We start from the raw sequence: 54,726 nt of genomic DNA on the forward strand, positions 1-54,726 counted from the left end.
CCAGCCGCCGCGCCTCGGCAGCGCCGGTTCGGTGCGCATCTACCGCCAGGCCGATCACAAGCTGGTCGATATCATCCGTCCCGGCGATGAAGTGGCGGCCATCGGCTACCCCGGCCAGGACCAGCTGCGCTACACGCGCCGCGCCCCGATCACCATCGACGGCCACCACGCCACCATCCGTCCGCACGCCAACCGCCTCGCCTACGCCAGCGCCTATTACGTGGTGATCGAGGCGGGCGTGTTCGACAACGCGGCCATCAACGGCGCGCCGTTCGCCGGTGTCGGCCGCGCCGATGGATGGATCTTCCGCACCCGCGCCACGGCGCCATCCGGCACCAGCTTGACGGTGGACGCTGACGGCCCGGCCGATTTCCGTACCGTGCAGGGCGCGCTGAACCACGCGATGCGGCATGCCGGCCAGGCCACGCCGGTCACAATCGCCGTGGCCAACGGCCGCTACGACGAGATGCTGTTCATCCGGGGCAAGGACAACCTCACCATCAAGGGCGAAAGCCGCGACGGCGTGGTCATCCACAACGGCAACAACGATGGCCACAACCCGGGCTCGGGCCTGAGCCAGCCTCCCCAATCCCCATCCTTCACCGGCGGGCGCGCCCTGCTGATGGTCGAAACATCCGACCTGCTCACGCTCGACACGCTGACCCTGAAAAACACCACCCTGCGCTCCGACAAGATCGCCGGCCAGGCCGAAACCGTCTACTTCAACAACGACAGCGGCCGCCTGATCGCGCGCAACGCCAGCTTTTTCAGCGAGCAGGATACGATCCAGGTCAAAGGCTATTCCTGGTTCTACCGCACGCTGATCGAAGGCAACGTCGACTTCATCTGGGGCGCCAACCGCGCAGCCCTGTTTGAAGAAAGCGAACTGCGCTCGGTCGGCGACAGCGCCAATCCGTCCAGCGGCGGCTATGTGGTGCAGGCGCGCACGGTGAGCGCGGCGGACCCCGGCTTCGTGTTCCTCAACAGCGCACTGACGCACGGCCCCGGCCCGGGTCCGCTGGCCAACAAGATCGCGCGCGGCGCCACCTACCTGGCGCGCAGTCCGGGTACCAAGGCCACCTGGGATAACGTGGCCTATATCAACTGCAAGATGGGCGAGCACATCGCCCCGGCCGGCTGGGGCGGCAAGGGCGTGCAGCGCGAGCCGGCGCCTAATCCGGCCAGCGCAACGGCCGCCAGCGGCTGGCGCGAATCGGGCAGCATGGACCTGGACGGCAAGCCGCTCGACTTGTCGCAAAGGGTGGGCGGTGCGATTCTCAACGCAAAGGAAGCGGCCGCGCTGTCGAGCCGGGCGGCGGTGTTTTCCGGTTTCGATGGCGGGCGGGGATGGCACCCGGAACCAGGGCTGGCGACGCCCTGAGCCGGGTTCGTGATACGCTAGCGGGCTGTTTCAGCCGCGCGCCGCCCTCATGATCCAACTTCGACACATGCAAAAAATAAATTCCAAAGCCCAGCTCAACTGGATCCTGCTGCGCGGCCTGATCGCGTTCGCTCTTGGCGCCGGCGTGGTCATCACGCGCGACATGGACGCCAGCGCCTGGCTGGTCGTGATCGGCGTACCCGCCGCGCTGACCGCCTTCAACGTCTGGCGCTGGCGCCGTTCGCGCATGGCGGCCAACGATCCGGCCTTTTAAGCGCTCCGCTGTCCAGCCCTAGCGGCTGACGCGGAAATAATCGACATCGGCGTGCGCCTGCGCGCCACCCGCGCTGAACAAGCCCATCTGCGCCCCAACCCAGCGCCCCATGCTGGCATTGAACGGCTGCCCCGCCTCCACAAAACGGCTGTTATCGAGGCTGTACGAGAACCTGGCCACGCCATCGGCCATGGTCATGCGCAGGTACACCGCATTCCCATCGACCGGCGCCACCAGCTGATCCTTCTCGGTGCACGCGTTTTCATTGCCCTCGCACAGCCCCAGCACCAGCTGCGATCCCGCTCCCGCACGGCGCAATCCCAGCCACGCATACTTCATCCCCAGTAGCACCATCCCGGCCCGGTCGCCCTCCTGCGTGGCCGACAGTTCGATGCGCGTGTCGACCGTGAACGCCGGCGCCGGCAGCTTCTGCGTCAGCACCGACGCCATCTCGCGCAGATTGGTCCCCGGCTGCGCCTGCAAACGCAACTGGCCGGGTCTTGCCGCCAGCGATGTCCATTCCGGCTTGCCGTTCGCGCTCCACTGCCATTGCAGCCCCAGCGCCGCGCTTGAGAACTCGTCGCCTGTGGGCGGCACCCGCACCGGACCGGACGCATGCGGCTTGGCATGCCGCACGAAGGGCTGGCCCACGCCGCTGGCGTCGACTTCCTCGCCGATCAGCGGCCAGCCATCCTTCCAGCGCATCGGCTGCAAGTGCACCACGCGCCCGTACGCGCGCTTGTCCTGGAAGTGGAAGAACCAGTCGCTGCCATCCTGCGCCGTCACCCAGGCGCCCTGGTGCGGACCGTTGATGCTGGACTTGCCCTGCGCCATCACAATCTTGTCTTCATACGGCCCGCTAATGCTGCGCGAACGGAACACCGACTGCCAGCCTTCCTCCACCCCACCGGCCGGCGCGAAGACATAATAGTAACCATCCTTCTTGTAGAACTTCGGCCCTTCCAGCGTCTTGTAGTTCGGCAGCTTGTTGCCGTCGATGACGATCTGGCCGCTCGTATCGAGCAGGCTGCGCCCGTCCGGCGCCATGCTGCGCAAGGTCAGCACGTTGTTGAAACCGGCCCGGCTCTTGGCCCAGCCGTGCAGCAGGTAAGCCTTGCCGTCGTCGTCCCACAGCGGGGTCGGGTCGATCAGGCCCTTGCCGCCGGCCAGCAGGTGCGGCGCGCTCCAAGGTCCCTTGAAATCGGTGGCGGTCATGACGTAGATGCCGAAGTCCGGATCGGGATAAAAAATCCAGAATTGTCCATCATGAAACCGCAGACACGGCGCCCACACCCCCTTGCCCGGCTGCGGCGTGGCGAACACGTTTTCCGGCACCAGTTTCGGCAGTGCGTGGCCGACCAGTTCCCAGTTGACCATGTCTTTCGATTGCAGCAGCGGCAGGCCGGGCGTGTTGCTGAAGCTCGATGCGGTCATGTAATAGGTCTCGCCGACGCGAATCGCATCCGGGTCGGAATAGTCGGCGTGCAGGATCGGATTCTGGTACTGGCCGTTGCCCAGGTCGGCCGTCCACGGCTGCTGCGGCGCACTCGGCGTACTCTGGCAGGCGCCAAGCGCCAGCGGCAGGATCAGCGGCAGGAACAAGGGCACGGCCCGGTGCAGGAAATGCGGTGTGGTCATGGTGCTGGTCTCGTTGTTGTTGGAATATGGGTATGCAGGAACGCGGCGATGGCGTCGGCCGTGGGGTCGATCCACGGCTCGAACAGCCAGAAGGAGTGCGGCGAATCGGGCAGCATGACAACTTGCGTGGCGACGCCGGCGGCGGTCATTTTGTCGATCATCTCGTCGCGCCCGACGGCAAAGCGCGGCTGCGCGCTGCCGATGAACAGCATCGGCGGCGTGTGGCGGTTGACGTAGAAGGTGGGCGAGGCTTCGCGCCACAGGCCGGCCGCTTCGGCGTAGCTGCCGCCAAACCAGAAGCCGGCGGCCGATGGTTTTTTCTTCGGGTCGTCTTCGTTGGCGCGCGCGGCCGGCGAGGTGAAGTCGGACAGGCCGTCGATGTTGATCACCGCCTGCGCGGCGCTCGATACCGGGTTGCCTTCGCCATCGGGATCGAACGTCGGCGTGCCGCTGGTAACGCCCGCCAGGCTGGCGATTTGCCCGCCGGCCGAGCCGCCCGCCAGCGCGATCCGCTGCGGGTCGATGCCGTGCGCCGCGCTGTTGGCGCGCAGCCAGCGCACGGCGGCCTTGACGTCGTGGATGGCGGCCGGGTAGCGCGCTTCGTCGGCCAGGCGGTAGTCGATGACGGCGGCGGCGATGCCGCGCGCGGCCAGGCGCGCGGCCAGCGGCGCCATGTTGCTGCGCTCGCCGGAACGCCAGCCGCCGCCGTGCACCAGCAGCACCGCCGCCAACGGCCCCTGATTGCGCGTGATTTGTCCCGGCAGGTGCAGATCGAGCTGCAACAGGTGCTGTCCGCGGCGCGCATAGCCGATCCCGCTGATGGTGACCGTTTCAACGCCGGTGTGCGTGCCCGCGATCTTGATGAAGGGGTAGGTCTTGACCAGCCTGGCGTAGGTGGTCGCGGCGTTGTAGGGAACCGCGCCCGGCACGCTTTGCTCCGTCATTCCCACGCACCCGCACAGCAGCGCGCCCGTCAATACGATTGCCCAGCCCCGCACAGCATTGCCCATCGCGATCTTCCCAGTTCATCCACGTGTCGATAAAGTATGCCATGGGCTGACACAAGTGGCTAGTCCGCCTTGCACATTTGGCCTGACCAAACTAGAATGGCCTGACCAAATAGCGCTTAAAAAATCATCACTTATAACAGGGGACAATGTGAATACAGCACTTAAACTGTTTGCCGCCATCGCCACGGTGGCCTGCATGGCCAGCCCGGCGCAGGCCGAAGGCCCGTTCCGCAATCCGGACAACAAGAACCTGACCGACCCGGGCGAGGGCACCTATCCGGTCCCGTACAAAAAGCCGGTGGTGGCCGACATCACCGCCGCCCTGCACCGCATCCGCGGCTTCATGGAAACAGCAACTCCCACCCGCGTGGTCGACAAAAAGACCGGCGCCCCGATTACCGACTTCAGCAAACCGAACGCCAGCGCCATCACCGAAGCGAGCCATGCGGACATGGGCATCATGGTCTACGAAATGGGCGTGGTGCATGCCGGCATGGTCAAGGCCCAGGAAGTGACCGGCGATAAGCGCTTTACCGACCTGACCGCGCGCCACTTCAACTTCTTCGCCGAGAAACTGCCCTACTTCCAGGCCCAGGAAAAGCAGTTCAAGCTCGAACGCGGCAACAGCTTTTCGCGCTTCATCGATCCGCGCGCGCTCGACGACGCCGGTTCCATGTGCGCCGCCATGATGCGCGCCCGCGCCCTGAAAATCGGCCCGGACATGGCCAACATCATCGCCACCTGCAGCGACTGGGTGGTCAACAAGCAGTTCCGCCTGAAAGACGGCACCATGGCGCGCGAACGCCCGCAAGCGGTGTCGCTGTGGGCCGACGACCTGTACATGTCGGTCCCCGCGCTGGCCGAACTGGGCCGCATGACCGGCAAGCGCGCGCACTTCGACGACGCCGTCAAGAATGTGCTGCAGATGAGCGGCTACCTGTTCAACAAACAGACCAGACTGTACACCCACGGCTGGAACGCCAACAACCCCGACGCCCCGGACTTTTACTGGGCGCGCGCCAACGGCTGGGCGGTGATGAGCATGTCCGACCTGCTCGACGTGCTGCCGAAAGACCACCCGGGCTATCCGCAGGTGCTGGCGCAGTTGCGCACGACCCTGAAAAGCATCGGCGAGCGCCAGTCCGGCACCGGCCTGTGGCACCAGATGCTCGACCGTAACGATTCCTACCTCGAAACCTCGGCCAGCGCCATGTTCGTGTACGTGTTTGCGCACGCGATCAACCAGGGCTGGATCAGCCCGACGACCTATGGCTCGATCGCCCAGGCCGGCTGGGCCGGTCTGTCGACCCGCATCAACGACAAGGGCCAGGTCGAAGGCACGTGCGTCGGCACCACCTTCGCCAGCGACCAGGTGTATTACTACAACCGCCCGACCAGCCCGTTTGCGCTGCACGGCTACGGCCCGACCCTGCTGGCTGGCGCCGAGATGATCAAGCTGATCAACAACCCGGACATCGAAGTCCAGCACAAGGTGCGCACCTATCACTACATGCCCAAGGGCGCCGGCCAGACCAACTACCGCGAACATCACTGAGAACGCCATGACCAGATCACTCGCTTCGTTTTCCTTCCTTGCCCTGGCCGCCGCGGCAGCTGCGGCAAGCTCGCCGCTGGCGCACGCCGCCCCGGCCGCCACCATCACGGTCAGCCATGAGCTCGACATTGCGCGCCCGTCGGAAACCATCGTCCTGCCGTGGAGAGAGATCAACCGCGCCCTGCCCGGCGCGCTGATCCAGCGCATCGCCGTCAAGGATGCGGCCGGACGCGTGCTGCCGTATCAGGTGACGAATATCGCGCCGCTGGCCAAGGACCCGAAGAACATCGGCAGCGCCTACGGCGAGCTGATTTTCCAGCACAGCTTTGCGGCCGGCGAACAGCGCGCCATCTTCACGGTCGAGCACATCGACACGGTGGCGCCGCCGTTTCCGGTGAAAGCCTTCGCCCGCTTCGTGCCGGAACGGCTCGACGACTTCGCCTGGGAAAACGACAAGCTGGCGCACCGCACCTACGGCCCTGCGCTGGGCGCGCCGGCGGCCAGTCCGGGCGCCAAGGAAGTGCTGGTCACCAGCGGGCTCGATATCTGGTTCAAGCGGGTGCCGTATCCGATCGTCGACCGCTGGTACAACAAGGGCCACGACCATTATCACAAGGATGAAGGCGAAGGCATGGACATGTACAACGTCGGCAAGACGCGCGGCGCCGGCGGCACCGGGGTGTGGGATGGCACGGCTTTGTACACCGGCAAGAACTTCAGCGGGTGGAAGGTGCTGGCCAACGGCCCGGTGCGCGCCGTGTTCGAACTGAGCTACGACAGCTGGGATGCGGGCGGCACGCCGGTGTCCGAGGTCAAGCGCTTCACGGTCGATGCCGGGCATTACCTGGACCGCATCGACAGCACGTTTACCTTTGCCGGCAAGGCGGGCATCGATGTGGCGGTGGGCCTGAACAAGACCCCGACCGACAAGGGCCAGACACCGAGCCTCAAGGTGAGCAGCAAGGCGCCGGGCATTCTGATGCAGTGGGTCGAGCAGGCCAGCAATGGCGCGATGGGCACGGCGATCATCCTGCCGACCTCAACCAGCTTTACCGAGGATGGGCTCAATCACCTGGTGGTGGCGCCGGCGGCGAGCGGCAAGCCGCTGCGCTACTACGCGGGGGCGGCATGGAGCCGGGCCGGCGAGATCCTGAGCGGGCAGGACTGGGAACGCTACCTGGTGGCGGCGGCGGCGCGCGATGCCAGCCCGGTCAGGGTGAGCGTGGCGGTCACGCCATAAAAACCACAAAGCGGTCTGACCATAAAAAGATTGTGGCCTGACCAATTGTGCAAAGATGTAAACCGGCCTAGAATTGGTCAACCGCTTAATAAGCTGGCAGCAACAAGCCAGGCGCCACGGGGGTTGGGGAATGCGTTGACGTAAGCCGCGTCGTCCCCGCGAAGGCGGGGACGACGAGCTAAATGGTTTTCGCATTTTCCAAGATCGGCGCGCGGTACCCGGCCGGTTGTTGGATCAGCGGCAGCAAGACCGCGCGGCATCCGGCTGTATTCTCATAATGATAGGAGACAGCAATGCGCATCACCGACCAGACCCGCGCGCTCGGCAAATTCGCCGTGCGCCTCATGGGCAGCACATCCGTTACCGCGCTGGCCATCAGCGGGGCCTACGCCCAGACCAGCGCTCAACCGAGCTCGCCGCCCGCAGACCAGCAAGCCCAGACCGTCGTCGTCACCGGCTTGCGCGCTTCGCTCGAGAGCGCCCTCAACAAGAAAAAAGAAGACTTCGGCATCGTCGACGTCATCAAGTCCGAAGACATGGGCAAGTTCCCGGACACCAACCTGGCCGAGTCCCTGCAACGGGTCCCCGGCGTGGTCATCGACCGCGATGCCGGCGAAGGCCGCAACATCACCGTGCGCGGCCTGGGACAGGATTTCACCCGCGTGCGCATCAACGGCGTCGAGGGCCTGGCCACCACCGGCGGCACCGACAGTTCCGGCGGCGCCAACCGCTCGCGCGGTTTCGACTTCAACGTCTTCGCCGCCGAACTGTTCAGCTCCCTGACGGTGCGCAAAAGTTCCTCGGCCGATGTCGACGAAGGCTCGCTTGGCGCCACGGTCGACCTGCAAACCATGCGCCCGTTCGACCTGAAAGGCTTCAACGCCACCGTCATGCTCAAGGGCCGCTACAACGACCTGTCCGAAAAGACCGACCCGCGCGTCGCCTTTCTGCTGTCGAACACCTTCGCCGACCGCAAGCTCGGCGTGCTGGTGTCGGGCGCCTACTCCAAGCGCCAGGTGTATGAAGAAGGCTTTTCCACGGTGCGCTGGGATAATGGCCCGTCCTCGGGCGGCTGGTGCGCACCGATGGGCATGGCCGCCAACCCGGCCAACTCGACCGCGACCACCTGCGGCCCGGCGGCCCAGGGCGTGGCGCGCCTGCCCAATAGCCCGGGCGCCGTGGCCGCCTACAACGCCGCCAGCAACCCGAACAACTTCACCCCGCGCATTCCGCGCTACGGCCGCCTGACCCACGACCAGGACCGCCTCGGCCTGACCGCGTCGGTCCAGTGGCGCCCCGCCGCCGGCACGCGCCTGACGCTCGACATGCTGTACTCCAAGCTCGACGCAACGCGCCAGGAAGACTATCTGCAAGCGACCTCGTTCAGCCGTGGCGCCACCCAGGGCGGCAAACCGCAGACCAGCGTGGTCGACACCGCCTACGCACCGAATGGCGCCCTGCTGTACGGCACCTACAACGGCGTCGACATCCGCGCCGAATCGCGCTACGACGAACTGAACACCACCTTCACCCAGCCGACATTGACGTTCGAGCACGAACTGAACGAGCGCATGCGCCTGAATGCCCGGGTCGGGCGCGCCACCTCCAAATTCCGCAACCCGATCCAGACCACCACCACGCTCGACGCCCTCAACGTCAACGGCTACCGCATCGACTTCCGTGGCAACGACCGCCTGCCGTCGATCAACTACCCGTTCAACACCAGCCAGGCCGGCGGCGCACTCGGGATCGTCGGCGTGCCGCAGATGGCCAGCGGCGCCCAGCCATCGAGCATCGCCAACACCAGCCCGAGCGAAATCCGCATGCGTCCGCAAGGCGCCAACAACCGCAACGATGTCGGCCACCTCGACCTGGCCTGGGACGTCATACCCGACAAGTTCACGCTGAAAGCCGGCGCCGACTACAAAAAGTTCGAATTCGATTCCTACGAGTTCCGCCGCGTGAACCAGGGCGACACGATTTTCGCGCCGCCGGCAGGCGTCTCGGCGGCCAGCCTGAGCACCCAGATCAACGGCTTCGGCAAAGGGCTCGGCATGCCGGCCGGTACGCCATCGGGCTGGGTCCTGCCCAACCTGAACGGCATCGCCCAGGCCTACGACATCTACTGCAACTGCATCAAGAGCGGCCCGGCCGGCGGCCCCGGCGACTTCACCCTGTCCTCGATCACCAACGCCAATGCGCGCGGCAACAACCGCTCGGTCAGCGAAGAAGACAACGGCCTGTTCCTGATGGGCGAGTTCACGAGCGAGCTGGGCGGCATTGCGCTGCGCGGCAACCTCGGCGTGCGCTATGTCGAGACGCAGCAGAGTTCGACCGGCTACCAGGCGGTCGGCAACGGCACCGCGGTCACGATCGACAACGACTACCACGACGTGCTGCCGTCGTTCAACATCGCCGCCAACATCACCAAGAACTTCATCGTGCGCGCCGCCGCCGCCAAGGTCATGTCGCGCCCGCAACTGGCCAACCTGACGCCGGGCGGCAGCGTGGCCACCACCGGCACCCTGTCGATCACCAGCGGCAACCCGATGCTCAAACCGTTCCGCGCCAAGGCCTTCGACACCAGCTTCGAGTGGTACTTCGAGAAGAACGCCTTCATCGGCGTCGGCCTGTTCCAGAAGAACATCGCCACCTACATCCAGAGCATCCGCAACGATGTGCGCTTCAAGGATACCGGCCTGCCGCTGTCGCTGCTGCCGACCAACATGACGGGCGACGAAATCTTCCAGTTCACCGCGCCGATCAACACCGAAGGCGGCAAGCTGCGCGGGCTGGAACTGAACTACCAGCAACCGTTCACCTTCCTGCCGGGCTGGGGCCGCAACTTCGGCAGCTTGCTGAACTACACCTACGTCAAGTCGAAGATGGACTACGTGGTCTCGCCCAACAGCAACCAGACCGTCACCGACGACCTCTTGAACCTGTCGCCGAAATCGTGGAACGCCACCCTGTACTACGATGACGGCAAGCTCAGCGCGCGCGTCTCGACCTCGCAGCGTTCGGGTTTTGTGACCCGGGTGCCGGGCCAGAACAACAACGATGTCGAAGGCAAGAACAAGACCTTCAACGTCGATGTATCGTTCTCGTACAAAGTCAACGAAAAGCTCGAGCTGACCCTGGAAGGCGTGAACCTGACCAACGAGGAGAACGACCAGTTCGCCAGCCGCGCCCGCAACAGCGTGGTGGTCAACAACGTGACCGGCCGCGAAGTGCTGGCCGGCCTGCGTTACAAGTTCTGACCCCGTCTCGCGGTGTTGCAAAACCGGCGGCCGGCGAACCGGGGACAGACCCCGGTTTTGCAACTATTGCCGACGGGTCCAGCGCAGCGCGAGGGCGCCGTGGGTGATGCGGCCGCGTCCGGCAGTAAAGCGCCAGTGCCGTCCGCCGGCCTGGCCCGGTAGCGCAGCACCCTCGTCCCACACAATCTCGACACTGCCTTCGAGTTCGAGCACGGCGCCGCTGGCGTCGTCGATGAACAGCAGCGCCGCGCGCGCATCGAGCAGCAGATTGCCCAAGGTGTTGAAGTAGCGGTTGCCGCCGAAATCGGGCACGATCAGGGTGTCGCCTTCCATCCGCACGAAGCCGGCCGGCCCGCCACGGTGCGAGATGTCGACCCCGTGCGCGCCGCCGCTGGTGGCAATGAAGAAGGTGTCGGCGCGCGCGATCATGGCGCGCTCGTCCAATCCGTCGAATTCGCGCACTACCACTTCCTCCGCCGCCGCGACCGCCCGCACGTCGCGCAGCACGATGTGCTGCGGGCAGTTGCCGAAGCTTTCGCGCACGTCGATCAGCACAGCGCCGCTGCCCGCGCTGCGCACCACGCCGTTGAGCCGGTTGCGCCGGCGCGTGCCGAAGTCGATGCCGAGCAGCCCGACCGCCTGCCCGGCGCGCAGGCCGCTGCCTTGCACGGCGATGCGCAGGGAGCGTGCGTCAAGACTGCCGATGAAGCCGGGCGCCCCGGCGGCAACCCGCGCGCGCGGCCTGCCATCCGCCTCGACCGTACCGACCAGCACGAACGGCAGCGCCGCAAAGAAGTCGCGGTGCTGGTCCGGCATGCTGGGACGGATGCCGTTGCCATAGCTGATCTCGCCGGCCAGCGCCTGCGCCCTCAACTCGCCTTCGTGATACGGCACGCTCATGCGCCCGCCCACAGTGGCGCGGCGGGCAGCGCTTCGACGCGCCGCACATGGCCCGTCAAGGTCAGGCAGGGGAGGATTGGGGAAGTGGCGTGCATGGCAGCTCGATTCAAAAGGGAACGGAAAAGCCATGCTATCGCTTGCACGCATCAATGAGAATCATGATAATTTGAAAATGATTATTTCAATTACTGGAAGAATGCATGGACCGGTTCGATGAGTTGCAGATTTTCGTGGCGATCCTCGACGCGGGCAGCCTGAGCGGCGCGGCACGGCGCTTGCGCCGCTCGGCCCCGGCCGTCACGCGCGCGCTGGCGGCGCTGGAAGAGCGGGTCGGCACGCGCCTGGTCGAGCGCACCACGCGCCGCCTGGCGCCCACCGAAGCGGGCCTGCGCCTGGCCGAGATGGCGCGCCGCGTGCTGGCCGACTACGACGACGCCGTGCGCGAGGACGATAGCGCGCCCCTGCGCGGCCGCCTGCGCATCACCGTGCCGGCCGTGTTCGGGCGGCGCCACGTGGCCCCGGCCATGATCGACTTCCTCGACCTGCATCCGGCCTTGCAGGTCGAGCTGGTGTTCAACGACCGCAACCTGGACCTGATCGAACACGGACTCGACCTGGCGCTGCGCATCGGTGCGCTGCCCGATACCGGCATGATGGCGCGCCAGGTGGGCCAGGTGCGGCGCGTGCTGGTGGCCAGCCCGGCCTACCTGGCGCGGCGCGGCAGCCCGGCCAGTGCGCGCGAACTCGATGCGCACGACATCATCTTCAGCGAGCAGCGCGGCGCGACCGAATGGCGTTTTCGCGACGGCGAACGCGCCGATGGCCGCGAGTTCGCGGTGCGCCTGGCGCCGCGCCTGATCGTCAACGACATCGACGCCATGCTGCTGGCGGTGCGGGCCGGACGCGGCATTGGCCGACCGCTGTCCTACCAGGTCGCCGACCAACTGGCCGACGGCACCCTGGTGCGCCTGTTGCCCGGCGCCGAACCAGCGCCGCTGCCGGTGCAGTTGCTGGTGCCGAGCGCGCGCCACATGGCGCCGCGCTTGCGTGCGTGCATGGATTTTCTTGCGCAGCGCCTGGGCGCCTTGCCAGAACTGCAGCCGATCCCCCTCCCCAAGCCCGTTTGACGCGCTGCAACGCGGTTGAGGTCGGCCAACGGCGAATCGTATCGCGCTTGCCAAGGTGGTATCGATCCGCGATGATAGGGCATGAAAACATCACCCTCTTCCCTTTTGCGCCTCTGCATCGCAGCCGCGCTGATCGCCGCCGGGACGGCCTGCAGTGAACCTTCCAACACGTCCGCCGCAGCCACGCCGGTGCTGGCGGCATCGGCAACGGCCACGCCGGCGCCCAAGCCGGTTGCCGCCAGGGATACGGCCAGCTCGCTCGGCGAGCGCATCACGGCCGAAATCGGCGACGCCGCCTGCGACGACGCCAGCCAGTGCCACACCTTGCCGGTCGGCGCCAAACCGTGCGGCGGACCGGCCGGCTTCCTGCCCTGGTCGACCAAGCGCAGCAACGGCGAGCTGCTGGCCAGGCTGGCAGCCGAGCAAGCAGCCGAAGAAAGGAAACAAAACGAAAAAGGCGGCATGATGTCGAACTGCATGATGGAGCAGGATCCGGGCGCGACCTGCAGCGCGGGCAAATGCGTGCTGATGCAACGCAGCCTGGGCGGCAGCGACGCCCGCTGAGCGATCGGCGCATTCCCATAAAAAAAGGCTGCGGGCAAGAATGCCGCAGCCTTTTTTACATCCCAGCACACAGGCGCACCCTGCGGCGCGCCTGCTTTCCTTACATTACTTCGCCAGCACCACGGCGCGGCGCGGAGCGTCGAACTGCGGCAGCGGATCGTTGGTATTGACTTCCACCATCGTCAAGCCCTGGGTGGCGCCACCGACCACGTAACGCAGTGCGCCCAGGTGACGCTGGTTGGCCGCCAGGCCCGACCAGCTCATGACCACCGTCGCGGTGCCGCCGACATACGCGCGCGCCGGTACCAGGGCCTTGAAGTTGCCGTTGACGGCGCCTTCGTTGAGCACCCACGACGACAGCTTGTACTCGGCTTCGCCGCCCGCTGGCTCGTAGCCGATCACGCACACCTTGTAGGCGCCCGCAGCCGGCTGGATCAGTTCCACGCGCTCGTTCGAGCCGCCATTGCCGCTGCTGGTAATGGCGCCATTCGGGCCGACCACGATCAGGTCGAGATCCGAGTCGGCGCCGCCGGCGGTGTCGTCATTGAACAGGGCGAAGCGCGCCGCCATGGTGGAGGCCGGCACGTTGACGGTGTGCACGTTCACGCCCGGACCGCCGCCGGCCAGGCAGGCTGCCTGGTAGACGGTGGCGTCGGTGCCCGATTCGCCGATGCTGCGCGTTTCCACGACCGCCGGCAGGAGACCCGACTTGACCGAGGTCATGGCACCGGCGAAGCCGGTGCCGATGGTGATCAGCTTGCTGCCGTCGGCGAATTCGCTCGACACCAGGGCCGGTGCGGCCAGGGCCGAACCGCGCACGGTCAGCGGGCTGCGCACGTTGTTGACGCCGTCCGACCAGACCAGGCTGCCGTACGCCCAGGTGTCGACCGGGGCGTTGGTGCGCGTGACCTTGACCTTGAAGCTCGCTTTCTGGCCGGCGCCGATGGTCAAGGTTGGCGGTTGCACGTCGACCGTGTAGCCGGGCACGCTGGCGGTGGCGTTGTAGGTCGCCGTGCTGGCGCCGACGTTGGTCACGGTGCGGGTCATGCTCAGGCTGCCCAGCACGTTGCCGGCGGTCAGCGAGGCCAGGTTCAGGTTATACGGCAAGATGGTGCCGATCGCCTGGCAGGTCGCCGCGCTGTAGACATTGGCGTTCAGGCCGCACAGGAAGCGCGCGTAGTCGATTTCGGTGGCGTCGTACACCAGGCCCGGATTGGCGGCGCCGTTCGGCGTCACGTGGCCGGCGCCCTGGCCCCATGGCAGGGTACCGGTGGCCTTGGCGGTCTTGTCCCACGCCACCCCGGCGGTCACGCCGTCCGGCTGGGTTGGGTTGGCGCTGGTCATCAGGGCCGACTTGATCGCCGCCGGGGTCCAGGTCGGGTGCAGCTGCTTGAGCAGCGCGGCCAGGCCGGCCACGTGCGGGCTGGCCATCGAGGTGCCCGAATAGAAGGCCCAGTCGCTCGATGGCGCGGCGCCGCCGGCAGCGACCGCGTCGCGCTGCGCTTTCGTCAGGTCGGCGGTAACGCCGGCCAGGATGTCGCTGCCCGGTGCGGTAAGGTCCGGTTTCAGGATGTTGGCGTTGGCCACGTTCGGTCCGCGCGAGGAGCTGCCGCTCATCACCGGCGACGCCACGTTCGGATTGACCACGCCTTTCAGGTCGCCCAGCGAGGCGATGGCGCTGGTCGGATTGGCGGCCATGTAGCTTTTCAGGGTGGTGCCTTCGGCCACCGGCAGGTGCACGGTCGAGAGCGCGTGCGACTGGTTGACGATGCTGTTGTTGGCCGCCGAGACGTTGGCGATGATCGCGCCAACCGCGCCGGCGTCCTTGGCGTTCTGGCTCTTGTTGACCAGGACATTGTTGCCACGGTCGCAGACCAGGATCTTGCCGGCCACCTTGGCCGGGTCGAGCAGCGCGGACACGCCATCGATCGCGCCGAAGCATTGCAGCAGTTGCGGATTGGCCGGATCGACCCCGGCCTTGCCGGCGTCGCGCGCCAGGATCAGCGCGGCCGTGGCGGTCGAGGCATTGCTCGACGTACCGGTCAGCTTGACGCCGTTGCCGAGCGTGGCGCTGCCGACGAACAGGCGGTTGTGGGTCGAGTTGCCGACCGTGGTCAGCCATGGGCTGATGTGCGAGACCGGCGCCGGGGTGGCCACGCCAGGGCCGGAATTGCCGCCCGAGGCCGCCACGAACACGCCGGCGCTGGCCGCGCCCAGGAAGGCCACTTCGGTCGCTTCGTTGAAGGCGCCGCCGCCGGCGTTCGGGCCGATCGAGAAGTTGATCACGTTCACGCCGTCTTTCACGGCTTGTTCGATCGCGGCCACGCTGTTGGCGGTGGCGCAACCGTTCTTGCCGGTCGCGGCGTCGGTCCAGCATACTTTGTACGAAGCGATGCGGGCGCGCGGCGCCATGCCGCTGGCTTTGCCCAGGGTCAGGTTGCCGTTGACGATCGGCGTGTTGGCGTTGCCGCCGGCCGTGGTCGCGGTGTGGGTGCCGTGGCCGCCATGGCCTTCGGCGCCGGCCACCGAGTCACGCGAGGAATTAAACTCGGTCCAGTGCAGGGCCTGGGTCGGCGACTTGAAATAGCGCGCACCGATCAGTTTATTGTTGCAGTTGGTCAGCGCAAAACCTTCGCCGGTGTCGCACGACCCTTTCCAGGTCGATGGCGGCGCGCCGTAGGCCGAGACGGTGCCCGAGTGGCTCGGCACGCCGTTGGCGTCGACCTTGTCGGCGAACGACGGGTTTTCCGGCCACACGCCGCTGTCGACGATGCCGATGACGATGTTCTCGCCGGCAGCGGTCTTGCCGCCGACCTGTTCCCACAGGCCGCCGGCTTTATCGAGGCCGAGGAAGGTCGGGGTGTAGTTGGTGTCCATCTGCATGATGGAGTCGGCCGTGATGTTGGCCACGCCGGCGTCTTTTTTGAGCGCGCGCACTTCGGCGTCGGTCAGCAGGGCGGCAAAGCCGTTCAGGACCACGTTGAAGCGGTGCGTGACCTGGGCCGCGTTGACGGTCGAGAGGACCTGGGATTTCTTGTTGTCGAGATAGGCGATGTAGTTCTGCACATCGGTCGCGTCGACATCCAGGCGCTGGCCGTCGGCCGGCTTGGTGGCGGGCAGGCCGGCTACCTGGCCGGTATAGGTGGCGACCGGCTTGTCGACCAGTTGCACGATGTAGGAACGGCGGGCTTCGTCAGCGGCGGCGGTGGTAGTGATACCGGCCAGCATCAGCATGACGGCAAGGGATACGGGGCGAAGTGTCATGATCAAATTTCCTTGCGTGCTCAGATGGTGGCCGGGGTCGATGCGGAAGCTTTGCTGCGGCGGCGGGTCAGGCCGAGGGCGCCGATACCGAGGCCCATCAGCAGGAACGATCCCGGTTCCGGCACGGCGTTGAAGCTGATGTCGTCGAGCGCGAACTGGGCCTGGCGGAAGGCCGGGTTCTCCAGCGAGTTGAAGCAGCCGCCATTACCGTCGAACAGGCAGGCGTTGATGGTCAGGCTGGTCAGCACTTCGTTGCGGAATTTCTGTTCGATCAGGGCCGAACCGAAGCTGAAGCTGCCGTTGGCGGCCTGGCCAGGAAAGGCCGAGGTGCTCGAGACCACGGTGCCGTCGCCACGGATGCCGGAAAATTGCAGCAGGCCATAATCGCCATCCGCCACATCGGCCGGCGGCAGGAATGCCAGGCTCAGGCTGCCGAGCTGGAACTGCTGGCCGTCGCGCGTGAATTTCACGCCGCCATCGTTAAGGACCGCAAGAAAGTGTCCGCTGGCGCCCGTCGGGCAGCCGAACACCGTGCAGGTATTCGGATCGTTGCTGTTGACCACCGCGCCGAAGGCCGTGCTCAGGTCCGGGCCGTCGGTGTCCGGGCTCGGAAGGATCAGCATCTGGTAGCCGCCTTCGCTGATCGATTCGCCGCTGAGCAGCCCGTTCGGCGTGCTCGATTCGAAAGTGATGGGACTGGCCATGGCCGGCAGCGCGCAAAACAGCGCGGCGACTGCGGCGATCGTGTGGAGTGCGCGGGTGGCGCGCCGTGGGGTACCCAGCGGGGTGACTGTGCGATTCATCTCTTGCCTTATGTTTGAATTATTCGATCAATGGGCGGACAGGTCGATTTGCCTGCTTGCTACTTTTCTTAAAAGTGCAAAAGACTATAGCAAAGGAAATAATTGTTGTAGCAATAATCTCAACGTTGGATATTCATATTTTTTAAGGTTTCGCCAAAGCTTGTTTCGTTTCCTCTATGAAAACGTATCAAAGGTCCGTGACAATTTCGCCACATTTACCAACATTGTTTGTGTTAGATTGACTTGACTCTTTTTCGAAGTTCGCGCGTAATTGCGTGCGCGCGGCGCCGAGGGTGTGTATGATGGACCTTCGTGTATTAGCGTAAGGATCGATCATGAACCCACGCCGCTCATTTCTAAAGAGTTCGGTTGTACTGGCATCGGCACTGAGTCTTCCCGCCATGGCCCGTACCGCCAAGGCTGCACCAGGCGAACGCACCTTGCGCCTGTATAACACCCACACGGGCGAAAGCCTGCGCAGCGTGTTCTGGGCCGAGGGCAATTTCCTCCCGGAGTCGCTGGTCGACATCAACAAATTGTTGCGCGACCACCGCAGCAATACCGTGGCCGAAATCGACCCGCAACTGCTGGTGCTGCTCAACAGGGTCAGCACCCAGCTCGGCAGCAATCCGGTCCTGCACGTCATTTCCGGCTACCGCTCGCCCGAAACCAACCAGAAGCTGGCCGAAGCGAGCGATGGGGTGGCGCGCCACAGCATGCACCTCGAAGGCAAGGCCATCGACATCCGCATGCCGGGCACAAGCCTGTCGCACGTGCACAAAGCGGCGCTCAACGCGCGCGGCGGCGGGGTCGGCTACTATCCCGATTCGCAATTCGTCCACCTCGATACCGGCCGCCTGCGCCGCTGGTAAGCATGCAAGCCCGACGGCGCCGCATCCCTGCGCGCGCCGTCGCGGCGAATGGCGCAATGTCTTTATTGCCAGCACTTTTCCACCTTGTCCTTGCCATTCTGGCCACATCGACCCTGCCCGTTTGCGCGGCGCAGGCGGGTGCGGGCGCGCCCATGCAAACCGTGATCGTGCCTTACGTGCGCGATCCGGTCGACAAGTCCTACCGCAAGATGCTGGCCGGCGTGGCGCGTTTCGAACGCGAGCATGCGCTGGCGCCCGCCGCCAGCCTGCGCTTCCGGCTGCTGCCGCGCCTGCCCACGACCGCCATGCGCGGGGTGGCCGTGCGCATCGCCGGCGAGCGCCTGAGCGTGCCGCTGGCGCTCGATGACGACAACAGTTTTGTCCTGCCGCGCAATCAGGAAGCGTTGCGCGACGACGCCGCCGTGGTCGCCAACCGGCGCGGCGACAGCCTGACCTGGCGCGCCGCCATCCACAGCCCCGGCGTGGCGCCCGGCACGCGCCGCCTGGGCGACCTGCGGCTCGAGTGCCGGGTCGGGATCGAAGCCGGACTGGTGTCGAACAGTTCGCCCATGTTCGGCTGGCTGTCGGAGGCGCTGACCAATGCCGACCAGGTGTGCACCAGCGCCGACGGCAACTACCTGTTCTTCGCCGAGCGCCCCGTGTTCGGCGTCACCGTGCGCCATGGCGCGCGCGCCGAGGTAGTGCCGTTCAACATGCTGTACGCCGGCGGCCGCCTCACGGCCAGCGACCTGCGCTTTTGCGACTGCCAGGTGCTGCTCGAGCGCAGCTTTTACGCCCCGATTTTCGACGCCAGCTGGCCGGATGACGCCATCGTCGAGTTCGAGTACATGGACGACGCGCCATGAGGGGCGCCGCGCTGCGTTTTGCTGTTGTGCTGGCGGGGGCGCTGGTGCTCGGCGCCTGCGCCCACGCGCCCGCGGCGCCGCCGGGCACCTTGGTAACGGCGGAGCAGATGCGCGCCATCCGCCCTGGCGAGAGCACCCGCGCCAGGCTGCTGGCCACCTTGGGGGCGACGCGCAAGGTCAGCTTCGACAGCGGTGTCGAAACCTGGCTGTACCAGTTGCCGGTGGCCGGCGGTTTCGATGAAATCGTGGTGTTGCTCGACGCGCAAGGGGTGGTGCGCAAGCTGCGCCGGCGCGCGCACGTTCCCGCGCCCTGAGCGAGTGCGCTAAAGTGACGGGGCCAAGTCCCGTCTTACGGGAACTAATCCCATCACGCCCTGTCTAACCAGTTCATTCACCCGTTTGCGACGCTGCGCATGAACGATCACCTGGTCCAGTTTTACGAGGACGACGTCTTTCTCATCAAGGGCCTGTCCGACTACATCGGCGACGCCCTCGAGCGTGGCGACAAAGGCATTGCCATCGCCACCAGCGGCCACCTCGACATGCTGCACGAGAGCCTGCACGCGCGCGGCCTGGTCGACGCGCAGGGCCGCAGCGCCGAAGGCAACTATCTCGCCTTGCAAGCCGACCACGTGCTGCCCATGTTCATGGACAACGGCTTGCCCGACGAGCGGCGCTTCCGCAACGCCATCGGCAACGTGATCCGCCAGGCCAGCGAGCGGCACCAGGGTCGCGTGTGCGTGTTCGGCGAAATGGTGGCCATCCTGTGCGCCAGCTCGCACTGCTCGCTCAACGCCGTGGGCAAGCACGACGCCGCCATCCGGGTCGAGCGTTTTTTCAATAACCTGCAGCGCCAGTTCGACTTCGAACTACTGTGCGCGTATCCGCTCAACGCCTTTCCAGCCGCCACCGACGCGCCCATGTTCGGCGAAGTATGCACCCTGCACACCCACGTGCTGCCGGCAGAAAGCTACGACCCCAGCGCCAGCGTGCAAACCCTGCAGCGCACCATCGCCGCACTCCAGCAGCAAGCTTATTCGCTCTCGACCGAAGTGCACGACCGCCGCCTGATCGAACAGGCGCTGCGCGAAGTCAACATCGATCGCCTGACCGGCCTGCCCAACCGCAACGTGTTCCAGGACCGGCTGGAAATGGATATCAAAAAGGCCCACCGCAGCGGGTTGCCGCTGGCCCTGCTGTTCATCGACCTCGACCACTTCAAGGAAATCAACGATACGCTCGGCCACCAGGTCGGCGACATGCTGCTCAAGCAGGTCGGCCAGCGCCTGCAAAACTATGTGCGCGAGAGCGATACGGTGGCGCGCCTGGGCGGCGACGAATTCACCATTACCCTGAGCGAGCTGCACAATGTCGACACCGTCACCGACGTGGCGCAAAAAATCCGCAACGACCTGGCCAAGCCTTTCCTGCTCGGCAATGAGCTGGCGTATATATCGGCCAGCATCGGCATTACCCTGTACCCGCGCGATGCGCAAACGGCGGGCGAATTGCTGCGCAACGCCGACCAGGCCATGTACCAGTCCAAGGACAACGGCCGCAACCGCTTTACCTATTTCACCGCCAGCATGCAGGAGGCGGCCCAGGCGCGCATGGCGATCAGCAACGAGTTGCGGCGCGCCATCGACGAAGACCAGCTCGCGGTCTACTTCCAGCCGATTATCGACATGAAAAACGGGCACATCCGCAAGGCCGAGGCGCTGGTGCGCTGGCTGCATCCCTTGCGCGGTGCGGTCAGCCCGGTCGACTTCATTCCCATCGCCGAGCACACCGGGCAGATCGTCATGATCGGCAACTGGGTGTTCCGCCAGGCCCTGGCGTACGTGCGCCGCTGGCGCCGCTTCGACCAGCAGCTGACGGTCAATATCAATGTCTCGCCGGCCCAGTTCTATCACACCAACGGCGAAAACTGCCGCCACTGGCTGAGCGACCTCAGCTTCGACCCCAACGGCGCCACCGGCCCGCCCGAAGTCGGCATCGAGATTACCGAAGGGCTGCTGCTGGCCTCCAACAGCGTGGTCATGAAGCAATTGCTGGCGTTCCAGCAGGCCGGCATCACGATCTCGCTCGACGATTTCGGCACCGGGTATTCCTCGCTGTCCTACTTGCGCAAGTTTAACCTCGACTACCTGAAAATCGACAAGTCCTTCGTCTACAACCTCGAGCACGATGCCGCCAACGTGGCGCTGTGCGAGGCCATCATTGTCATGGCCCACAAGCTGGGCCTGAAAGTCATTGCCGAGGGGGTGGAGACCGCGCAGCAATACGAGATGCTGCGCCGGGCCGGCTGCGATTACGGCCAGGGCTTCCTGTTCGGCGAACCATTGCCGCCCGATCAGTTCGAAGCGCTGCTGCAGGAGCGCCCCATGCTGAGCGCCTGAACCAGCGCGGCTGGCGCGCGCGTGGCCGGTGACGAAACTGAAATGTCCGCCAGCAATATTCCCGCCGTGACCGTACAATCGTCCAGTGCGCCCTTGCGCCCATCATCCGCAAGCGCGCCCCACATGGACAGCCCACCCCGCACCCGCAACACAATCGCCATTCTCGCCGTCACCCAGGTCTTGTCCTGGGGTACCTTGTACTACGCCTTCGCCATCGTGGCGCACGACATCGCGCGCGACCTGGCCTTGCCGCCCGCCGCCGTGTTCGGGGCCTTTTCGTGGTGCCTGCTGGTAGCCGGCCTGACCGCCACGCCATCGGGCATGCTGATCGACCGCCATGGCGGACGTCTGGTGATGGCCGGCGGCTCGCTGCTGTGCGGACTCGGCTTCATCCTGCTGAGCCAGGCGCGCGGCATCGTCGGCTACTACCTGGCCTGGAGCGTGCTCGGCGCGTCGATGTCGGCCGTGCTGTACGAGGGCGCCTTTGCCACCCTGAACCGCCAGTTCGGCGTCCAGGCGCGCCGGGCCATCTCCAGCGTCACCTTGTTCGGCGGTTTTGCCAGCACCGTGTTCTGGCCGCTGACGGTGCAACTGAACAGCATGGCCGGCTGGCGCCACACTTTCCTGATCTACGGCATGGCGCAGTTGCTGCTGTGCCTGCCTCTGCACCTGCTGCTGGGCACGCCGCAGGCGAGCACCAAAGCGCACCAGCATGCGTCGCAGGGCGCCGATTTCAGCCTCGCGCAAGCGCTGCGCCATGCGGCCTTCTGGAAGCTGGCGTTTGCCTTTTCGGCTAACAGTTTCATTTTCTCGGCCCTGTCGGTGCACCTGATTCCGATCCTGCAAACGTACGGCCACGCCTTGTCGAACGTGGTGTGGATGGCCGCGCTGATCGGGCCGATGCAGGTCGCCGGCCGCCTCGGCGAAATGCGCTTTGCCCGCAACGCGCGCCCGCAAACGGTCGGCATGGTCTGCTTCGCGGTACTGCCCGGCTCCCTGCTGGCCGTGCTGTTCTGGGGCCAGCACCAGGTGGCGGTGGCGCTGTTCTGCATGTTGTATGGATTCTCCAACGGCATCCTGACAATTGTGCGAGGTACCGTGCCGCAGCTACTGTTCGGCGCGCGCAATTACGGCGCCATTTCCGGCGCCCTGGCCGGCCCGGCGCTGGTCGCGCGCGCGGCGGGGCCAATCGCGATCGCCACCCTGCTCCAGTTCAAGGCCTCGCCGGCGCTGCTGTTTTCGCTGCTGCTGGTTTTTTCGCTGGCCTCGCTGGTGCTGTACCTGCTGGCGGTGCGCGCCGGCACCGGCGCCGCCGCCGGGTCGCGCTGAACGGCGTGCGATGGCGCACAGACCGGCGCCTGGCCCGCCCGTATTGTCAATCGCTCAAGACGGTTAACTTTCCTTTCCGGAGATTGACATGCTCACATCGCACCTGCGGATCATCCTGGCCACGCTGGCTCTCCTCCTGCTCTCCGCCTGCGGCTCCGACGACGACGAGCCGTCCACGCCCCCCGCCGGCAACGGCGCGCTGACCGTCAACCTTGCCGGCCTGCCGGCCGGCCTGCCCGCAGTGGTGCGCATCAGCGGGCCGGCTTCCTACGCAAAAACCATCGGCAGCGGCCAGACCTTGGCAAGCCTGGCGCCCGGCAACTACACCGTCAGCGCCGACAGCATCCTGAGCGGCAACCTGAGCTGGAGCGCGAGCGCGCCGGTCCAGACCGCCACCGTGGCCGCCGGCGCCACCGCCGTCGTCAACATCAGCTACAGCAGCAGCACTTTGGCCCTGACGGTGCGCGAAGTGGCCAACGTGAGCGGCGCCGTGTTCCTTACGGCGCCGGCAAGCGACACGCGCCAGTTCATCGTCGAACGCAGCGGGCGCATCCTCGTGATGCAGGATGGCGCACTGCTCGGCACGCCTTTCCTCGACATCCGCAACCGCGTCGCCGCCGTCGGCGAAGGCGGGCTGCTGTCGATGGCCTTCCATCCCAACTACGCCAGCAACGGCTGGTTCTTCATCTACTACACCGACGCCGCCAACAATATCGTGGTCGAACGGCACAGCGTGTCGTCGGCCAACCGCAACCTGGCCGAGCCGTCGGCGGTGCTGGAAATCATCCGGATTCCCCATCCCGGCGCCACCAACCACTATGGCGGCCTGGTCAGCTTTGGCGCGGACGGCTACCTGTACCTGGCCAGCGGCGACGGCGGCGGCGCCGGCGACCCGCAGGGCAATGCGCAGAACTTCAACTCGCTGCTGGGCAAGATGCTGCGCCTCGACGTGGCCGATGCGCGCGGCGCGCAGCCATACCTGATTCCGCCATCGAATCCGTTTGTCGGACAGAGCGGGCGGCGCGCCGAGATCTGGGCCTTGGGTCTGCGCAATCCGTGGCGCTATGCCTTCGACGGCGACCGCCTGTACATCGCCGACGTTGGCCAGGCGAAACGCGAGGAAGTGAACGTGGCCGCAGCCGGCCAGGCCGCCCTGAACTACGGCTGGAACATCATGGAAGGCACGCTCTGCTACAACGCGGCCATCTGCAACAACAACGGGCTGACCATGCCGGCCTTCGAGTACGACCACGGCGCCAACAACGTCAACGGCTGCTCGATCACCGGCGGCTTCGTATACCGTGGCAAGGCGCTTCCGGAACTGGCCGGGCGCTACTTCTATTCCGACTATTGCGGCGGCTACCTGAAGAGCTTCCTGTACAAGGACAACAGCGCCACTGAACAGACCAGCTGGACCATTCCCGACATCGGGTCGATTCAATCGTTCGGCCAGGATGGCGACGGCGAGCTGTACCTGATCGCCGCCACCGGCAAGCTGTACCGGATCGTGCGCGCACCGAAGGCGTGAGGAGGCCTGAAGGTAACAAGTCGGCATGGCGGGGCGAGACGCGTAGCAGCCTGCCGGGCTTGGGGAGTCGAAGCGAAAAAATAGCTGGGCGAGGCCAGATTTTGACGATGTCGCAGTGCCAATAGCGAGCTATTGGCCGAGAAAGCGGCGAAATATGGGCCGTCCCAGATATTTTTGCAGCCGACGATCCCAAGTCCGGCAGGCTGCTAAAATCGGCGTTTGCCCTGTCCACCACCAAACGCTATGGCCCGCCTGATTCTCGATTTTCCGGAAGACCAGTATTACTACACAACCCCGCTGACCGTGCGCGTCACCGACATCAACGGCGCCAACCACCTCGGCAACGACTCGATGATTTCGATGATTTCCGAGGCGCGCGCGCGTTTCCTGTACGAATTCGGCGTCGCCGAGACCGAGCGCGACGGCACCGGCATCATTGTCACCGACCTGGCCACCACCTACCGCGCCGAAGCGCACGCGCGCGACCAGCTGCTGTTCGAGGTTGGCGTGATGGACTTTAACAAGTACGGCGGCGACATTACCTTCCGCGTCACCCGTCCGCGCGACAAGAAAGAGATCACCATGGCCAAGTCGGGCTTTGTCTTTTTCAACTACAAAACCACGCAAGTGGTGACCATGCCGGACGAGTTCCGCTCCAAGTTTCCGCGCGTGAACTGGATTGATTAAGGACTTTCCCTGAATTAGTGGGAACTTTTTCCTCACTTGGCGGCAATACAGGGAAGAGACCCCCATGACCATGCCGCCCGCCACCCCTGCCACCGATACCGAACTGCTGCGCCAGCTGCGCGATGGCGAGGGCGCGGCGTTCCAGACGCTGTACCAGCGCCACCAGGCGCCCGTGTACCGCTTCGCCCTGCTGCGCACCGGCTCGGGCGACACGGCGGCCGATATCGTCCAGGAAGTGTTCATGGGTCTGCTGACCGGCAGTTTCCATTACGATCCGCTGCGCGGCCTGCTGCAAAACTTCCTGTTCGGCGTGGCGCGCAAGCTCATCCTCAAGCATGAGCAGCCGCGCCTGCGCCTGGCCAGCCTCTCCGAGGCCAAGGCCGGGGCCGATCCCGACGACGAGTCCGCGCAGGAGCTTGCCAGCGACGAGGCCGAACCGCTGGCGCGCCTGCTGGAGAACGAAACGGCCGAGCTGGTGCGGCGCGCCCTGGCGCAACTGGCGCCGCACTACCGCGACGCCGTCATCCTGTACGAACTGCACGACCTGTCTTACCTCGACATTGCCGATATTTGCCAGGTTGACATCGGCACCGTGCGCTCGCGCCTCTCGCGCGGGCGCGCCGCCCTGGCCAGGCGGCTGGCAGCGCACCGTCCCGCCGCCCTGCACGCGTCCACCTGAAAGAGCGCCATGAACCACGACCCCATCGACCTCATCGACCCCGCCCTGGCCGCCCCGCTCGCCGCCTTGCGCAGCGCCAGCGCCGATTGCAGCGCGCCGGCGCGCGTGGAGCAGGCCCTGATGGCCGCCTTTGCCCAGCAGTTTGCGCGCAAGCGCTGGTACCAGCGTTTGTCGCCCGCGCAGTGGGGCTGGACGGGTGGCCTCGGCAGTGCGGCGGCGGCCGCGCTGGCCGTGCTGATCCTGCGCATGCCCGGCGCCGCCGACGCGCCCGCCCCCTTGCAGCTCGACGACGGCCTGGCCTTCATCGCGCTGGCCTCGCAAGAGCGCATCGAGCAGGAGACGCATCCGCGCATGCTCGAAGCGAGCCTGCAACGCACCGAACTGGCCGCGCTCGGCGTGCCGGTCAGTCCGGAAACGGCGGGCGACCTCGTGCGCGCCGAGATGCTGGTGGGCGCCGACGGGTCGCCGTTGGCACTGCGCCTGACTTCGCAATAACCCGATTCACCGAAAGAGGACCATCATGCACACCACTTCCCTCCTGTTCGCCGTCCTGCTTGGCGGCGCCATGCTGCCAGGGGCGCAGGCCGCCGTGGCCGCGCCGCCCGATCCGCTGCGTTTCACCGGTCCGCTGATGCCGATGCACGGCAAAGCCGTCAAGAACGCGCCGTACAGCGCCGAAGCGGTCTCGGAACAGCTCCAGCGCCTGGCCGACGGCAACGAAATCAGCCGCACCAGCAGTACCATGAACTACCGCGACAGCGCCGGCCGCACGCGCCAGGAAATCCGCGATGCCGACGGCGAAGTGCGCTCGGTCACCCTGTACCAGCCGGCCGACGGCGTCACGTACATCCTCAACCCGCGCCAGAAAAGCGCGACCAGGGTGGCCGACCCGAGCGCTGCCGCGCGCGCCGCCGCCAGCGCCGCGCAGGCCAAGGTGGCGCAACTGCGCGCCGAAGGCAAACTGCCCGAGCGGCGCGCCGATGCGGGCGAGGAGGTGATCGTCAAAGGTGTCGAGCGGAGCGAGGGCGATGCCCGCAAGCAGTTCCAGGAAAAGGTGCGCATCCAGATCGCCGACAGCATGGCCGGTTCGCGCATTGGTCCGGCCATGGCGGGCGCGTTCGGCGACGCGCGCTGGGCCGCCAAAGCCGGCACGCGCGAGCTGGGCAGCAAGGAGATCGAAGGTATCAAGGCCGACGGCAAGCTGCGCAGCTACGAGATTCCCGCCGGTGAAGTGGGCAACCGCAATGCCATCGTGGTGGCGTACGAAAGCTGGTACGCGCCCGAGCTGAAGGTGACCGTGTACAGCAAGCATACCGACCCGCGCAGCGGCGAGCGCATCTACCGGCTGACCAATATCAAGCGCGAGGAACCGCCGGCGGCGCTATTTGTCGTGCCGCCGGACTACACCGTGAGGGATGTGCTGGCCGAGCGCGCCAGGGCGGCGGCCGGCAACCGTTAAGCTGGAGCACCGGCTTCGCGCCCTGCCTAGCGCGTCGCCTAGCGCGTCGCCTGGCGCATCGCGGCCGGGTCCACGCCCATGGCTTGCTTGAACCAGTCATCGAGCATCTGCTTTTCGTAGCGCAGCAGCTCGGTGTTACCGTAATGATTCATGCGTTGCAGGTACTGCATATTGCTCAGCTTTTCCTCGCCCGACTTGATGACCTTGCCGCCCTCGGTGATGCTGTAGCGAAAATGGATGCGCGGCCAGTCGGCGCCGCCGTTCATCACGCGCAGATCCTGTCCACCGCGAAAATTCGGCTTGGTCTGGCCCGCCAGGTCGACATCGAGCACTTCCACCTTGAACTCCTGCCCCGGCGGCAGGCTGGAGGCCAGCTTGTCGAAGTGGTCCGTCAACTGCTTGAGCACGCGTTCGCGCTCCCACGGCGTGAACGGCACGTCGGTAAAGCGGTCCGGCTCGACATACGACACCGATGCCGCCGCCGTGGCCGCCATGGCCGGCATGGCCATCACGGCCGCCAGCGCACTTGCCTGTACTACCTTCGTCAATACGGTTTTCATGTTCAGATCCTTTCGATGCGCAACGCGCTTCTTCACGCTGAATATACGCGCTTTTGACAAGGCTGTCGGTCCACGCATTGTCGCCGTTTGTATCGAAATGTTAGCCGCCTCACGGTGCCCTTCCCGCTTTCAATCCAGAATCGGCAAAAAGGAGATCACCGTGCCAGAAGGACCATCACTCGTCATCCTGCGTGAAGAAACCAGCGCCTTCGTCGGCAAGGAAATCGTCCACGCCAGCGGCAACACCAAGACCGTCGACCTGCCCAGCCTGGAGGGGCAGCCGATCGTGTCGCTGCGCAGCTGGGGCAAGCATTTCCTTATCGAACTGCCGCACACGGTGCTGCGGATTCACTTCATGCTGTTCGGCAGTTACCGCATCAACGAGCGCAAGGACAAGCCGCCGCGCATGGCGCTCGCCTTTGCCGATGGCAGCGAGCTCAACTTCTACGCCTGCTCGGTCAAGCACATCGAACCCGACCTCGACGCGGCCTACGACTGGGACGCCGACATCATGTCGCCCACCTGGGATGCGGCCAAGGCGCGCAAGAAGCTGCGCGCCGCGCCCGCCATGCTGGCCTGCGACGCCCTGCTCGACCAGACCATCTTCGCCGGGGTGGGCAACATCATCAAGAACGAAGTGCTGTTCCGGATTCGCCTGCACCCGCTCTCGACCATCGGCGCGCTGCCGGCGCCCAAGCTGCGCGCCCTGGTCGAGCAAGCGCGTCAGTACAGTTTCGATTTCCTCGAATGGAAAAAACAATACGTACTGAAACAACACTGGCTGGCGCACCGCAAGAGCACCTGTCCACGCTGCGACATTCCTTTCTCAAAAGGCAATCTGGGCCTGAGCAAACGCCGCGCTTTCTACTGCGAGCGATGCCAGAAACGCTACGGTTGATGGCGTGCGCGCGACATCCTTGAGAAAATAGCGCCACATGCACACGGGGTCGTGTATTGCTTGTTGTTAATAGAGTGGAGTGGGACTACAATCGAACGGTCCCCCCGCGCGTCACGGGACGGCCTTGGGCTGTCGATGCGCTTGCCTCGCCACAACCGGTATCGGAACCCGTTCATGTCATTTCTGTCACCCGCCACGCCCAAACTCGCTCCATGGAAAGTTTTGCTTGTCGACGACGAGCCGGACATCCACGACATCACCAAGCTGACCCTGAGCCGTTTCCGCCTCGACGGGCGCGCGCTGACCTTCCTGCACGCCTACACCGGGGCCGAAGCGAAGGAAGTGCTGGCGCGCGAGACCGATATTGCGCTGGTGTTCCTCGACGTGGTGATGGAAAACGACGACAGCGGCCTGGAAGTGGCGCGCTGGATGCGCGAAGACCTGGGCAACCAGTTCACCCGCATCGTGCTGCGCACCGGGCAGCCGGGGCAGGCGCCGGAAGAGCGCGTGATCGTCAATTACGACATCAACGATTACAAGGAAAAGACCGAGCTCGACCGCACCAAACTGTTCACCACCACCTTCGCCGCCCTGCGCGCCTACCGCGACATCATGAAGGTGGAAGAAGCGCGCCTGCTGCAAGCCAACTATCGCGAAGGGCTGGAGCGGGTGATCGCCGCCTCGGCGCATATTTTCCAGCAGCGCAACCTGAAAGACTTCGCCAGCGGCTTGCTGCAACAAGTCGTGGCCCTGCTGCGGCTGGAAAAAAGCATGCTGCTGCGCCTGTCGGGCGCCAGCGTCATTACCGGCGAGAGCGAATACGAAGTGCTGGCCCAGATCGGCGACATCGGCGAGAGCATGCTCGGGCCGGAACTGATGGCCCAGCTCGACGACGCGCGCAGCAACCGCATTTCGCGCTTGCATGGCGACACCTTCGTCGGCTACTTCCCGAACAGCAGCGGCAAGGCATCTTTGCTGGTGCTCAAGGGCGTGGAGGAAATTGCCGATATCGATGCGCAGTTGCTGGAAGTATTCTGTTCCGGCGTGGCCATCGCCTTCGACAATATTCTGCTTACGCAAGAGATCACCGACACCCAGGCCGAGCTGATCATGCGCCTGGGCGACGTGGTCGAATCGCGCTCGAACGAAGCGGGCAACCACGTACGCCGCATGTCGCAGGTGTGCCATATGCTGGCGCAGGCGTCCGGCATGCCGGAAGATGAAACGGCGGTGCTGATGCACGCCGCGCCGATGCACGACATCGGCAAGATCGCCACGCCCGACGCGGTGCTGCTCAAGCCGGGCAAGCTCACGCCCGAGGAATGGGAAATCATGAAGCAGCATCCGACGGTGGGGCTGTCGATCCTGGATGGCTCGTCACGCCCGATCCTCAAGGCGGCGGCGGTGATCGCGCACCAGCATCACGAAAAATTCGACGGCAGCGGTTATCCGCAGGGCTTGATGGGGCCGGACATTCACATTTACGCGCGCATCGTCGCCGTGGCCGACGTGTTCGATGCGCTCAGTCACAAGCGTTGCTACAAAGAAGCGTGGCCGGTGGAGGAGGTGGTGGCGCACCTGCGCGAAGTGTCGGGCCAGCATCTCGATCCCGTGTTTGTGGAACTGCTCATTGCCAACATCGACGCGGCGGTGGATATCAACCGGCGCTGGCCGGACTGAGCCCGCGCTTCTGTTCCATTTCCGCCCAACAGGGAAGTTGTAGCCCTCGTCTTTCCGCCGCACGCCTGGCACGATTGAGGGACAGCCGCGCTGGCGGACCTCGCCACGCCGCAACCCGGCGTGCGCCGTCTTGCCCCAAATAACACTGTTAGTTATCTTTTCGCCATGCGATGATCGATTCCTTGTGGCGCACTGACGCCTGCGCCTGCGCCTGCGTTGCCTTCCGGCGTACCGTGTGCCCGATGCGGGTCCGCCGGGGACCTTGAAGGATGTGCAGGGAAACTGGTACCCCTCTGAATGGCGAAATCATGAAACGAAGTCCGACGACGGTGTATACCTATGCAGAAACGCGTATCTATGAATTCAAGAACGCTTATTTCGTCATTGAAGAGTGTCAGCAAGGTCAAATCCTCAACCCAGCGCATGGCTCGCAGCAATTAGCCAGTGACTATGCCGCTCTGAGTGCGGCACTGAGGACAGATTGTTCTGCGCGAGAGATGGGCGCTGCGGTAGCAAAGGCCCTTGCTGACTATGACTCGCGAGCCCACCCCTATGGAGAATATAATCTGAAAGCCCGCAACAAAGCCATATCCAATTGGGTTGGCGCGCGCGGCATCATGGATTTGGAAAAAAATTCGCGACAAGTTCAGCTTATACAAGACCTCCTCAAGAATTCGTTGACGATATTTCCCTACGATAACTGCATCGCTCAACCCTGGTACGGCCCGATGGAAGATTGCGCAATCACATTGCCCGGGACAGCGAGCTGTACTGACATTGGTGAGGCGGTCTGCCAGGCTTTCACTCTGTGCACCTATCATCCTGAGCGTACAGAAAACCGTGGACAGCGATCGAGTTCACTGCCGGCATGAAAAAACAAAGATAACTGTTCAGTCGCGTGGAAAGCGTGATCGCCAGTATTTCCTGTCTTGACTAACACGGAGTAAAAACAATGGAAATCACCGGGTCGGACTATACATACTGGTCAAATATACCCGCCGAGAAAACGACCGCCAGCTTTCTGAACAAGGTCAGCCTGATGTGGCCAACTGCGCTGGTTGACGATGAGCGCAGCGAGGGCGAAGTCGAAATTTTCGTTTCAAAAAATGCCGCAATGGATGATTTTCATGAAGAAAACGGCTATGCGCTGAATGAAGAAGGAGAAGGATGCTTTATGTTCGGCGCACAATGGAGTCCATTTTTTCAGAGCGACATTCATATAGCAAGTATCATCCGCCCCGCCCATCTCATGTCATCTTGCCCGCATGATTCGACGATCATCCTGGCCAATGCAACCTGCTATACATTAGTGCTGCCGACATTACTAGAGGAAAGCAATTTTTCGAAGAAAATACACGCGTTCCTGATCGATTCGTTGTCGGAGTCCGCAGCCGCAGCTTGAAAGCATGATCAGACAAACAGGAAAAGATGACACGCTTCACGATTACCAGACCACCTTGCGTATCCAGGCTGGTGCCTACGCGGCACAGTAACGACATCGGATCGGCAATAGATTCTCTTTATGGCGATGATTATCGAGACTGGACAATCAATTTTTGCGACATTCCCATTAACTTGTGCATGAATTGCATAGCTGATGTTTATGCCGACATGGTGAGAATCGAGGCAGATCTTCGGCTCGGAAAAAAATCCCGTGAAAGTTTTTTATCGCCTCAAATCACTTGCTTGTTTGATATCGAGCCTGGCGAAAAATATGTGTTTATACATTCTTGGTGGACATCTGCATCAGACAATCAATTTTTGAACGAACTACAGGACTTGCCCCAGCCAAGCAGATTTGATCTGAATGAGTTCCATTCAGAAATAACAAAATTCCTCCAGTCAGTAAAACTTGACTTAATAAAAGTTGGCTATAACCGTCTGTACAATAAAAATCATCCTTGGGGTATAAAACAATATTAATCCGGACATTCATATTGAGCGGTCTGGGGGATGGGTCTGTTGAAGCATTTCTTGACGTCGTAGTTCATGCAAGCAAGAACAATGGGGAAATACAGAAGAGCTGCGGAATAGAAGATAACGGCGAGTATAGCGAAAATGACTAAAACTATGTCGACGGCAAACTATCGACGATCAATTATCGCTATTGGAGCAGCTTTTAGGAAGAAGGGGAAATTCAGATGATTTCTGACGGTGACAGTGTTTCAATGGGAAGATAGAGCAAGACACATTCATTCACGATTAGCGGATAGACCGCGTGCGCCGGCAGAGCAACACCCTCCCGATAAAATACTGAATAAGAGATCTGATATGATGATACCGGATAGAGTGCAGATCGACACTGAATTCCAGTACGACGGGCTTTTTGCCATTACTTTCTACTTCAAGCAATCTGATATTCCATATTAGATCTCATTTGCCAGGGATGAATATGAAGAACCGGATGCCGTTTACGTCGAAGCAGACGACCAGATACATGGTTTCACATCTGCCAGAATCCGATACGAAACATCGGGTGAAGCGATCAAATTTGACCTTTCTGCCGATGATGACAACGTGTTTTTTTGGACCAGTTCCCGCATCCTTGACATTCAGGTTTCCGAGCAAGAATTTTCCGCGGTGACGACCTGCCTGGAACGTATATTCGACATAGGAAGAAAATCCGATTTCTGACAATCTTCGCGGCAATTTGACGTTGTAGCGTACTCTCCACCTTGACCGACCCGCCAGCGGCCCGTTGATACTGAACCTTCGTGCCGTTTGCATGTCCAAACTAGACTGCAGGTGAAAAAGGGGGCGCACCATGCCAGCAGCGATTCTTACCCAGCCGGACGCAACAGGGGACGATGCCATCAGACGCGCAAACCAGGAAGCCATCGCGCGTGCCTGCGCACGGGGCGATGCCTGGATGTCGAGATGGATTCGGGAAGGTGTCCTCGTCGACGCGCGGACAGTGGCGAGAGCCTGGAACACGAGTGTGCAAGCTGTGAACGCTGCAAGCAAACGCGGCGAGATATTTTCCGTATGGGCCGATGGCAAGCCGTGGTACCCGCGCGACGGGCTCAAGCTTGATCGCAGTCAACTAGCCCGCATCAACCGCACGCTCGGCAACGCCGACCCATCGAGCAAACTTCTTTTTTTCCAGCGCAAGCACGGCGCATTAAGGGGGCGTGTGGTTGCCGAGGCTGTTGCCGATGGCGATCTCGACGACATACTTCGCCTCGCTATGGCCTGGGGCCGCACTTGAGTTCCAGATGGGATATCAAGGCCGCCGCCCCGGTTGGGAGGGTGCATATCTCGCGGCTCCATGTGCATCGGTTTCTACGGTTGAGCCGTTTCCCGGACACCGAACCGTACTGGGGAAGAGGAAGGCGTACCGTTTCGACGATCCTGCCCAGACGTTCGGGACGAGCTACGCTGCGCTAACGATTGACCGGTCGCGCAATTGTATTGTTCGAACGCTCCGGCCTGCAGCGATCGTCTGCGCTTACCCCTGAAGAATCATGCGGCCATTGGCGCGTTGCCCACCAAATTTAATGTCGCTATGCTCCGTCGTGGCAGACCCGCCAGCATGCCTCATTGATCCTACTGGCGCAATTTTCTATTTCCGGCTCTGCGGGAACCTCAAGCGGTAATGCAGCCCCTCCCCCGGCGCGCTATTCACCTTCACCGACCCGCCCAGCGGCCCGGTCACCAGGTTGTACACGATATGCGCCCCCAGCCCGCTGCCGCCCTGCCCGCGCCGCGTGGTAAAGAACGGATCGAACAGTTTCCCCAAGGTCTCCTGGTCCATACCGGCGCCGTCGTCGCGGTAATCGAACCACACCTGCCCGCCGTCGAGCCTGACCTCGATCCTGATTTCCCCGGCCTGCTCCCGCGTGTACCCATGCACCAGCGAATTCATCACCAGATTGGTCACGATCTGCGACACCGCCCCCGGAAAACTCTCCAGCACCATGTCGTCCGGACAATCGACCACCACCTTCACAGGCCGCCCCTTCAGGCGCGGCTGCAGCGACAGCAGCACTTCGTCCAGGTAAGCCTTCATGTTAAAACTGCGGATATCGTCCGACGACTGGTCCACCGCCACCTGCTTGAAGCTGCGCACCAGCGCCGCCGCGCGCTGGGTATTGGTGGTCATGATCTTGAGCGACTGGTCGATGATGTCGAAAAACTGCGCCAGGCTATCCTCGGTCATCTCGCCCGCCGCCAGTTCCTCGCGCGTCAGTTTCAACTCCTGCACCAGGTGGCTGGTAGCCGTCACGCAAATGCCCAGCGGGGTATTGATCTCGTGCGCCACGCCCGCCACCAGCCGTCCCAGCGAGGCCAGCTTTTCCTGGCGCACCAGTTCGGACTGCGCATCCTGCAAGGCGGTGAGCGCCGCATTCAAGGCCGAATTCTGCTGCTCCAGCCGTTCCTTGGCGGCGCGCACCGCGCGGTCGGCCTGCATGCGCGCAATCGCCACCGCCACGTGGCTGGCCATAAACGCCAGCAACTCCAGATCAGCCTCGTTGTACACGATGGCCGGATCGTAACTCTGCACGATGATCACCCCGTACGGCTGGTCGTGCACCAGCATCGGCGCGCCCATCCAGCTGGCGATGTCGACACTGCCGAGCGGCTCGCCCATGCTGCGTTCGGCCACCAGCCGCGCATAGCTGTCCGCATCGTGCAGGCAGGCCTGTTTGCTGTCGAGCACATACGAACTCATCCCCACGCCGTAAGCAAAACGCTTGACCGGCGCCTCGGCATGCTTCTGGTCGACAAAATAGGGGATGCTGAACTCGTTCGTTTCGGGGTGGTACAGGGCGATCAGGAAATTTTCGGCGACGATCAGCTCGCTGATGATGTTATGCAGATTGCTCGACAACATCTCCGCATCGACCGCCGAGGCCGACAGGTTGGCGATTTCGTACAGCGCATGCTGCACCGCTTCGGCGCGCCGCCGTTCGGCCACCTCGTGCGCCAGCAGGGCGGTGCGTTCCTGCACCGCGCGCTCGAGCCGGTCCATGCTCTGCATGCCTTGCAGCGCATTCGAGACATGATTGGCGATCAGGGAAAACAGCGCCTGGTCTTCATCGCTGTAGGTATGTGCGGGACTGTAGCTTTGCAGCACGATGGCGCCCAGCGCCTGGTGCTGATGGTCGAGCAAGGGGCAGCCCATCCACTGCTCGGCGCGGGTGCCGCGCCCCCAGGCATGGCCATCGACCTGGTGCCGGGCGCTTTCATCCTTGGTCATGACCATATTGCGGCGGTTCATGATCACCCAGGCGGTGGGCGATTGCTCGGGCGAGGCCAGGCGCAGCTTTTCCGTGGGATCGGGGGCGGCGTCGCGCTCGTCGACGTAGTAGACGAAGCGCACCGTACCCTCGTCGCGGTCGCTCAGCGCCACATAGAAATTGGCCGCATACATGATGCGGCCCAGCGCCCGGTGCACCGCCGCCACGAACTCGGTGATGTCGGTGCACCCCGTCGAGATCTGCCCGATGCCCAGCAACATGGCCTGGACGGCTTCCAGACGGTCAAGACGGCTTTCCATCGCATTTCCCTTTAATAGTACATCAGGGAAATACTAGCAGGTCAGGCAGGGTTGCGGAAGTCGTTTTCGATCCAGGCTGTGGCGCTGGCGGGGCTTAATTTGAAACCGGCCGAGGTGCGCACCTGGGCGATCTGCTCGCCATCTTCGTTAAAGGCGGCCAGCAGCGCGTACGGATGCTCGTCGTCCGGCACGATATCGAGCGTGACCTTGATGTCGGCGCCTTCGTGCCACACCACGGTGTTCTTGTGCAGCATGGCGTGCAGTTGCTGTTCGTGACGGCGCAGTACTTCGGCGGCGGTCTTGACCAGGGTGTTGAAGGCGTTGGTGTCGAGCGGCTTGGGATTCTTTTTATCGCGTCCCATGGTCCACGGGCCAACCAGCGCCGGCTCCGGCTCGCCATCCTTGATCATGGCCACCGCCCAGCCTTCGTCATCCTCGTTCTTGATCACACGCGCGGTCCAGCCATTGCCCTTCCACAGGCGCGGCTCCTGCACGGGTGCGTCGTCGTCCTGGGGGATGTCTTCGGGGAATTCTTCTGTCATGAGGTCGCATCCATGGTGCGGGCGTCGCCCGAAAGGAGAATGATAGTCGAATTCGCCGCACTCCACAGCAGCGCCGCCGCAGCCCCGCTCCTCATGCGCAAAGCATGGCATGAATTACCACTTGCATTGCTATTGGAATAACGCTACTATTAGCGCGCGGAAATATTGCACCGCAGCATCCTTCTTCGCCGTTCACAGGTATCCCATGATCGCCCGCCCTCTCCGCCTCGCCGCTATCGCCATCGCCGCCACCGTGTTCGCCACGCAAGCGGCCGCCACACCGCTCAGCTCGCAGCAAATCTTGCACGAGTTCAACGCCGTGGTGCTGGCCGACATGAACTCGCAGTCGCACGTCGATGGCCGCACCTGGGTCGGTGGCAAGGCCAGCGGCGGCGATTATGCGCAGCACGCCAAGGACATGCCGGCCTCGGCCTACGCCGGCCTGACCGTGATCGGCAATGCGCGCGACGTCAAGGTCAATGCCGGCGGCGCCGTTGTCGGGGGCAACCTGAACGGCTCGACCATCAACAGCGGCACCGGGGTGATTTATGGCAACGTCAGCAACAGCAATCTGAACGGCGCGGCCTGGATCGGCGGCAGCCTGCAGGGCAGCAATATGAACGGCGGACGGGTGCCATCGCTCACCAGCGCCATGCAGGCGGGCGCCGACGCCGCGCGCTCGACCGATTTCGCCGCCCAGCTGGGCGCGCTTTCGTCCAGCCTGGCCCGGATGAGCGGCACCGGCAGCAGCGTTACCTTCAACGGCTACGGCAAGGCCACCTTCAACGCCGTGGCCAACGCCAACGGCGTGGCGGTGTTCAACCTGTTCGACGCCGGCGTGTTCAAGGCCAGCGAATTCGAATTCCACCTGGGCGACGCCAGCACCGTGATCCTCAATGCGAGCGGCCTGGACGCGACCATCGGCGCCAATTTCCTGGGCGGCTCGGCACAGAGCCTCGGCAGCAAGCTGATCTGGAATTTCCAGAACGCCACCAGCATCACCACCAATGCGCAATTCGGCGGCACCATCCTGGCGCCGTCGGCACACCTGACCAACAACCAGAATATCGAAGGCGGGGTGTTCGTCAGGTCGCTCGACCAGCGCGGCGAACTGCATCTGCAAGCGTTCGACGGCAAGCTCGATCCGGGCCCGTCGCGGGTGCCGGAGCCGGGCACCGGGGCCTTGCTGCTCGCGGGGGCGCTCATGCTCGCCCTGACGCGCAAGCGCAGCCGCTGAACGAGCGCGCGCATAAAAAAAGCCCACCTGTTCCGGTGGGCTTTTTTTTATGCGAACCGCTGGCGCGGTGGTGCGGGCGGCTGCAACGGCGGACCGGGCGGGGGAATGCGCGGATCGATCGCTGGCGCCGGCGTGCTGTAGGTGAACGGATTGATGATAATCGGTGGAATCGCGGGCGGCGCCGACGGCGGCCCCTTGGGTCCGCCACCGGCGAGCAGGATGCCCAACTGGCGCGCCACGAAGTCGCCGGCTTTCAGCGCCCACCGGTCCCCTGAATAGTGAACAAATTCCATATGCATCTCCATGCGACAGAGAATTCAGTATAGGCAATAAATTCGAATTTTCAAGGTGAAAAATTGCGTTTTCAGTAAGCCGGCGCCGGCCCTGCGCGCAGCCCCGTTCACCCCGTCAAATGTGCAGTCTGTCGCATCCGCATGGCGCCGCGCCGCCCGCAGCGCTACTGTGCAAGCGTACCAACCGACACGCCACGCCAACCCGACCGAGACCACTGCCATGAAAAAATTCGCTCCCCTGCTGTTGCTGTTCCTGTTCATCGTGCTCGCCTGGGAGGCCATGGCCGGTTCGTCCGGCATGTCCATCGACATCGATGGCGAACACCTCGACGGCCCGCTCGGCACCCTGTTCGGCGTGCTGTTCGCCGGCGGCGGCCTGCTCATCGGCGCCCTGGTCCTGCTGGGCGTCGGGGTGCTGCTGGCGGTGCTGTTCGCCGGCCTGGGCGTGCTGGCCGTGGGCGCCCTGGCGCTGCTGTTGCTGTTCGTCGGCCTGCTGGCCTCGCCCCTGCTGCTGCCGCTGGCATGCGTGCTGGCCATCGTCTGGTACCTGGCGCGCAGGGATGGCCAACAGCGCCGGCAGCCCGCGCAGGACGGCGCTGCGCACGACGCCGTCAAACCCTTGTAAGAACCGGCGCGGCGGCCTCGGCATGGTCGCACACGCGGTTGCGCCCTGCCGCCTTGGCCCGGTACAGCGCCTTGTCGGCGCGGATCAGGGCCGCATCCGGGCCGCTATCGCCGGCCTCGATGCTGGCAATGCCGATGCTGACCGTGATCGCAATGCTGCGCCCATCGCCGTCGAGCGGGCTCTCGGCCACGCTCTGGCGCAGGCGCTCCGCATACTGCTGCGCCGCCGCCCCGGTGGTCCCCGGCAGCAGCACCGCGAATTCTTCGCCGCCGACCCGGCCCAGGGTGTCGATCTTGCGCTGGCCGCAGCGCATCAGGGCCGCCATGTGGCGCAGCACCGCATCCCCCACCGCATGACCATGCACATCGTTGACGTGCTTGAAGTGGTCGATGTCGAGCATCAGCACCGAGGCGCATTCGTCCACGCTGCGCTGCAAGCGCGCGAACTGGTCGTCCAGGCGCGCCATGAACACGCGCCGGTTCGGCAGCCCGGTGAGGAAATCGGTGCTGGCCAGCGCATGCAGTTCTTCATCGATCCGTTTGCGTTCAGTGATGTCGACCGTCGAGGCAATCACAAAGTCGAGCGACTGCGCGTGGCCCGGCATGACCAAGAGAGTCAGCTGGTGCTGGCGCGCCACCCCATCGACCCGCAGGAAGCTGCACTCGCACTCGTAGAACAGGGCGCCGCCGGTCAGCGCCACCAGCGCGTCGATAAAGGCGCCCGCGCGCAGGCTGCCGAAGTTCTGCGCCAGGCCCAGGATGCCCGGCTCCTTGCTGGCGGCGCCCACGTGCACCAGCGCGGCGCCATTGACGTCGGTGACACGCACCAGCGCCGCCAGGCGCTGCGCTTCCTCGGGGCGCTCGCGCAGCCACAGTCCCAAGGCGTCCACGCCGCCTTCCTTCAGGCGCGCCACGGCCTCGCGCGCGCCCGACCAGTCCTGCTCCCACAGCGCCACCGGCGCATGGTCGTACAGGCTGCGAAAGCGTTCTTCGCCCACTCGCAGCGCCTGCGCGGCCTGGGCCTGTTCGAGGGCGATGCCGGCCAGCTGGGCGGCCTGCTCGATCAGCACCACGTGTGCCGCGCTCGGGTAATGCGGGGTGCGGTGGTAGATCGCAAAGGTGCCCAGCACGCGTCCGGAAGCGCCGCGGATCGGCTCCGACCAGCTCGACGCCAGAGCGGCGCGCGCGGCAATCTCGCGGTAGCCGGCCCAGTCGGGGTGGGTCTGGATATCTTCGACGATCACGCGCCGGCCAGTGGCGGCGGCGGTGCCGCACGAACCGCAGCCGGGCCTGGCCGGCAAGCCATCGACGGCGGCGTTGAAGAAACCCGGCAGGCTGGGCGCGGCGCCGGTGGTCAGGAAGCGCCCTTCGGCGTCGAGCAGCAGGATCGCGCACAGCATGCCGGAATTGGTCGACTCCACCCCCAGCACCACCGCACCCAGCACCGCTGGCAGCGGCGCGCCGTGCGCCAGCAGTTCGAGCACGTGGCGGTGCGCGCGCTCGCGCTGTTCGATCTGCTTGCGTTCGGTGATGTCGCGGAACGACCACAGGCGCGCGCCTTCCTGGCCCAGCCGCACCGGGCGCGTCAGCTGTTCGATGAAGCGCCCGTCTTTCAGGCGCAGCAGCTCGCGGTGCTCGTCGTGGTCGGCCAGTTGCAGCGAACGGCTGTACAGCAGCGGCCCGGCCTGCACCAGCTGGCTCAGCAGGTGCGCCACCACGGCGCTGTCCTCGCCGGCCAGGTCGAGTTCGTCAGGCACGCTCCACAGCGTGCGGAAACGCTGGTTGGAGGCCAGGATCAGGCGGTCGCCATTGTCGACCAGAATGGCGTCGAAGGTCGAATCGAGGATGCTGCGCATCATGGCCTGGGCCCGCTGCGCCGAGTCGGCCAGCGCCACCAGGCGCCGCTGGCCGGCTTTCAGTTCGCCCGTCAGCGCCAGCGACTGGCGCAGGGCGCTGCCGGCCATGGCGCTGCTGCGCGCCAGCATCCAGGTCAGCAGGGTCAGGACCACCGTCACCGCCAGCCCGAGCGTGAGCACCAGCTGCGGCGCGTCGTTGCGCTGGGCGTCGCCGAAGCCGGGACCAGCTTCGATGACCAGGGTCCAGCGCCGCCCGGCGATGCCGATGCGCTGCTCGGTGCGCAGCGCCGCCACGCCCGGCAGCGCGGACACGGCGCCGGCCGCCATCAGCGCCGCCGGCGTGATCTCGTTGCCGTCATGGACCGCCACCCGGATCTCGGCGGCGCGCTCGCCGCCCACCTGCGCCATCAGGTCTTCCATGACGAACGGGGCGTAGATCCAGCCGCGCAGCAGGTCGCGCCGCTGTCCGATGTGGTCCGGCGCACGGCGCCCGATGTACACCGGCAGCGCAATGAGCACGCCGTCCGAGGCGGCGCGCCCGCGTTCGCGCGCCACCGTGGTCTTGCCCGACATGGTGGGCTGGCCGCTGTCGCGCGCCTGCTCGAGCATCTGGCGCAGCGGCGGCTCGCTCAGCATATCGTGCCCGAGCGCGCGCAGGCGCGCGCCGGTGAACGATTCCAGGTACAGCAGCGGGGCATAGGTGGGGCGCGTGCCGGGCGGGGCGATCGCGTAATCGGGCAGGCCGCTTGAACGCACCTGCGCCAGGTGCGCGGCGCGCCCGGCGTCGGTAATCACGGCGATATAGCCGATGGCTTTCATGCCGGGATAATCGGCATCGGCCTGCTGGGCGCGCACGAAATCGGTGAATTCCTGGCGCGTGACATCATCGGAACTGTTGAACAGCCCGTGCACCCCGCGCAGCGACTGGATATGGGCCGCCATGCGCAGCGCCAGCTGGTTGACCACGTCGCGCGCGGCGACGTCGAAGTCGCTGCGCAGGTCGCGCTCGGCGTCGCGCCGCGCCGCTTCCCACAACTGCCAGGTCAGCACCAGGCACAGCGCCATCACCAGGGTGGCCAGCGCGGCCGCGCCGAACCAGGCGGCTGGACGCGCCCGTGCGGGCGCAGCCGGTATGGCCGGCGTGGGAGCGGCTTGGTCCATGGAAACGATCCTGGGTGCGGGCCCGCAACGGGCCACTTACCAACTGATAGTACGTGAGCCATCCTTGCGTTGCAACACGCCTGTTGTCAAATGCCCTCGATCAGTCGCATCGCGAACACGATCGGCAGTCCGGCGGCGATCACGCGGCGCGCGGCGGCCCCGTTGTCGTAGGGAATGCGGTAATACACCAGCTCGCGCGCGCTGTCGTCGTACATGGCGTAGCAGGCGGCGCTGTTGCCGTCGCGCGGCTGGCCCACCGCGCCCGGGATCACCAGATACTGGTGCTGCGGGGCAATGGCGATGCGCGTGCCCGGCACCGGCACGTGCGAGCCCATGCGGCCGTCGTCGGCGCGCCGGTACAGGGCCGGCGTGTGCACATGGCCCGAAAACACCAGGCGCTTTTTGGCCGCGCGCAGGCTGCGCTCGGCATGCTCGAGCCCGGTCACGTATTCCCATTTCACCGGATCGTGGGCGCTGGCGTGGACGAACAGCATGCGCTCCAGTTCCCGCGTCAGCGGCAGGGCCGACAGGAAGGCCATCTGCTCGGCGTTGAGCTGGCCGCGCGTCCATTCGATGACTTCGCGCGCCTCGAAATGCATTTGCGGACGGGTTTCATGGGTCACGGAAAAGTCGTGGTTGCCCTGCACCGCCAGCGCCCCGCGCGCCACGTAGTCCATCACGGTCTGCACCACCCAGGCCGGATCGGCCCCGTAGCCCACGAAGTCGCCCGTAAACGCGAACTGGTCGGCCTTGTGCGCGTGCGCATGCGCCAAGCAGGCGGCGAAGGCCTCGCGGTTGGCGTGCAGGTCGGTCAGCAGGGCAAGGCGCATGGTGGGGATGGCGTCGCTTGGCGCGCAGTTAAGAATGCTAATTTGGAATCAATGACTGGTGTTCAACTTGATTATAGCGTGGGAAGTGTTGCCCGAGAGGTCTGTTCGACAGCGCATGGCAGGAAATTGAGGCAGGCCCACGCAGCGGCGTGCGGGCCCGCCGCTCCGGTGAGCGGGCGCAAGGATGCCAGCTGCGCAAGCCGTAGTCTGGAATGGCATCAAGGCGGGCCCGGCTGGCCGGCGCCCGCTTTGCCCTTCACCTTTCGCAAGGAGTCATCATGCCTTCCCATTTCCCCTCACCGCGCATGGCGGCGCTGGCGCTGGCGGCCATCCTCGCGCCCGCCGCCGCACTGGCCGACAGCAACTGGTCGAGCGTCGGCAGCAGCGGCGTTCTCGATGACAATTGCGCCGGCGCGGCAGTGTTCGACGGCAACGCCGTGCGCCTGGGCGGCGCGGCCGCCACCACCTGCACGATCCGCTATCAGATCAGCGACACCTGGGGCGGCGCCGGGCTGGTCGAACGGCGCTTCCTCGACACGCTCCTGCTCGACCCGGGCGTGGTGACGCAAGTGCGGGTGCGCCTGATGGCCTTGAACTACAGCACGCGCGCCCTCACGGCCCTGCTGGCACTCGACAGCAACAGCTTCCCGCTCGCCGCCGGCTTCCAGAACCGCATCGGCAGCACCTGCGCCGACCTCGACTTTCGCGCCAACAGCTACTTTATCGAGGTCGACCTGGTGCGCACCATCCCGTCGCTGCTGCCGGCCGCCGGACCCAGTCCGGGGTTCGGCCTGGTACGGCTGCCGTCCTGCCCCTGAGCGCAGAGGGCGCCGGTGCGGCGCTGCCAGAACCCCGATTGCGGCCAGCGCTGCTCGTTGGCGTACAGGCTGCGCCGGGTCGCCGCGTACGACTGGAAATGATCGAGCAGTGACTGGCGGTAGCCCTCGCCCAGTCCGCCACCCTGCTCCAGGTAGGCATGCGCCACCCGGGCGGCCTGGATGCCCGAACTGAGCGCGTGCCCGATGCCCAGCGACGACACCGGATCGAAGCTGGCCGCCGCATCCCCGGCCGCGGTCCAGGCGGCATTGGCCGGCAGGCGCGCCACCCGGCTGTGGACCGGATACTGGCGGAACGCTTGCGGCGCCCCCAGCGCGCGCACCAGCGGGCCGATATGCGTGCTGGCCAGCGCATGGCGCCGCCACGTGTCCGGATCGAGCAGGTCGAGCGTGCGCAAGCTCTCGGCATCGGTCATGAAGGCCGCCGCCGTGCGCCCGCCCGGCAGCGGCGCCAGGTAGAACCAGCCGTTTTCGGTGGTTTCGACCAGGGTGCGCTGCAGCCGCTCGCGCCCGTCGGCCGCGCTGGCGTCATAGTAGGCGTATACCCCCACCATGCGGTCGGTCTGCAGCACCGCGCACTGCTGCTGGCGCACCATCACGCTGCTGCGCCCGCTGCAATCGATGAGGTAGGCGGCGCTCAGCGCGCGCTTAGCCTGGCCCTGGCGCAGCGCGACGCTCCAGCGCTCGCCCCCGCTGATGGCCAGCAGTTCGGCCGGCTGCACGATGCGCGCGCCGAGCTGGCCGGCCTGGTCGAGCAGCATGCTGTCGAAGGCCAGCCGGTCCAGGTGCAGGCCGCTGCCCTGGCCGTTGAACAGGAAGTCGCGCACCACCAGCTCGTCGCCACCCCAGGCGGCGGCGTGCGCGTACGATTGCAGATGGCGTTCCTCGAAGCTGGCGCGCGCGATGCCCAGGTAGTCCACCAGGGGAAACAGGGCCGGCGAGACGGTCTCGCCGGGACGAAAAGGGTCGAACAGGCGCCGCTCGACCAGCGCCACGCGCAGCTGCGTATAGCGGCGCAGGGTGATCGCGGCGGCGGCGCCCGCCGGCCCGGCGCCGAGAATGACGACGTCGACATCGATATCGGCGTCGTCCTCCCCGGCGCGCGGGCCGCCCGTGTCAGCGGCGGCTGGTGCGGCCATGCGACAGGGTCAATATCTTGCGCGGGGTGTCGCCCTCGCGTGTCTGCGGTGCGGGGTCTTCATCCTTGAGGAACCAGGCCGGATAAAAGGTCGAATCGTCGCTGGTGACGAAGCTGCTCACATTGCCGACCGCCACGCTGGCCATGTGGAACTGGCGGTGGTTGCGCTCCTGTTCGGCAAAATACGGATAGGCGCGCCCGGACGCCGGGTCGTGGTTCTGGTTGGCCACGAAACCCAGGTACTTCCACGCGGTGATCATCTGCGTGAAGCTGTTCACGCCGCGGCTGTACATCACCTGCATCCCGGCCGGCACCCCGGTCAGCCTCTGCTCCTCGGCGGTATAGCCGCCGGCGATGACGTTCCACGGGCTTTGTGGCGGCCACCAGTAGGAATAATAGGTGGGCGGCGTCGGAATCATCGTGGCCGGGTCCTTGACCTGGTTCGGATTATCGAAATTGATGAACTGGACCGAGCAATCGAAGAAGTCGGCCTGCCACGGAATGGCCATGCGCTTGGTCAGGTCGCCCGGCTCGCAACCGGCGCCCACGGTCGGCGCGCTCCAGTCGACGGGCGCGGTTTCGTCGGCCGACCACGACAGGCCGTGCGCGTTGTAATACGCTTCGTCATGGCGGTGGCGGATCTGGTACGGCGCCGCGTACACGGTCGGGTTGCGCACCGACCAGGTCACTTCGATGCCGGGGCACATCGGCTCGCCCACGCAATTGCCGATTCCAGCCTGGTCGAGCGGGTGCACGTTGGGGATGCGCAAGGCCGGCGCGGTCGCTGAGAACTTGCCATCGGCCCATTGCTTGAGCAGGAAATACTGGGTATCGGTCAGCACCGAAAACTTGTCGATCACATTGTTGCGTACCGAATTCGAGCCCGAATTCATCGGCACCAGCGGAATGCCGGTGGTTTCCTGCAAGCCGCCGCTGAACAATTGCTGGTTCTGGGTGTCGGCAAAGCCGGCCGGCTGGTCCAGGGTGGCGTCGCGCCGCGCCGGCGGGTTGCGGAAGTAACTGAGAAACTGCGCGCGCAGCCCGGCCGCCTGCTCGCTGGTGTCGTTCGGATCGAAGGGCGGGTTGATGAAAGCCGTCATCGACGGCACCGTCGCCACCCATTGGTAGTCGGCCATGCGGTTGAGAAAAGGCTTGATGTCTTCCCAGTAGTTGACCTGGTAGTCCGGATTCCAGCCGGCGCTGGCCGGCCACCTGGCCAGGTCGTAGACGTCGGGGCGGGCGCCCTGGTACTTGAGCGCGCAATCCATCGCCACGTCGTCCCAGGTCGACACATTGACCAGCTGCGGCGCGAACTTGGGTGAGCCGATCACCACCCAGGCCGACAAGGTGACCACGCTCTGGTCCTTGAAGGTGACGGTGGCCGTCACCGGACCGTCGGCGATATCGTCGTGCCAGGTATTGCCGCCGCCGAAACCGGTAATGCTCTCGTCGCCGCCGGCGTGACCGAAGCCGCCCAGCACCAGCAGCTTGGCGCGCGAGTCGGTGCGGATTTCGCCAAGCGACTTGACCGGCAAGCCCTGGCTCGGCTGAGCCGGCGGGAAGCTGGCGTGGGGGTAGGTCGCCGGCACCGTGTCGGCCGTAAATTCCACTGGCGCCGCCAGCGGCCCGCGCACGCTGCGCGGGCCCGGATCGACGATCAGGGCCTTGCGCGCGTCGCCCGCCACATCGGGATTGCGGTAGCCGGTCACCGGGCCTTCCACGCCCCAGGCTTCGGGCGGCTCCTGCCAGGTCTCGTAGCTGTTGTACTGGCCGAACATCAGGTCGCCCAGGAGGGGCGTGAAATCCCACCATGCCGCCTTTTTGTTGGCCACATGCACCGACCAGACCACCGATTCGACCAGGTCGCCGGTCAGGTCCAGTTCGACCTCGCCCAGGCCGTCCGGGGTGGACTGGTAAATGGCGAAGGTGGCCGCCTGGCGCTTGATCAGGCCTTTGGCGTCCTTGAACTGAGTCACCCGTTTCGGCGCGCCATTCTCGAGCACCGGATCGCCGCTGGCGCCCGCTTCGATCGGCAAGCCGCCGATGCTGTCTGGTGCGAGGTAGTACTCATGCAGGCTGTTGCCGACGCGGCCGACGCCGATCGAGGGGTGAATACGGTAACTGACGGGGGATGGCATGTATCAAGTCTCCTGATTGATTGATGGATGAACCATGTAATTCAACAGCGGAAAGACTAAAACCATAGTGCGGGCAGTGACAAAAGCGGGTGCGCGGCTGGGCACCGCGTCCGGCGCCGCGGACGCGCCAGCGTGCGCTATCGGGGAGTTGTCACTGGCTTGAATGTACTACGCGGACATCGTTTCAACAACAAAAATGTTGATAAATAATCATGCAAATTGAATAGACTGGATTTGCCGCTCGGATACCGAGGCAGCGCCCGGGGACGGCATCTCCGGCTTGGGTGACAGCGCGACCACCAGCGCCAGCATGACCAGCGGAGGCACGAGCCACAGGCAGGCCAAGGCTGTCATCCAGCCAGGGGGCGGGCACGGCGGCGCGCCGTCGCGGTTCGGCAGCTGACTGCCAGGAATGACGGCCAGCAGGACAAGCAAGGCCAGATGCAGCCAGGCCCAGGCGCCGGAAAGCGGCGCCAGCAGCAGCGCGGCCAGCCACCACGGCAGGCCGATATCGCGCAGTCGGCGCGAGGCGATGACCGCCAGCGCCAGCAGGAACGGCAAACGCGCAGCCACGCCAGGCCCGCTCCACCAGATGTCCACCATCCACGGCGCCACATACAAGAGCGGCACGGCCGGCGCCAGGGCATACGCCATGAAGCGCACGCGGCCGATTCGTCCGGCCAGTTGCAACAGGCGCGGCGTGGCGGCAGGCGCAGGCGTGCTCACGGCTGCCCCGCCGGGGCTGCGGGAATGTGGTGCGCACCGTGCTTTGGCGGCAGCGGAGGCAAAGGAGGCGAGCTTGCGATCCTGTAGGCCAGCCACGCCGCCGCGAGCGGGAACACCAGCCACAGGCAGGCCGCGCCGACCGTCCACCCGCTGTTCGGGCAGGGTGGCGGGCCGAAACGGTTGCTGTCCCGCTCGCCTGGGTAACAGGCCAGCACGCCATACAACAGCACCAGCACCGCATCCGGCGCAATCAGCAACGGCGCCAGCAGTACCAGCGCCATGCGCGACGGCAGGCGCATGTCATGCAGGCGGCGCGTGACCGGCAATATGGACAGCAGGACCATCAAGACAAGCGGGGCGAACTGCGCCACCCGGTCAGGCAGGGCCTGTCCGCCATCGCTCATGCGCGCCCAGTACAGCAGCAGTAAATACACCGCGAAGACCGGGAACGCATACGCCGCAAAGCGCACGCGCCCGATGCGGCCACGCCATTGCCACGGCAACGGCCGATAGCAGGCTGGCGCGGCCGCCGCCTCGCTCACGCCGCGCCGGTGTATTGCAGGTAGCCGCGCGCGCGCAAGGCGCAGGCCGGGCAGGTGCCGCAGCCGTAGCCCCAGGCATGCAGCGCGCCGCGCTCGCCCAGGTAGCAGGTGTGGGTGTCTTCCCGGATCAGGTCGACCAGCGCCGCGCCGCCGGCTTGCTGCGCCAGCTCCCAGGTCTGCTTCTTGTCGATCCACATCAGCGGCGTTTCCAGCTTGAGGCGGGTGGCCATGCCCAGGTTCAGGGCTACTTGCAAGGCCTTCATGGTGTCGTCGCGGCAGTCCGGATAGCCCGAAAAATCGGTCTCGCACATGCCGCCGACCAGCACGTTCAGGCCGCGCCGGTAGGCCACCGTGGCCGCCACGGTCATGAACAGCAGGTTGCGCCCGGGTACAAAGGTGTTTGGCAGCCCGTTGGCCTGCATTTCGATGGCCACGTTGCTGGTCATGGCGGTGTCCGAGATCTTGCTGATCAGGGACAGGTCGACCATGTGATCCTCGCCCAGGCGCGCATCCCAGTCGCTCTTCAAGGCGCGCATCTTGCCCAGCACCGTGGGGCGCACGGTCAGCTCGATGGCGTGGCGCTGGCCGTAGTCGAAACCGATGGTTTCCACGCGCGCGTAGCGCTCCAGTGCCCAGGCCAGGCAGGTGGCGGAATCTTGTCCGCCGCTAAACAACACGAGTGCGCCGTCAGTTTGTTGCATATTGTATTTTCCAGATGATTAGACGTTCGCCATCATTGCAGCCGATCCGGTAAGATGCCCGGAGCATTTTCCCATTGGAGCGACATGTTTCCCGCAACACCAGACAAAACAACAGCCCGGACGCCGCGCCAGCGGCGAATTTTGGCACAAATCGCCGTGACCGTGTGCCTTGCGGCGCCGCCGGCATTGGCGCTGGCGCAGGAGACCGAAGCGGCGCCTGAGCAAACTTCGCAGCAAGCCGTGCAGCCAGCCCCGGCGCGCGGCATCGACTACTCGGTCAAGGTGGACGCTCCCGGCCCGCTCGACGACCTGCTCGAAGAAAACCTGGACCTGGTGCGCTGGCAGGGCAATCCGCGCCTCGACCTCGACCAGCTGCAACGCCTGGTCAAGGCCGCCCCCGAGCAGGCCAAAACCCTGATCGCCACCGAAGGCTACTACTCGCCCAAGGTCAGCGCGGGCCTGGACACCAGCGGCAGCAAACCGGTGGCGCGCATCACGGTCGATCCGGGCGAGCCGGTGCTCGTCGGCGACGTCGAACTGGTGCTCAAGGGGTTCGAGCCGGTCGGCGCCGATTCCAAGCCGTACGACGCAAACGACCTGCGCCAGCGCTGGGGCCTGCCGGTCGGCCAGCGCTTCCGCCAGGCCGACTGGGAAGGCGCCAAGCGCAACCTGCTGCGCCAGGTGATGATGGCGCGCTATCCACGCGCCCAGCTGGTCGAATCGAGCGCCATCGTCGACCCCGACGTGCGCCGCGCCCTGCTCAAGGTGGTCCTCGACAGCGGCCCCGAAGCGCGCTTCGGCGAACTGCGCATCGAAGGCCTGAAGCGCTATTCGCGCACCATCGTGAGCAACCTCAATCGCATCCGCCCCGGCCAGGAATACAACGAAGCGGCCCTGCAAGCCTACCAGGCGCGCCTGCAGGACACCGGTTACTTCAGCACCGTGGAAGTGAGCGCCGACATGTCGGCCGCGCTGTCGGAAGACATCGACGCCATGACCGACGACCAGAAGGACATCCCGCGCCCGCCGGTAGCCAATCCGGCGATCCTGCCGGTACTGGTGCGCGTGACCGAAAACAAGCAGAAGAACGTCGACGTCGGCCTTGGTTATTCGACCAACACCGGGGCGCGCGCCCAGCTCAATTACGACGACCTGGATGTGTTCGGCCTGCGCATGAAAAGTAACCTGATCATGGAACAGAAGCGCCAGACCGCGCGCGCCGACTTCTATTTTCCGACCACCGTCAAAGGCTACAACGACAGCTTCGGCGCCGGTTTCGAGCGCAACGACCTGCGCGGCGAAGTGACCAACGTGGCCACCGTGGCCGGACGGCGCGCCTGGGGCGGGCCGCTGCTCGAACGCAGCCTGACGCTCGAATACCTGAGCGAGCGGCGCATGGTCGAAGGCGTGGAAACGCGCCGCAGCCAGAGCGTGCCCCTCACCTTCAGCTGGACCAAGCGCGCGCTCGACAACCTGGTGCTGCCGACGCGCGGCTATGTGCTCAACGCGCAGTTCGGCGGCGCCGTGCTGCCGGTGCTGACCGACGAACGCTTCCTGCGCGCCAGTACCCGCTTCGTCAATTACCGCCCGCTTGGAGCGTCTAGCAACCTGATCGTGCGCGGCGAAGCGGGCGTGCTGGCCTCGCGCGACAAGGCCGGCGTGCCATCGACCTTCCTGTTCCGCGCCGGCGGCGACCAGTCGGTGCGCGGCTACGGCTACCAGCAACTGGGCGTGCGCGAAGGCGACGCCATCGTCGGCGGGCGCTACCTGCTCACCGGCAGCGTCGAATACCAATACTGGTTCAAGCCGCCCTGGGGCGTGGCCTTCTTCTACGACGCCGGCAACGCCGCCGACAAATTCAAGGACCTGAAACCGGAATCGGGCTATGGCCTGGGCGCGCGCTGGCGCAGCCCGGTCGGCCCGATCAACGTCGATCTCGCATACGGACAAGCGCTCAAAAAAGCGCGCCTGCACTTCTCACTGGGCTTTACATTCTGATGACTACCGCCGACACCCCTACCACCCCGTCGGATCACCAGCCGCGCCAGCGCCGCTGGCCGCGCCGCGTCGCCGTCGGCGTGGTCGTCACCGGCGCCCTGCTGGGCGGCGCCTACTGGTACCTGGGACGCGAAACCACCCTGCAAATGCTGGTCCAGCGCGTGGCCAACGCCAGCGGCGGCAGCATCGTCGTCACCGGCGTGAATGGCTCGCTGTACGGCGCCATGCATGTCGGTAAAGTGGTCTACCGCACTCCGGAACAGGTCATCACCGCCGACAACATCGACATCGACTGGTCGCCCTTCCAGTACCTGAGCCGCGGCGTGGCGATCAACAAGCTGCACGTGGCCACCCTGCGCATGGACACCCTGCGCGAAGGCGAACCGGCCAGGATGCCAACCAAACTGGCGCCCCCGTTCAAGCTCGAAGTGGACGACGCGCGCCTGGCCAAGGTCATCATGACCAACGCCGCCGCGCCGGGCGCCGAAACGGTCATCAGCGACGTGCGCTTCGACCTGCTGGGCGACCCGCAGCAGTGGGCGCTGCGCCGCGCCAGCGCCATCACTCCGTGGGGCAAGGCCATGGCCGACGCCAGCATCGGCGCCAACCATCCGTTCAAGCTGGCCGGCACGGCCAGCCTGACCCAGCTCGTGGTACCGGCCGGCCAGCAGCCGGCGCAGATCAAGCTGCGCGTGGGCGGCGACCTGGTGGCCACCCAGCTCGATGCCACGGCGGTATCGGGCAAGGCCAGCGGCGACGCCACATTCACGCTGGCGCCGTTCGATCCGATCCCGCTGCGCGCCATGACCATCCATGGCAAGAACATCGACCCGGGCTTTTTCAATCCCGAACTGCCGAAAGCCGACCTGTCGCTGGCGATCACGGCGCGCATCGAAGCGAACCGCAATATCACCGGCAGCGTCGCCATCGACAATGCCGGCGCGACCGGCCCGATCGACCTGCAACGGCTGCCGCTGCGCGCCATGCGCGGTGAACTCAAAGGCAATCTGTCGGCGCTGGAAATCGGCGCGGTGCTGATCGACCTGGGCGAGGCCGGCAAATTTACCGGCAGCGGCACGGTGGCGCGCAGCGCCGACGAAAAAGGGCTGGGCAGCGCCGGCTTTGCGCTGCATACCGACGGCATTGACATCAAACGCATTCACAGCAGCATGAAGTCGACGAGGATCGCCGGCGACATCACGGTCGCCAACGAAGGCAGCACGCAAACCTTCACCGCCAAACTGGTCGAAGCGGGCCTGCGCCTGGAAGCGAAAGCGACGCTGGCCGACAACGTGCTCACGGTACAGCAGGCGCGCCTGGCCGCCGGCGCCAGCAGCGTCAATGTGAACGGCAGCGCCAACCTGGCTGGCAAGCGCGAATTCAAGGTGGCCGCCAGCGCCGTCAAGTTCGATCCGTCCGCCTTTGGCGACCTGCCGAAGGCCGACATCAACGCCGACATCAACGCGGCCGGCGTGTTGTCGCCGGCGTGGAAAGTGGCAGCCGATTTCGCGCTGCGGCCAAGCCGCCTGTTCGACCAGCAGCTCTCAGGCAAGGGCAAGCTCAATGCCGACGCCACCCGCATCAGCGGCGTGGACGCCACGCTGGGCCTCGGCAAGAACACGGCCGAACTGAAAGGCAGCTTCGGCGCTCCAGGCGAAAAACTCGCCTGGAAGGTCAACGCCACCGACCTGGCGGCTGCGCGCAGCGACTTGTATGGCGCACTGGCGGCCAACGGCGTCGTCACCGGCACCATGGCCGCGCCGCGCACCACGTTTGAAGTCGACGCCACCAGCCTTGGCTGGGTGGCGGCGGCGCGCAAGGCCAATAACAGCCTGCTGCACGCGACCGGCGAAGCATGGCTGGGGTCGGGAGCAACTGCAGGCGCGGTCGACGTCAAGGCCGCCGGGACGGCGCAGCGCTTCAATCCGGCCGCTTTCGGCTCGCCCCTGGCGGGCAGCATCAACGGCAGTTTCGATGTTACCGGCCGCTCTGGTCCCGACTGGCGCGGCAACCTGAACCTGGCCTTGCAGCCATCGACCCTGGCCAATTCGCCGTTCTGGGGCCACGCCAAAGTCGCGGCCGACGCCAAACACGTCTCGAATGCCGACGTCGACCTGCACGTGGGGCCGAACATCGTGGCCGCCAAGGGCAGCTTCGGCGCCGCGTCCGACAAGCTAGACTGGCGCATCGACGCACCGCAACTGGCCGCGCTCGGCCCCGACTACGGCGGCGTGCTCAAAGGCTCCGGCACCGTCTCGGGCACGATGGCCGCGCCGGCCGTCAGCGCCGCGCTGGAAGGCCAGAACCTCAAGGTGCTCGGCAAGCACCAGGTCAAGACCCTGCGCGCCAGCGCCAATCTGGGCAGCGGACGCGGGGCCGACGATCCGCTGGTGAGCGACATTGCGATCACCGAGTACGTCAGCGGCGACACCCGGATCGACACCGCGCACCTGCAAACGAGCGGCACGCGCGGCGCTCATGTGATGCGCCTTGGCGCGCGCAGCGAAGCGTTTGACGCGGCCGGCGAAATCCGCGGCGGCTGGGCCAGCAGCGCCTGGACCGGCAGCGTGGCGGCGCTCCAGAACAAGGGCCGCTACGCGTTCGCGCTGCAAGCCCCGGTGCCGCTGCGCATCGCGGTCGCTCCCGGCGAGGGCGTGGCCGGCCTGGCCAAGCCGCAGCAGATCAGCATGAGCAATGCGGTGATCAAGCTTCCCAACGGCAGCGTGAGCGTGCAGTCGCTCGACAAGAACGGGCCACACTGGACCAGCAAGGGCGTGGCCGCCGGCGTGCCGCTCACCTACCTGGCGCAATTCTCGCCCGGCATGCGCGACGCGATTAGCGGCAACCTGCTGCTCGGCGCCGACTGGGCGCTCGACATGCAGGCGCCGAATGGCGCCACGCCGGCCCTGAACGGCATGCTGCACGTGTTCCGCGAAAGCGGCGACGTGATCGCCGGCGCCGACGTGCCGGTGGTGCTGGGACTGCGCACGCTCGACCTGCGCGCCGACCTCACGGGCGGCTCGCTGCGCATGCAGGCCAGGATCGACGGCACCCGCATCGGCCAGGCCAATGTCGACGCCACCGCGCAAATGCTCGAAGGCCGCCTTGGTAACGCCAGCCCCCTGAAAATGACGGCGAATGCCGACATGGTGTCGATCGCGTGGCTGGCGCCGTTTACCGGGCAGCCGGGGCTGGAACTCGATGGCGCGCTCAAACTCGCGCTCACCGGCGGCGGCACGGTCGGCACGCCGACCCTGAACGGCAACGTCAACGGCGACAAGCTGGCGCTGCGCTGGGCCGAACAGGGCGTCAAGCTCGGTAACGGCCAGTTGCGCGCCCAGCTCACCGGCGACCAGCTGCTGCTGCAACGCCTCAGTTTCGACGGCGTGCAAGGCACGGCGGTGGCCGACGGCGCGGTGCGCTTTGCCGGCGGCGAAGCGACCATGCAGTTGAAACTGGTGGCCGACAAGCTCGAAATCCTGTCGCGTCCCGACCGCACGGTCGTCGTCAGCGGCCAGAGCACCCTGATCCGCGACGCCAAGCGCTTCTCGCTGGAAGGCAAATTCAAAGCCGACCGCGCCCTGATCGAACTGGCGCCGCAGGGCCGCCCTACCCTCTCGGACGACGTGATCGTGCTGGGACGGGCCGGGGTGGGCACGCCGGCGGTCAAGGCCGAACCGAGCATGCCATTGACAATGGATGTGGAAGCGGACCTGGGCAACGCCTTCCGCCTGCGCGGCATGGGCATCGACGCCGAACTGGCCGGATCGCTGCGCGTGCGCACCACCGGCGGGCGTCCGCCGCGCGCCAACGGCTCGATCCGCGTGGCCAGCGGCACCTACAAGGCGTATGGGCAGAACCTGGACATCGAACGCGGCGTGCTGACCTTCAGCGGCCCGGCCGACAATCCGTCCCTGAACATCCGCGCGGTGCGCCGCCGGCCGGAGGGCGAGCAGCTCTCCGAAACCAACGTCGAAGCGGGCGTGGAAGTGCGCGGCTCGGCCCTGTCGCCGGTAGCCAAGCTGGTGTCGACGCCCTCGGTGCCGGACAGCGAAAAGCTGTCATGGCTGGTGCTGGGGCATGGGATGGAAGCGACGTCGGGCAACGAGGCGGGCCTGCTCAGTGCCGCCGCCGGCGCCCTGCTGGGCGGCTCGGGCAGCGGCGGCGGGTTCCAGTCGCGCCTGGCCAATTCGCTCGGTGTCGATGAACTGGGACTGTCGCAGGCCAAGGGGCTCGAAAGCACCGTGGTCACGGTCGGCAAGCGCATTTCGTCGCGCGCCTACCTCAGTTTCGAGCAGGGGGCGACGACCGCATCGAGCCTGGTCAAGATCCGCTACAAGCTCAATCCGCGCATCACCTTGCAGTTCCAGACCGGGACAAACACCGCGCTCGACGTGCTGTACTCGTGGGCGTTCGATTAAGTAAGTGTGCAGAAATTATTGTCATTTATAGCGAACAGAAGCGGATGCATTGCAAGGCGCACGCCGCGACGCAGTGCGAGCACTGCTAGGAGTCTGCGCGGCAGAAACTGATGCAATCCGAATGGTGACGAGGTAAACTTGTCAAATGACGACGAGCTACCTTCCATACGATCAGCATCAGCAAATGCTGCTTCCCCATGCTTTGCAAGA

Annotated in this window: 46 protein-coding genes (1 of these 46 cut by a window edge); 28 read left to right on the plus strand and 18 right to left on the minus strand. The window is 65.3% G+C overall.

Translation table 11 applies throughout. The features are described 5' to 3' along the window. A protein-coding gene (locus F1609_RS25590) for a pectinesterase family protein (RefSeq protein WP_167079468.1) crosses the window boundary here: on the plus strand, window positions 1-1,381 show its 3' portion. Its footprint begins 827 nt before the window's first position; only the last 1,381 of its 2,208 coding nucleotides appear in the window; the start codon falls outside the window, past its left edge; the stop codon is at window positions 1,379-1,381. 67 nt (window positions 1,382-1,448) lie between these two features. Beyond that, a complete protein-coding gene (locus F1609_RS25595) occupies window positions 1,449-1,655 on the plus strand; it encodes a hypothetical protein (RefSeq protein ID WP_166878016.1) in 207 nt (68 codons plus the stop codon). Between the two features lie 18 nt (window positions 1,656-1,673). Here F1609_RS25595 and F1609_RS25600 read toward each other — a convergent pair whose 3' ends face one another. Together F1609_RS25600 and F1609_RS25605 are read right to left on the minus strand one after the other, a co-directional pair. Then, window positions 1,674-3,293, minus strand: a complete 1,620-nt coding sequence (locus F1609_RS25600) for a glycoside hydrolase family 43 protein (protein ID WP_167079469.1) — start codon at window positions 3,291-3,293, stop codon at window positions 1,674-1,676. Beyond that, on the minus strand, window positions 3,290-4,237 hold the full coding sequence (locus tag F1609_RS25605; RefSeq protein ID WP_167079470.1) for an alpha/beta hydrolase: 948 nt from the start codon (window positions 4,235-4,237) through the stop codon (window positions 3,290-3,292). The genes F1609_RS25600 and F1609_RS25605 overlap by 4 nt, the downstream gene beginning before the upstream one ends. 214 nt (window positions 4,238-4,451) lie before the next feature. On the opposite strand from F1609_RS25605, the gene F1609_RS25610 reads away from it, so the two are divergent. The 3 genes from F1609_RS25610 to F1609_RS25620 all read left to right on the plus strand — a co-directional run bounded on the left by F1609_RS25610 (window position 4,452) and on the right by F1609_RS25620 (window position 10,358). Then, on the plus strand, window positions 4,452-5,858 hold the full coding sequence (locus F1609_RS25610) for a glycoside hydrolase family 88/105 protein (protein ID WP_370661677.1): 1,407 nt from the start codon (window positions 4,452-4,454) through the stop codon (window positions 5,856-5,858). A gap of 7 nt (window positions 5,859-5,865) precedes the next feature. Continuing rightward, window positions 5,866-7,098: a DUF4861 family protein gene (locus tag F1609_RS25615; protein ID WP_167079471.1), complete on the plus strand. Its 1,233-nt coding sequence runs from the start codon at window positions 5,866-5,868 to the stop codon at window positions 7,096-7,098. A 293-nt stretch (window positions 7,099-7,391) separates the two neighbouring features. Then, window positions 7,392-10,358: a TonB-dependent receptor gene (locus F1609_RS25620; RefSeq protein WP_196785492.1), complete on the plus strand. Its 2,967-nt coding sequence runs from the start codon at window positions 7,392-7,394 to the stop codon at window positions 10,356-10,358. Window positions 10,359-10,421: 63 nt separating this feature from the next. Here the strand turns inward: F1609_RS25620 and F1609_RS25625 are convergent, their stop codons facing one another. Then, the gene (locus tag F1609_RS25625; RefSeq protein WP_167079472.1) at window positions 10,422-11,258 is read right to left on the minus strand and encodes a pyridoxamine 5'-phosphate oxidase family protein; all 837 of its coding nucleotides are present in this window, start codon (window positions 11,256-11,258) and stop codon (window positions 10,422-10,424) included. Window positions 11,259-11,458: 200 nt separating this feature from the next. Between F1609_RS25625 and F1609_RS25630 the strand changes: the two genes are divergently transcribed. Continuing rightward, window positions 11,459-12,385, plus strand: a complete 927-nt coding sequence (locus F1609_RS25630) for a LysR family transcriptional regulator (protein WP_167079473.1) — start codon at window positions 11,459-11,461, stop codon at window positions 12,383-12,385. Window positions 12,386-12,466: 81 nt separating this feature from the next. Beyond that, window positions 12,467-12,949, plus strand: a complete 483-nt coding sequence (locus F1609_RS25635; RefSeq protein WP_167079474.1) for a hypothetical protein — start codon at window positions 12,467-12,469, stop codon at window positions 12,947-12,949. A 105-nt stretch (window positions 12,950-13,054) separates the two neighbouring features. On the opposite strand, the gene F1609_RS35270 is transcribed toward F1609_RS25635, so the two are convergent. Beyond that, window positions 13,055-16,213, minus strand: coding sequence for a S8 family serine peptidase (locus F1609_RS35270; protein ID WP_167079475.1), 3,159 nt, complete (start codon window positions 16,211-16,213; stop codon window positions 13,055-13,057). 20 nt (window positions 16,214-16,233) lie between these two features. After that, a complete protein-coding gene (locus F1609_RS25645; protein WP_167079476.1) occupies window positions 16,234-17,016 on the minus strand; it encodes an NF038120 family PEP-CTERM protein in 783 nt (260 codons plus the stop codon). Between the two features lie 335 nt (window positions 17,017-17,351). Here F1609_RS25645 and mepK point away from each other — a divergent pair, with 335 nt between their 5' ends. The 10 genes from mepK (at window position 17,352) to F1609_RS25695 (ending at window position 26,835) form a co-directional block, all read left to right on the plus strand. Further along, complete coding sequence (mepK, locus tag F1609_RS25650; protein ID WP_167079477.1) at window positions 17,352-17,888, plus strand: peptidoglycan L,D-endopeptidase MepK; 537 nt, start codon at window positions 17,352-17,354, stop codon at window positions 17,886-17,888. A 152-nt stretch (window positions 17,889-18,040) separates the two neighbouring features. Further along, window positions 18,041-18,754: a hypothetical protein gene (locus F1609_RS25655; RefSeq protein ID WP_167079478.1), complete on the plus strand. Its 714-nt coding sequence runs from the start codon at window positions 18,041-18,043 to the stop codon at window positions 18,752-18,754. After that, the gene (locus F1609_RS25660; RefSeq protein ID WP_229422064.1) at window positions 18,751-19,068 is read left to right on the plus strand and encodes a hypothetical protein; all 318 of its coding nucleotides are present in this window, start codon (window positions 18,751-18,753) and stop codon (window positions 19,066-19,068) included. The genes F1609_RS25655 and F1609_RS25660 overlap by 4 nt, the downstream gene beginning before the upstream one ends. A gap of 99 nt (window positions 19,069-19,167) precedes the next feature. Next, window positions 19,168-21,153 carry an EAL domain-containing protein gene (locus F1609_RS25665; protein ID WP_167079479.1) on the plus strand — a complete coding sequence of 662 codons (1,986 nt, stop codon included), beginning with the start codon at window positions 19,168-19,170 and terminating at the stop codon, window positions 21,151-21,153. Window positions 21,154-21,276: 123 nt separating this feature from the next. Next, window positions 21,277-22,482: an MFS transporter gene (locus F1609_RS25670; RefSeq protein WP_167079480.1), complete on the plus strand. Its 1,206-nt coding sequence runs from the start codon at window positions 21,277-21,279 to the stop codon at window positions 22,480-22,482. An 88-nt stretch (window positions 22,483-22,570) separates the two neighbouring features. Continuing rightward, window positions 22,571-24,010, plus strand: coding sequence for a PQQ-dependent sugar dehydrogenase (locus F1609_RS25675; protein WP_167079481.1), 1,440 nt, complete (start codon window positions 22,571-22,573; stop codon window positions 24,008-24,010). Window positions 24,011-24,253: 243 nt separating this feature from the next. Beyond that, window positions 24,254-24,697, plus strand: a complete 444-nt coding sequence (locus F1609_RS25680; protein WP_167079482.1) for a thioesterase family protein — start codon at window positions 24,254-24,256, stop codon at window positions 24,695-24,697. A gap of 64 nt (window positions 24,698-24,761) precedes the next feature. Continuing rightward, on the plus strand, window positions 24,762-25,376 hold the full coding sequence (locus F1609_RS25685; protein ID WP_167079483.1) for an RNA polymerase sigma factor: 615 nt from the start codon (window positions 24,762-24,764) through the stop codon (window positions 25,374-25,376). A 9-nt stretch (window positions 25,377-25,385) separates the two neighbouring features. After that, window positions 25,386-25,871: a hypothetical protein gene (locus F1609_RS25690; RefSeq protein WP_167079484.1), complete on the plus strand. Its 486-nt coding sequence runs from the start codon at window positions 25,386-25,388 to the stop codon at window positions 25,869-25,871. A gap of 25 nt (window positions 25,872-25,896) precedes the next feature. Beyond that, window positions 25,897-26,835: a hypothetical protein gene (locus tag F1609_RS25695; RefSeq protein ID WP_167079485.1), complete on the plus strand. Its 939-nt coding sequence runs from the start codon at window positions 25,897-25,899 to the stop codon at window positions 26,833-26,835. A 38-nt stretch (window positions 26,836-26,873) separates the two neighbouring features. Here F1609_RS25695 and F1609_RS25700 read toward each other — a convergent pair whose 3' ends face one another. After that, window positions 26,874-27,395 carry a DUF3016 domain-containing protein gene (locus F1609_RS25700; protein ID WP_167079486.1) on the minus strand — a complete coding sequence of 174 codons (522 nt, stop codon included), beginning with the start codon at window positions 27,393-27,395 and terminating at the stop codon, window positions 26,874-26,876. A 160-nt stretch (window positions 27,396-27,555) separates the two neighbouring features. Here F1609_RS25700 and F1609_RS25705 point away from each other — a divergent pair, with 160 nt between their 5' ends. The 5 genes from F1609_RS25705 to F1609_RS25725 all read left to right on the plus strand — a co-directional run bounded on the left by F1609_RS25705 (window position 27,556) and on the right by F1609_RS25725 (window position 31,896). Beyond that, a complete protein-coding gene (locus tag F1609_RS25705; RefSeq protein WP_167079487.1) occupies window positions 27,556-28,293 on the plus strand; it encodes a DNA-formamidopyrimidine glycosylase family protein in 738 nt (245 codons plus the stop codon). 174 nt (window positions 28,294-28,467) lie between these two features. After that, the gene (locus tag F1609_RS25710; RefSeq protein ID WP_167079488.1) at window positions 28,468-29,973 is read left to right on the plus strand and encodes a response regulator; all 1,506 of its coding nucleotides are present in this window, start codon (window positions 28,468-28,470) and stop codon (window positions 29,971-29,973) included. A gap of 308 nt (window positions 29,974-30,281) precedes the next feature. Then, window positions 30,282-30,845 (plus strand): contact-dependent growth inhibition system immunity protein, encoded by a 564-nt coding sequence (locus F1609_RS25715; RefSeq protein ID WP_167079489.1) that lies wholly within the window; start codon window positions 30,282-30,284, stop codon window positions 30,843-30,845. A gap of 80 nt (window positions 30,846-30,925) precedes the next feature. Then, window positions 30,926-31,375, plus strand: coding sequence for a hypothetical protein (locus tag F1609_RS25720; protein ID WP_167079490.1), 450 nt, complete (start codon window positions 30,926-30,928; stop codon window positions 31,373-31,375). Window positions 31,376-31,401: 26 nt separating this feature from the next. Then, the gene (locus tag F1609_RS25725) at window positions 31,402-31,896 is read left to right on the plus strand and encodes a hypothetical protein (protein WP_167079491.1); all 495 of its coding nucleotides are present in this window, start codon (window positions 31,402-31,404) and stop codon (window positions 31,894-31,896) included. Window positions 31,897-32,346: 450 nt separating this feature from the next. Here F1609_RS25725 and F1609_RS25730 read toward each other — a convergent pair whose 3' ends face one another. After that, window positions 32,347-32,811, minus strand: a complete 465-nt coding sequence (locus tag F1609_RS25730) for a hypothetical protein (RefSeq protein ID WP_167079492.1) — start codon at window positions 32,809-32,811, stop codon at window positions 32,347-32,349. A gap of 100 nt (window positions 32,812-32,911) precedes the next feature. Between F1609_RS25730 and F1609_RS25735 the strand changes: the two genes are divergently transcribed. After that, the gene (locus tag F1609_RS25735) at window positions 32,912-33,181 is read left to right on the plus strand and encodes a hypothetical protein (protein WP_167079493.1); all 270 of its coding nucleotides are present in this window, start codon (window positions 32,912-32,914) and stop codon (window positions 33,179-33,181) included. 354 nt (window positions 33,182-33,535) lie between these two features. On the opposite strand, the gene F1609_RS25740 is transcribed toward F1609_RS25735, so the two are convergent. Both F1609_RS25740 and F1609_RS25745 read right to left on the minus strand, forming a co-directional pair. Further along, window positions 33,536-35,473, minus strand: coding sequence for a GAF domain-containing sensor histidine kinase (locus F1609_RS25740; protein ID WP_167079494.1), 1,938 nt, complete (start codon window positions 35,471-35,473; stop codon window positions 33,536-33,538). Window positions 35,474-35,514: 41 nt separating this feature from the next. Continuing rightward, a complete protein-coding gene (locus F1609_RS25745) occupies window positions 35,515-36,015 on the minus strand; it encodes a hypothetical protein (RefSeq protein ID WP_167079495.1) in 501 nt (166 codons plus the stop codon). A gap of 205 nt (window positions 36,016-36,220) precedes the next feature. Here F1609_RS25745 and F1609_RS25750 point away from each other — a divergent pair, with 205 nt between their 5' ends. Continuing rightward, the gene (locus F1609_RS25750; RefSeq protein WP_167079496.1) at window positions 36,221-37,252 is read left to right on the plus strand and encodes a choice-of-anchor A family protein; all 1,032 of its coding nucleotides are present in this window, start codon (window positions 36,221-36,223) and stop codon (window positions 37,250-37,252) included. Between the two features lie 47 nt (window positions 37,253-37,299). Here F1609_RS25750 and F1609_RS25755 read toward each other — a convergent pair whose 3' ends face one another. After that, on the minus strand, window positions 37,300-37,545 hold the full coding sequence (locus F1609_RS25755; protein ID WP_167079497.1) for a hypothetical protein: 246 nt from the start codon (window positions 37,543-37,545) through the stop codon (window positions 37,300-37,302). A 220-nt stretch (window positions 37,546-37,765) separates the two neighbouring features. Here F1609_RS25755 and F1609_RS25760 point away from each other — a divergent pair, with 220 nt between their 5' ends. Next, window positions 37,766-38,170 carry a hypothetical protein gene (locus tag F1609_RS25760; RefSeq protein ID WP_187363133.1) on the plus strand — a complete coding sequence of 135 codons (405 nt, stop codon included), beginning with the start codon at window positions 37,766-37,768 and terminating at the stop codon, window positions 38,168-38,170. Here the strand turns inward: F1609_RS25760 and F1609_RS25765 are convergent. Continuing rightward, window positions 38,157-41,186 (minus strand): CHASE domain-containing protein, encoded by a 3,030-nt coding sequence (locus F1609_RS25765; protein ID WP_167079498.1) that lies wholly within the window; start codon window positions 41,184-41,186, stop codon window positions 38,157-38,159. The two genes, F1609_RS25760 and F1609_RS25765, sit on opposite strands and share 14 nt — an antisense overlap. Before the next feature lie 86 nt (window positions 41,187-41,272). Next, on the minus strand, window positions 41,273-42,016 hold the full coding sequence (locus tag F1609_RS25770) for a metallophosphoesterase family protein (protein ID WP_167079499.1): 744 nt from the start codon (window positions 42,014-42,016) through the stop codon (window positions 41,273-41,275). A gap of 278 nt (window positions 42,017-42,294) precedes the next feature. Here F1609_RS25770 and F1609_RS25775 point away from each other — a divergent pair, with 278 nt between their 5' ends. Continuing rightward, a complete protein-coding gene (locus F1609_RS25775) occupies window positions 42,295-42,834 on the plus strand; it encodes a hypothetical protein (RefSeq protein WP_167079500.1) in 540 nt (179 codons plus the stop codon). On the opposite strand, the gene F1609_RS25780 is transcribed toward F1609_RS25775, so the two are convergent. The 5 genes from F1609_RS25780 to queC all read right to left on the minus strand — a co-directional run bounded on the left by F1609_RS25780 (window position 42,732) and on the right by queC (window position 48,097). Further along, entirely contained in the window at window positions 42,732-43,991 is a 1,260-nt protein-coding gene (locus tag F1609_RS25780) for an FAD-dependent monooxygenase (RefSeq protein ID WP_167079501.1), read from the minus strand. The genes F1609_RS25775 and F1609_RS25780 overlap by 103 nt on opposite strands. Then, complete coding sequence (gene lodA, locus F1609_RS25785; RefSeq protein ID WP_167079502.1) at window positions 43,969-46,128, minus strand: CTQ-dependent lysine 6-oxidase LodA; 2,160 nt, start codon at window positions 46,126-46,128, stop codon at window positions 43,969-43,971. Before lodA ends, F1609_RS25780 begins: the two co-directional genes overlap by 23 nt. A 210-nt stretch (window positions 46,129-46,338) precedes the next feature. Further along, window positions 46,339-46,854: a DUF805 domain-containing protein gene (locus F1609_RS25790; RefSeq protein ID WP_167079503.1), complete on the minus strand. Its 516-nt coding sequence runs from the start codon at window positions 46,852-46,854 to the stop codon at window positions 46,339-46,341. After that, the gene (locus tag F1609_RS25795; protein ID WP_167079504.1) at window positions 46,851-47,396 is read right to left on the minus strand and encodes a DUF805 domain-containing protein; all 546 of its coding nucleotides are present in this window, start codon (window positions 47,394-47,396) and stop codon (window positions 46,851-46,853) included. The genes F1609_RS25790 and F1609_RS25795 overlap by 4 nt, the downstream gene beginning before the upstream one ends. Beyond that, complete coding sequence (gene queC / locus F1609_RS25800) at window positions 47,393-48,097, minus strand: 7-cyano-7-deazaguanine synthase QueC (protein WP_167079505.1); 705 nt, start codon at window positions 48,095-48,097, stop codon at window positions 47,393-47,395. Before queC ends, F1609_RS25795 begins: the two co-directional genes overlap by 4 nt. Window positions 48,098-48,238: 141 nt before the next feature. Here queC and F1609_RS25805 point away from each other — a divergent pair, with 141 nt between their 5' ends. Beyond that, window positions 48,239-50,095: an autotransporter assembly complex protein TamA gene (locus tag F1609_RS25805; RefSeq protein WP_308609574.1), complete on the plus strand. Its 1,857-nt coding sequence runs from the start codon at window positions 48,239-48,241 to the stop codon at window positions 50,093-50,095. Then, entirely contained in the window at window positions 50,095-54,516 is a 4,422-nt protein-coding gene (locus tag F1609_RS25810) for a translocation/assembly module TamB domain-containing protein (RefSeq protein ID WP_167079507.1), read from the plus strand. The genes F1609_RS25805 and F1609_RS25810 overlap by 1 nt, the downstream gene beginning before the upstream one ends. Here F1609_RS25810 and F1609_RS34315 read toward each other — a convergent pair. Beyond that, the coding region (locus tag F1609_RS34315) for a hypothetical protein (protein ID WP_206752972.1) at window positions 54,513-54,726 on the minus strand (214 nt) is incomplete at its 5' end. The two genes, F1609_RS25810 and F1609_RS34315, sit on opposite strands and share 4 nt — an antisense overlap.

It is taken from the genome of Massilia aquatica, from assembly GCF_011682045.1.
GTDB lineage: Bacteria > Pseudomonadota > Gammaproteobacteria > Burkholderiales > Burkholderiaceae_D > Telluria_A > Telluria_A aquatica.

Coding starts and splice junctions, on each gene's coding strand:
- mepK (WP_167079477.1), top strand. CDS start 17,352: ATGAACCCACGCCGCTCATTTCTAAAGAGTTCGGTTGTACTGGCATCG.
- F1609_RS25775 (WP_167079500.1), top strand. CDS start 42,295: ATGCCTTCCCATTTCCCCTCACCGCGCATGGCGGCGCTGGCGCTGGCG.
- F1609_RS25750 (WP_167079496.1), top strand. CDS start 36,221: ATGATCGCCCGCCCTCTCCGCCTCGCCGCTATCGCCATCGCCGCCACC.
- F1609_RS25715 (WP_167079489.1), top strand. CDS start 30,282: ATGAAACGAAGTCCGACGACGGTGTATACCTATGCAGAAACGCGTATC.
- F1609_RS25605 (WP_167079470.1), bottom strand. CDS start 4,237: ATGACGGAGCAAAGCGTGCCGGGCGCGGTTCCCTACAACGCCGCGACC.
- F1609_RS25675 (WP_167079481.1), top strand. CDS start 22,571: ATGCTCACATCGCACCTGCGGATCATCCTGGCCACGCTGGCTCTCCTC.
- F1609_RS25760 (WP_187363133.1), top strand. CDS start 37,766: ATGAAAAAATTCGCTCCCCTGCTGTTGCTGTTCCTGTTCATCGTGCTC.
- F1609_RS25690 (WP_167079484.1), top strand. CDS start 25,386: ATGAACCACGACCCCATCGACCTCATCGACCCCGCCCTGGCCGCCCCG.
- F1609_RS25810 (WP_167079507.1), top strand. CDS start 50,095: ATGACTACCGCCGACACCCCTACCACCCCGTCGGATCACCAGCCGCGC.
- F1609_RS25660 (WP_229422064.1), top strand. CDS start 18,751: ATGAGGGGCGCCGCGCTGCGTTTTGCTGTTGTGCTGGCGGGGGCGCTG.
- F1609_RS25730 (WP_167079492.1), bottom strand. CDS start 32,811: ATGGCTTCCTGGTTTGCGCGTCTGATGGCATCGTCCCCTGTTGCGTCC.
- F1609_RS25680 (WP_167079482.1), top strand. CDS start 24,254: ATGGCCCGCCTGATTCTCGATTTTCCGGAAGACCAGTATTACTACACA.
- F1609_RS25710 (WP_167079488.1), top strand. CDS start 28,468: ATGTCATTTCTGTCACCCGCCACGCCCAAACTCGCTCCATGGAAAGTT.
- F1609_RS25740 (WP_167079494.1), bottom strand. CDS start 35,473: ATGGAAAGCCGTCTTGACCGTCTGGAAGCCGTCCAGGCCATGTTGCTG.
- F1609_RS25595 (WP_166878016.1), top strand. CDS start 1,449: ATGCAAAAAATAAATTCCAAAGCCCAGCTCAACTGGATCCTGCTGCGC.
- F1609_RS25780 (WP_167079501.1), bottom strand. CDS start 43,991: ATGGCCGCACCAGCCGCCGCTGACACGGGCGGCCCGCGCGCCGGGGAG.
- F1609_RS25770 (WP_167079499.1), bottom strand. CDS start 42,016: ATGCGCCTTGCCCTGCTGACCGACCTGCACGCCAACCGCGAGGCCTTC.
- F1609_RS25755 (WP_167079497.1), bottom strand. CDS start 37,545: ATGGAATTTGTTCACTATTCAGGGGACCGGTGGGCGCTGAAAGCCGGC.
- queC (WP_167079505.1), bottom strand. CDS start 48,097: ATGCAACAAACTGACGGCGCACTCGTGTTGTTTAGCGGCGGACAAGAT.
- F1609_RS25720 (WP_167079490.1), top strand. CDS start 30,926: ATGGAAATCACCGGGTCGGACTATACATACTGGTCAAATATACCCGCC.
- F1609_RS25695 (WP_167079485.1), top strand. CDS start 25,897: ATGCACACCACTTCCCTCCTGTTCGCCGTCCTGCTTGGCGGCGCCATG.
- F1609_RS25670 (WP_167079480.1), top strand. CDS start 21,277: ATGGACAGCCCACCCCGCACCCGCAACACAATCGCCATTCTCGCCGTC.
- F1609_RS25630 (WP_167079473.1), top strand. CDS start 11,459: ATGGACCGGTTCGATGAGTTGCAGATTTTCGTGGCGATCCTCGACGCG.
- F1609_RS25620 (WP_196785492.1), top strand. CDS start 7,392: ATGCGCATCACCGACCAGACCCGCGCGCTCGGCAAATTCGCCGTGCGC.
- F1609_RS25655 (WP_167079478.1), top strand. CDS start 18,041: ATGCAAACCGTGATCGTGCCTTACGTGCGCGATCCGGTCGACAAGTCC.
- F1609_RS25685 (WP_167079483.1), top strand. CDS start 24,762: ATGACCATGCCGCCCGCCACCCCTGCCACCGATACCGAACTGCTGCGC.
- F1609_RS25745 (WP_167079495.1), bottom strand. CDS start 36,015: ATGACAGAAGAATTCCCCGAAGACATCCCCCAGGACGACGACGCACCC.
- lodA (WP_167079502.1), bottom strand. CDS start 46,128: ATGCCATCCCCCGTCAGTTACCGTATTCACCCCTCGATCGGCGTCGGC.
- F1609_RS25600 (WP_167079469.1), bottom strand. CDS start 3,293: ATGACCACACCGCATTTCCTGCACCGGGCCGTGCCCTTGTTCCTGCCG.
- F1609_RS25765 (WP_167079498.1), bottom strand. CDS start 41,186: ATGGACCAAGCCGCTCCCACGCCGGCCATACCGGCTGCGCCCGCACGG.
- F1609_RS25725 (WP_167079491.1), top strand. CDS start 31,402: ATGACACGCTTCACGATTACCAGACCACCTTGCGTATCCAGGCTGGTG.
- F1609_RS25635 (WP_167079474.1), top strand. CDS start 12,467: ATGAAAACATCACCCTCTTCCCTTTTGCGCCTCTGCATCGCAGCCGCG.
- F1609_RS35270 (WP_167079475.1), bottom strand. CDS start 16,213: ATGACACTTCGCCCCGTATCCCTTGCCGTCATGCTGATGCTGGCCGGT.
- F1609_RS25625 (WP_167079472.1), bottom strand. CDS start 11,258: ATGAGCGTGCCGTATCACGAAGGCGAGTTGAGGGCGCAGGCGCTGGCC.
- F1609_RS25645 (WP_167079476.1), bottom strand. CDS start 17,016: ATGAATCGCACAGTCACCCCGCTGGGTACCCCACGGCGCGCCACCCGC.
- F1609_RS25615 (WP_167079471.1), top strand. CDS start 5,866: ATGACCAGATCACTCGCTTCGTTTTCCTTCCTTGCCCTGGCCGCCGCG.
- F1609_RS25665 (WP_167079479.1), top strand. CDS start 19,168: ATGAACGATCACCTGGTCCAGTTTTACGAGGACGACGTCTTTCTCATC.
- F1609_RS25700 (WP_167079486.1), bottom strand. CDS start 27,395: ATGAAAACCGTATTGACGAAGGTAGTACAGGCAAGTGCGCTGGCGGCC.